Source organism: Pseudomonas syringae group sp. 26L6, assembly GCF_032587815.1.
Classification (GTDB): domain Bacteria; phylum Pseudomonadota; class Gammaproteobacteria; order Pseudomonadales; family Pseudomonadaceae; genus Aquipseudomonas; species Aquipseudomonas amygdali.
The window spans coordinates 1-48,290 of sequence record NZ_JAWHPJ010000047.1; the positions used below are offsets into that span (position 1 = coordinate 1).

A 48,290-nucleotide genomic window follows, 5' to 3' on the forward strand; every position below is an offset into this window, starting at 1 on the left:
AGCGTGAGGAACGATCACTTCAACTATCGTGCGGCGCTCCGCGTCGCATGCCGTTTCTGGACGCTCCGCGTCCTCTTGACGACGCAGAGCGTCGAGAACTGCATTCCCACGCTGGAGCGTGAGGAACGATCACTTCAACTATCGTGCGGCGCTCCGCGTCGCATGCCGTTCTGGACGCTCCGCGTCCTCTTGACGACGCAAAGCGTCGAGAACTGCACTCCCACGCTGGAGCGTGTGGAACGAGAATCCCGACGATCGTGCCAACGCTCCGTGCAGTAGAGCCCGTCACTAAAAGTTGACAGTGGCCGACAATCTCGCCGTTCTGGGTGCGCCCATGAATAGGTAGTCGTCACCCAGATACTCCCCGGCATCACGCCAGTAGCGTTTGTCGAAAAGGTTGTCGACGGTCAGGCGCAGGACAGTGTCGTAGCCGCTGATTCGGGTGCTGTAACGGCTGCCGATATTGAACAGTGTGTAGCCATTGACCTGCACGGAGCCTTCACGGTCAGCGTACTTGCTGGCGCTATACTGCATCCCGCCGAGTAAGGCGAGCCCGGTCACCGGCAGTCTATAGTCAGCTTGCAGGGTGCCACGGTATTTGGGCACATTGAGGGCCTGGTGATCGTCGTAGGCGTCGGTGCCGCTGCCCTCGACTCGCGCCCGGATGGCCGCCGCACTGGCGGATATCTGCAGGCGGTCGGTCACCCAGCCACTCGCGCCCAGTTCAAGCCCGGTGTTTTTCTGCTCGCCTTGCTGCACATAGGTAAACGTGCCGTCATCGTGGGGCCTGGAATACTGGTAAGCCTGACGGGCTTGAAACACTGCGGCCGTCAGGCTCATACGCTGCCAGTCATACTTGATACCCGCTTCCAGTTGTCGAGACACGGTGGGCGCAAGAATTTCACTGGCGTTGGTAGTAAACCAGGCAGCTGTCCCGCCCAGCGAGAGGCCTTTGCTGTAGCTGGTGTAGAGCGAAACGTTGTCCACCGGTTTGTAGATCAATGCCGCCTGCGGCAGGAACACGTAACGCTCGGTGTGTCTTGCGTCGCTGCCGTCTTCGGTAAACGCCTGCTCGTGGAGCCGCACTTGTCGCCCGCCCAGCACGGTCTGCCAGTGCTCGTTGAAACTGATCCGGTCGGTGATAAACAGCCCGTACTGGCGGCTGTCCAGACGGCGCTCGGTATGTGGCAGTGTCAAAGGCGACGGTGCCACCGATTCAGGCGACTCGTTGATCGTGCCTGAGCCGACGAATTCATTGAAGGTCCCGCGCGTGTCCACGGTGCGGCGGTAGGCGCTGGTGCCGATGGTCAGCTCGTGCCCCAGTGATCCGGTATTGAACGTACCGGACATTGCCGCTTCGACCTCGTCGTTACGGCGCGTGTCGTCCGGGCTGCGGAAGTCGTAGATGTCGTAGCCACCCTCGGCGCTGAAGTGGTTGGGTACCGCTTCGGCTGCGCAGCTGGCCGAGCCGTAACAGCCCCACGCAAAGGCGCTGTAGTCATCAATGACCACGCGACTGCGCGACGCACTCAGGCTGCCCTTCCAGCTGTCGTTGAACCGGTATTCGAAACGCCCGTTCATGTTCAGCGAATCGATGCCCACCGGGTTGGACCAGTTTTGATAGCCCAGCAGCTTGCGTGGCGAGGCGTCGTGAGGCAGCACCGTGCCGCCGAGCAATTGATAACCGGGCACCGAGCGCTGCTCTTTGCTCTGATACTCGATGTCGAGTTGCAGCAAGGCGCGCTCGCTGATATTCCAGTCGAAGGCCAGCGAGGCGAAATCACGCTGGCCATCGGCGTGCTCGACGTACGAGTGAATGTCTTCATGGGCCAGGTTGGCGCGCAGCCCGAACTGCTGTTCGCTGCCGAACCAGCCGCCGACATCGGTCGCGAGGTAGCGCTCGCCGTGTTCGTTGGTAGATACCGTTACCGACCGGACATCCTGCGCGCGCTTGGTCTGGTAGTTGATGACACCACCGGGCTCTGAAACGCCGCTCTGCAAGCCGGACAGACCCTTGAGCAACTCGACCTGCTGCTTGTTCTCCAGCGCCACGTTCTGCTCGCCGGCAATGCTGCGGCCGTTGATGCGATAACTATTGGCCGCGTTCAACGAGAAGCCGCGCACCACAAAGTTTTCGTAATAGCCTACCGGCGCATAGCCGTCGCCGACCGAGGCATCGTTGCGCAGCACGTCACTCAGCAGTTTTGCCTGACGGTCCTTGATCAGCGCTTCGCTGAACACTGAAACCGAGGCAGGCGTGTCCAGCAGCGAAGCCTGATCAAACCCGTAAATCGACGCCCGACCAGCTTTATAGTCGCTGGCACCTTCCTGTTCGCTGAACCCGGTCACGTTGACCGCGTCCAGAGTGAGCGGATCCGCAGCCATTAGCGGCGAGGCAACAGCCATGCCCAACGGTAACAATCGCCAGGCATGACGCATGGCAGGTCGGTAGGGCGTACTCATCGATCAGACTCCGCAAGGACAGGTGCCTGGACAGACGCGATGCACCTTCCGGCAGGGGGCCAACCTTTTACGTTCACCGCCGGTTTTTTTCAACCTTTACGTGACGGTCTGCCGGTAAACGAATGACGCGGAAAAACTCTACTTACGTATCAGGGGAAAGAAGCCACCGCAAAAAACGTAGCGCACCGGAATAATTAAGCGTGAATTAAGTAAGTGTGGCTAATCTGAATTCAACAAAACCGCTGAACCAATCAGCGTGTCACGAATCCATTGAAACAGATCAATCAGAAAGGAATACCCTATGAAACTTATGCCTGCCGTCTTCGCCGCTGTTGCCCTCACTGCTGTTGCAGGTGCCGCCCAGGCCGACGTTGGTCCCGATGAAGTGATCCGCCTTTACAAGTCTCAGGCATTGGGTGACTTTGAACAGTTCAACAAGCAGGCCGTTGCCAAGCACACAGGCTTCACGGTCCACGATACCGAGCTTGAAAAAGAACGCGACGGCCGCTTGGTCTATAAGATCGAACTGAAAGACGCCAAGGGTGTGGAATGGAACTACGACGTCGATGCCAAGACGGGCGAAGTGGTACGTGACGCAAAGGATAACTGATCCGACTGCCACAACAGTTATCGCACCGAGAAACCATAAGAAAACTCCCACTACATTGTGGGAGTTTTCTTTTTCAAAGCTTTAACAAGCTATTACTGAGCCAACCCGACTTTCAGTAACTTCCCCTTGTCTTCATCCGTCAACAAATACAAGTAACCGTCCGGCCCCTGACGCACATCGCGTATCCGCTGTTTCATGCCTTTCAACAGCCGTTCTTCATGAACGATCTTGTCGCCATCAAATTGCAGCCTGATCAATTCCTCAGTGGCCAGCGCGCCGATGAACAGATTGTGATCCCACGCCTTGAACAGGCTGTGGTCATAGAACGCCATACCGCTGATGCCCGGTGACACTTCCCAGACCTGAAACGGTACTTTTGTGCCTTCGACAAACTTGCCTTTGGCTTCCGGAATCGGCTCGCCCGAATAATTGATACCGTGGGTCGCAATCGGCCAGCCATAATTCTGGCCACGCTCGATGATGTTCAATTCATCGCCGCCCTTGGGCCCATGCTCGTTGGTCCACAACGTACCGGTCCACGGGTTGAGCGCTGCGCCCTGCTGGTTGCGATGGCCGTAGGACCAGATCTCGGGCCGGACGTTTTTCTGCCCGACAAAAGGGTTGTCTTTCGGCACACTACCATCCGGGTAGATACGTACGATCTTGCCTTGCAGCTTGTCCAGGTCTTGCGCAGTAGGACGATCATTGTTTTCGCCCAGCGCGATAAACAGATAACCGTCGCGATCGAATACCATCCGCGCGCCGAAGTGGTTGCCCACCGATAGTTTTGGTTGCTGACGGAAGATGACTTCAAAATCTTCCAGCCTGGTCAGGTCTTTGGATAGACGGCCTCGCCCTGCCGCAGTACCCGCAGTATCTCCCTCGGCGGCGGTTTTGCCACTGCCTTCGGAGTAGGTCAGATAGACCATGCGGTCCTTGGCGAAGTCCGGGGAAAGCACAACGTCGAGCAGACCACCCTGCTTTCTTGCCCAGACTTGCGGCACACCGGAAAGCGGCTCGGATAATTTGCCGTCCGCCGACACGATACGCAGGTTGCCGGAGCGCTCCGTCACCAGAATGCCCTGCTTGTCAGGCAGAAATGCCAGTGCCCATGGGTGATCCAGACCTTCGGCAACCGGGGTGACCGTGACGGTGCCTTGTTCGCTTTTGTAGGTTTCCGGGGCGGCGCTTGCCGTCAGCGGCAGGCTCAGAATGGCAGCAGCACACCAAGTGGCGATCAGGGTTTTTCTAAGCATGAGCGTTTCCTTATGCATTGAGTCGACGTCCCGCGGTGAAACGGGCTCGCTTGGTTGAAGATTCAGTTGGCGCGGCTGGGGTCGGTTGTCGGCGTAGAGGGACGCGGAGCATTCTGGCGCGTGGGGTAGCCGTTGCCGATACCGCCGTTCTCCAGCGTAGGCCTGCGCACAGGCGGCGCAATATTGGAGCCGGGCGCGCGGGGCGTGATTGACTCGGTGCCCTGACGGCTGTTGGGGTTGGAGCGCTTGATCGGGCTGTTATAGGGGTTGCTGCTGGCGCCGTTGTTGAGTGTGCTGTTTGGCAGTGTCTGCGCCTGAACAGCACCGATGCCACATGACGCAACCAGCACGCCCCCTACAAGATTGCGCAAAAAACTGTTCATCACTACCTCTTGGCAAAGGTGAAACTGCGGGGTAACCGTGAAGACTCAGGCCTTTGACGGCAGCCCAGGCCTCAGGTTCGACCCGACAGTGTCGATGAGCAAGCATAGCGGTGTGAGAGTTTGTAACAAGGATGGTCAAAGCGCATACCTTCAGCCATGCGCGACGCCACGCAGGCTTGGCCCTGGCGCAGGGCAAGGAAGCGCCACGCACAGGTCACACATCGTGGTTTGCGGGCGTATCTACGCCGACTTCAAAGGCATCCTGAACGTGAAGACAGTGCCCTGCTCTTGTGTCGAGCACACTTCAAGCGTACCGCCATGCGCCACGGCTATCTCGCTGGCGATATAGAGCCCCAGGCCTAGCCCGGCTTGCGGCTCGTCGGTGATTGGCCGTGAGTAAGGGAGGAACAACTGCGAACGAACGGACTCGGGTATCGGCTCGCCCTGATTGGTAACGCTGAGTAGAAACAGATCACCGCGCACGCCCGCTGTCACCTCGACCGGGCTTTGGGGATCGCCGTGACTGATCGCGTTGGACACCAGATTGGACAGCAATTGTGCGATCCGCTCGTGGTCGCAGCGAATACGCTCCAGCATCTTTATATCCGACTTGATCAGCCGGGACGGGTGAACGCGGCGTATCTCTGACACAACATGCTCAAGCGTTTCATCCAGCCCGTGTGCATCGTGCATGCTCAGCGGAATACCATGTCCCATGCGGCCACGGGCAAAGTCGAGCACGTCGTCGACCAGTTGCGAGGCGCGTTTGCCAGACGTCAGGATGTGTTGCACGACTTGCAGGGCCTTTTCATCCAGTGGCCGACGCAGCAGCAATTCGGCACTGGCATTGATGGCAAACAAAGGGTTGCGCAGGTCATGCCCCAGAACGGCGATGAACTGCTCGCGCAGCTCTGCCACCTCACGCTCGGCCAGAAGGTCTTCACGCACTTGCTGCAGGTTTTCTTCGGCCTCGATCTGCAGTGCCAGAAGACGCGCAAAAGACGCCATCATCGACTCGATGGGGGTACCCGTCAGCTTGGCGGGTTTGGGGTCCAGCGCACAGATAGTGCCGAAAAAGGTGCCATTGGAGAGGAAGATCGGCACCGATATGTAACTCTGGAAGTTGTATAACCGCGGCGTATGGTGCTCACAAAACAGCGGATCCTCAGCGACATGATCAATCACCACAGCCTTGTGGGAGCTGCGAATCTCGTGGCAGATTGTGCTGCTGAGTTCCAGCTCGCCGCCGGGTTTCAAACCAAAATCCAGCTTGTCCAGAACCGCGCAGGCCATCCAGGTACTTTCGGTGACACGCGCCACGGCGGCAAAGCCCAGGCCGGTTGATTCGGTGATGACTTGCAGGATGGCCGGAACCGCGCTGATCCGGCTTATTTTGGCTACATCATTTGAAATGGATTGCCGCATGGAGAACCTGTACCAGCCTTGAGGTAATAGCGCAGCGTTTAGTTTAGGTCTGTAACGATCATTGTGCACCCGTGAATACGCCACGTTGACCGAAAAAAACCTGGCCGCACGTTCACTCATGCAGGAGGGCGCGGGAAGGCCACCGTGAACGTTGTACCCTCCTCAACCGACGAGCGAACCGTCACCTCACCCAGATGGGCTCGAACAATCTCACGAACAATGAACAGGCCAAGCCCGACTGTGCGGGTTTCGTCACTGTCGCTGACCACCCGTACGACCGGTTCGTACAGGTCGTCCACCTTCTCCATCGGTATCGGTTCGCCGACGTTGTGCACCGACAGCTTGATCAGCCAGGTATCGAAGGACGACGTGATCAAAACCTCGCTGCCGTCCGTGCCATAGTTGATGGCGTTGCTCACCAGATTGCCGAGCATTTGCAGGAGACGATCCGGATCCGCCGAGCACGCACCCTGTCCTTCGCTGCGATGCGTCAGCACCCTGTGCGGGAAAACCTGGCGCAGCTCTTCGACGCCTCGAGCAACAACCGCGTGCAGATCGATAGCCTGAGGGACCACGGCAATACCGCTGCCGACGCGGGCATGAGTAAAATCCAGCAGATCCACAATCATGCGGTCGGCCCGATCAGTGGAGTGGTGGATGTGCCCGAGGATTCGTTCTTGTCGCGACTCGAGTTGCGTGCGCTCCAGCAGCCCGGCCGCCATCTTGATTGCCGCCAGCGGGTTACGCAGGTCGTGGCTGACGATGCCAATCATCTGCTCGGCAAAAATGGCCCGTATTTCAGCCTCGGCATGAGCCAGACGCAGGCGATTGCGTGCCGAGGTAAGTTCTGTCTGAACAGTCATCTGTTGCTGCAACAGCTCTTCGGCGATCTTGCGCGCAGCAAGCAGTTCACGTTCGTACTTGTTGCGCTCCTCGGCCATGAACACCGCCACTTCATGCAAAACCCCGGTCGGATGCTCGCGGCGTACGGCATTGAGCATCATGGGAATGGCGCGGCCATCGGCATGGATCAATTCAACCTTGACCTCGGCAATCGACCCCTGGGTCTGTAACAGCGGCGCCCAGTGGGTTTGCAGGAAGACTTTGCCTGCCAGACTCAGCAGGTCTTGAAAGCGGCGACCCAGAACAGTTTCACGCTCAAGGCCCAGCCAGCGGCAGAACGTCAGATTGGCACGCTCAATGGTGCCATTGGGCAAGGTAACCAACAGACCGCAGGCCGCATGTTCGTACAGGTCTTCTGTGACTGGCAGACTCACCTGTTCAACCGTCATGTGCAGCGCTCTCGTAAGACGCCAGAAACTGATTCATGGCGGTTATGCATTCCTGCGGCGCGCTCATGTGCGGGTAATGCCCAACATTGTCGATCATGTGCAGGGTGCTGTCGGCAATGACACGGTGCAGGTACTCGCCAACCTGCACCGGCACCACCAGATCGTCACTGCTTTGTATGATCAGCGTCTTGCTTTTGAGTTTCGCGACATCGGCACGATGGTCGGAAAGAAAGGTTACGCGGGCAAACTGCCTGGCAATCTCGGCATTGGTACGACAGAAGCTGCTGGCAAGCTCTTCACCCAGTTCAGGCCGGTCAGAGGCGCCCATGAGTGTCGGCGCCATGGTGCTGGACCAGCCCAGGTAATTGCTTTCCAGCGTCTCAAGCAACGAGTCGATATCAGCGCGAGTGAAGCCGCCGACGTAATCACCGTCGTTGAGGTAATGGGGCGATGGACCCACCATGATATGGCCGTCGAACCGGCCGGGCGACTGCAGTTCAGCAAGCACCGCAATCATGCAACTGACCGAGTGACCGACATGCACAATCGGCCCGTCTCCGGCGAACTCGTCGACCAGTTCCAGTAAGTCGCTTGCATAGCCCTTGAGTGACGCATATTTGTGCGGGTACCAGGCCGACACGTCGGAATCTCCGCTGCCTACAAGGTCGAACAGAATAACCTTGAAGCGTTCGGCGAAGTGCGGAGCCATGAAGCGCCACATGTGCTGATCACAGCCGAATCCATGAGCAAAAATCAGAGTGGCCGGTCCGTCGCCCACGATATTGACGTTATTGCGCTGTTGGACCGACATATCGGGCTCCGAAAATAACCAGGCAACCGGCCTGTTGTGCATACCGTAATGATGATGAGAGGAGATTATCACCGTTAAAGGCACACTAGTGGCACAAACAGCACTTTAAGTCCGGAGCGGAAGAAGATTATTGATCGATGATCAGGGTCGGGCCATTGAGGCCTGAGCGTCGGTTATGCACGCTGCCTCGCCAGGCTGAGGATGTGTGACGCAGAACCTCACCAAAGGCATGCCAACGCAGAGCATTGGCACGGCAGGCAAATATCGCGATGACTATTGTGTCAATTGCGCTGGTCCAAGCCCGTTCTCGGACTCATGACCTGGAGGTTTCACCCCCCCTTACTCGCCGATATCTTCGTTCCACAACTCAGGCTTGCTGGCGATGAAGCCCTGCATCATGTGCTTGCACTCCTGGTTATCAAGCACCTCGATCTGCACGCCACGCGAGCGTAGCAATTCTTCCTCGCCCATGAACGACTGGTTCTCGCCGACGATCACCTTGCGAATGCCGTAGAGCAGGATCGCCCCGCTGCACATCGCACAAGGAGACAGCGTGGTATAGAGCACCGCGTCACGGTACACGCGGGCCGGTTGGCGACCGGCGTTTTCGAGAGCATCCATTTCGCCGTGCCTGGTTGCACTGCCCTCTTGCACACGGCGGTTATGCCCCCGACCAATGATCTTGCCCTCGTGAACAATGACCGAACCGATGGGGATTCCACCTTCCCTCAGCCCTAGTTGTGCCTCATCGATTGCAGCCTGCATGAATGCGTCCATGGTTTTGCCTCATATCATCGAATGGATGTCAGCGTTGCAGTGCTGCCTGAGCGTTGCCCAGCGCACGACTTACGAATTGTCCCAGCAGCTCCGAGGACCGGGCTTTCATGTCGGCACTGACCTGGGTGTTTCTGGCTCTGAATCTGCTCACCAGGGAAGGCGAGTCCTCGCCCTGATTGAGCGAACGCAATTCCTCGGCCGTAAATGAATGGGCATAGGCCGCTGCCAGATTGCGGTCCCATCGCGATTGATACTCAGGTTGCAGGCGCTGCAACTCTTTTTGCACCAGTTCCTGAGCTTCGGTCTTGCCAATTGCTTGCACGATACCGGCAAACGTCGCTGTGCGCGAGGCGACCTGATAACCCAGCCACGCCAGACCTTCGCCCAGATTTCGCTGTTCCACCAACGCCAGCGCCATGTCATCCGCTTCTTCAGCATTGACCGGGTGCATCGCGTCCAGGCACAGGCAGGCCATGAGTGCCATACAGGTCTGCCACGCACCTCGCGAGCCCTGGATGTAATCAGCCATGGCTCCTCCTGAGCATGAATTGACTGAGTCTTGAACTTAACAGCTCGGCAGGGCTTTACCACCCGACACGTCGTATACCGGCCATTGATGACGTTATCAGCTATGCCCCTTCCATGATCCTTGCAGCGCAACAGTCACAGACTGTGACTGACTTTGGCGGCAACATCGGCTGGTAACCAGGCTTTCCAGACCTCAGGGTGCTGCTTGAGGAACCTGGCGGCGGCGACGCCGGGGTCCTCATGTTTGTCACTCATTTCACCCAATGTCCGGTTGAGCAGATCAATTGGAAAATCGACGTTTTTGAAGACACTCACCAACTCTGGGTATTGCTTGCTGAATTCTGCCGACACACCAATAGACAACGTCGCCGCCAGCGAAGAGGTGCCACGCGGGTTGGGATTACTCGCGTCGGTCAGGGTTTTCCAGGCTTCGGCATCGAAAGCGGGCTCTTCCAGTTTGATCAGCTTGTACTTGCCCAGCAGGGGTGTGGGTGACCAGTAATAGAACAGCACTGGTTTGCCACGGCGGATGGCCGATGCGACTTCGGCGTCCAGCGCCGCGCCCGAGCCGGTGCGAAAGTTGACGAAGCTGTCTGTCAAGCCATAAGCCTTGAGCTTCTGGGTGTTGACGATCTCCGAAGTCCAACCGCTCGGGCTGTTCAGAAAACGACCCTTGTCGGGCGATTCAGGGTCTTTGAAAACGTCCTTGTAGCGCGCCAGGTCAGCGACAGACTTCAGATCGGGCGCTACAGGTTTGATACCTTTGGCGGCATCGCCCTTGATCACGTACTCAGGCACCCACCAGCCTTCGGTCGCGCCTTTGACGATGTTGCCCAGGCCGAGCACCTTGCCGTCAGCTTCAGCCTTGACCCACACCGGGCTGCGTCCGGTCCACTCTTCAGCGATCACCTGAATGTCGTTTTTCGCCAGCGCGGTTTCCAGGCTGACGGTGCTGCCGGGCAAGGTATCAGTACGGTAGCCATAGCCTTTCTCGACAAGGGTACGCAGCACCTCGGTGATCAGGCTGCCACTTTCCCAGGTAAGCGCACCGAACTGGATAGGCGCGTTTTTTTCAGCCGCCCCTGCTGTCTGCCCAAGCAGCCCCAGCGCCAGAAGTGAACAGCCCAACAGTCGTGTTATCGATTTCATGCTCACCTCAAATGGCGGGGGAAAAAAACGGGTCTGAAACTATCGACAGCAGCCCGTAGCGATTAGTTGTGACGGCTTTAGCCTCTGTATGATGCGAAGCCCACGTTCCGAGCCTGTCCGCGATGTCTGAAATCCGCTTTTACCCGTTACCCGATGCGTGCCGCCCGCTGTTGGGCAAGTTTTACCGCGAGCACCAGTCATCGATGCGTGCGGCCAGCAAGGGGCAGGCGTGGGTGGCGAAGCAGGCAGAAATCATCGGTGCCTTGTGCCTGACGCCCGTCGCTGAGGGACATTGGCTGACCGGGCTGTTCGTAGCGCCCCCCATGCGCGGGAAGACAGTGGCGCGAAGCTTGATCGACGCCGCGCTGCAACCGCTGGCCGGGCCGGTATGGCTGTTCTGCCACCCTGATTTGCTGGGGTTTTACCAGCTCGCCGGGTTTGAGACAGCACAACGTCTGCCACACACCCTCGGCGAGAAATTCATGCGCTACAGCCGCAGCAAACCGCTGATTGCGCTCTGTCGGGAAGCCTGACGGTTTTGCAGAGCCGTCGGGTGATCACTCATCGGCATTGGGGTCCATGTCCGGGAACATTACGTCCGTGAAGCCGAACTTGCTGAAATCGGTAATGCGCGACGGGTAGAGACGACCAATCAGGTGGTCGCATTCATGCTGCACGACCCGAGCATGAAACCCATGGGCAACACGCTCGACAGGCTGGCCTTCAGGGTCAAAACCTTCATAGCGAATGCTCTGGTAACGATTCACCATACCCCGCAACCCGGGCACCGACAGGCACCCTTCCCAACCCTCTTCCAGGCTCGGGCTCAATGGGGTAATCAGTGGGTTAAGCAGGATCGTCTGCGGGACCGCCTCGGCCTGGGGATAGCGCTCGCTGCGCTCGAAACCGAAAATGACCAGTTGCAGATCAATGCCGATCTGCGGTGCGGCAAGGCCCACACCGCCCACGCTGTGCATGGTCTCGAACATATCGGCAATCAGCGTGTTGAGTTCGCTGCTGCCGAACATGTCTGCGGGCACCGGAGGGGCGATGCGCAACAGGCGCTCATCGCCCATTTTCAGGATGCTACGGATCATGGCTGCGTGTTCCTTGCCTAAAAAGCAATCTTGCCACAGAACGCGATCAGGTTTCGTCAGCCTTCTGCAGTGGCACCGAGTGATCGCGGCCCAGCCCGGAAACGTGCTGTTTGCCTGTTTCGCTGCTTTCCTCGCCCAGCCCGTCACCGGCTTCCTTCTCGCCTGCGTCCTTGCCTTCGGCGGACATATGCTCGATCACCGCATTCATTTCAGCCCCCAACAACAGCACGGCAGCCGAAATGTAGAAGTACAGCAGCAGGACAATGATCGCGCCGATACTGCCGTACATGGCGTTGTAATCGGCAAAGGTCTTGACGTAAAAACCAAACGCCAGTGAAGCAACGATCCATACCACCACCGCCAGCACCGAGCCTGGGGTAATAAAGCGAAACTCCTGTTTGACGTCAGGCATCACGTAATAGATCAGCGCCACCGCAACCATCAGCAGAATGATGATCGCCGGCCAGCGCAGGATGGTCCACAGCGTCACGATGAAGTCTTCCATGCCGATCTGGGCTGCAATCCAGTTCATCACTTGCGGCCCCAGCACCATGAAAGCTGCGGCCGCGAGCAACATGCCGGCAATGCCTACGGTATACAGGATCGACAGCGGGAGGCGCTTCCAGATAGGCCGCCCTTCGACCACGTCGTAGGCAGCGTTCATGGCACTCATCATCAGGCGCACACCTGCTGAAGCAGTCCACAGCGCGATCACGATACCGATGGACAGCAGGCCACCCTTGGACTGTTGCAACTGGTCGATGACCGGGTTGACCTGCTCGAGCGCCTGGGGCGGCAAGAGGAATTCCGATTGCAGCCGCAACCAGGAAAAAAAGTCCGGCAGGTGCAGAAAGCCGATCAATGCGATCAGAAACAGCAGAAACGGAAACAGAGAGAACAGCATCTGATAAGCCAGTGCCGAGGCGTAGGTGGACATCTCGTCGTCGAGGAACTCGTTGACGGTTCTCACCAGCACCTTGCTGACTTTCAATTTACGCAAATGGGGGAAAATCATGGCGCTTCCTCTCGCTCCCTTACTGGAAAACCTCACATCCTGAAAACCGGTACTTCATGCATGCAGTGTCCCGTATGTGGCGCAGAGATGCGAATACCGATGGCACATTGACTGGACAGGTCGTGAAAGGTTTCAGTCCCGCAGAGCAGAAAGCATAACGGCCATCCGCGGATGGCCGTTATCGGTCTTGCCTGATCCCGGAATGAAAGCCCCGGGACCCATCGACTCAAGCCTTGTCCACACCCTTCTTGATCGCGTCCTTGGCTTTGCCTTTGGCTTGCTGGCCTTCGCCTTTCAGCTCTTGCGCCTTGCCTTCAGCCCGCAGTTTGGTGTTGTCGGTAGCCTTGCCAACAGCCTGCTTGACGTTACCAACGGCTTCGTTGGCCATACCTTTGGCTTTATCGCTGGTGCTGCTCATCGTGAATCTCCTGGGTCTGAAGACCGCGCTGGAATCGGATGTCGTACTCGACAAAATGGTTGACCTGCGGCTGTCGCGAAGAGTTTCAACTATTTTCTGGCCGGCTGATGCCACTCGTCTGCCATGTGCAATGGCGCGTTTTTAGCGCCGCCGACGGCGAGTTTGCATCGAAGTTTGTGCGAGAATGCGCGCCACTGTTGTCCGGCAGGGCCGACACGCTGAACAAACCGATGCACAGGAACGTTATGAAACTCGATAAAAAGCTGGCCATTGCACGCAGAAACCAGGACTTGGGCGGCGCGGTGCTCGGCGTCAATAACACGCACTTCGCCGTGCTGGACCCAAAAAGAAACATCTGGTGGTTCGACCTGCCTGTGCCGCGCCTGCAAGTGGGTCAGTACGAATGGCTGCACTTGCTGCTGCACACACCTGAAACCGACCAGTTGCTGCACCTGAAAGTGACCACGGTGTTCATGCGCGATCACATGGAAGGCCTTGAAGTGCGCAATGCGGACAAACGCAAGCCGACCGTCAGCCTGGAGCTGAGCGCCGACAAGGATTCATTCCTCAAGGACATGCGCCCCAAGGGCAGCAACCTGGGTTTTGCCGCCTTCTTGCAAAAATAGCTGCACCAGCAGTCGTCACGTTCCCGCACGGCTCGGGATGAAAGTTGCCAATCGGCAGCCTCATCCCGGCCTGCCGCTTCACGTAAACCGACGCACCGCCAGATACCCCGCCGTCCCGGCCAATGCCGACACCACCGTACCCCACGCAAGGTCTATCAGCGCCAGTTGCGCAGGCCAGCCCTGCAAGGTGGCCCAGTTGGTCAGGTCATAAGTACCGTAGGCAACCAGCCCCAGCAGCCCGCTGAACAAGGTCGCACGGCTCAGTCGCTCCTCTCTGACCGCGGGCATTACGCCGAAAACCACGACGCCTGCCCCGTAGAGCAGATAGAACGCTATTGCAGGCCCAGCCACGGGCGTGGCAAGCATCAGCGGTCCGAGCCATTCACGGTAGGTCGGCCCCATGAGGACGCCCAGCCACAACCCGTCGAGGATCAGAAACGCCAGTAACGTGCCGAAGTAAGCCGTGAGTATTCTTTTCATGGGACGTCCTTGATGAAATTCCGGGCCCGGGCGATATATCAGACCAGGTCGATACGGTCAGCGTGAATCACGATCTGCCCCTGTTTGTACAACGCACCGATAGCTTTCTTGAAGTTACCTTTGCTGACCCCAAACAGGCCGCTGATGACCTGCGGATCGCTTTTGTCGCTGACTGGCAATGTACCGTTGTTCTCACGCAGCTTTGAGAGAATTTTCGAATTCAGGCTGCTCGCTGCTTCTGCGCCCACCGGCTGCAGGCTCAGGCTGATATTGCCGTCGGCACGGATTTCCTTGATGTAGCCCTTTTCCTGCTTGCCGGCGCGCATGAACTTGAACACTTCGTTCTTGTGAATCAAGCCCCAATGCTTGTTGTTGATAATCGCCTTGAAACCCATATCGGTCGCTTCGGCGACCAGCAGGTCAACCTCCTGGCCGACGCTGTAACTGGCCGGGGTTTTGTCCAGATAGCGATCCAGGCGCGCGGTGGCGGTGATGCGCCGCGTGTGTTTATCGAGGTAAACATGAACCACACAGTATTCACCGGCCTGCAAGGTACGCTTCTCTTCGGAGTACGGCAGCAACAGGTCCTTGGGCAGGCCCCAGTCGAGGAACACGCCGATGCTGTTGACTTCAACCACCTTGAGGCTGGCAAACTCACCGACCTGCACTTTGGGTTTTTCAGTGGTGGCGATCAGCTTGTCTTCGCTGTCCAGGTAGATGAACACATTGAGCCAGTCTTCATCTTCAGTAGGAATATCCTTGGGGATGTACCGATTGGGCAGAAGGATTTCACCATCCTGCGCACCGTCCAGATACAGACCGAAGTTCGTGTGCTTGACGATTTGCAAGCTGTTGTAGCGCCCGATTAAAGCCATTTCCAGATACCCTCATTGCGTGGGCGGCATTCTACCCGACTTTACCGCCGGGTTCGCGCCGCGTGGCAGAAGGTGCCGACATAGCCTCCACTCGTCAGTTTCCCCGATCGAAACGGCTTGACTCGCTCGGGCAGCACAAAGGCTACCAGTCATAAACTTGTCTTTTAAAACAGTGTGTTAGATTTAAATCGCGCAGAGCCCAGGCAGCTCCGCCAAACGGCCGACCTCGGGCGAATGCCATATTTGCCAAGCAATAATCAAGCGTTTCCTGTACTCTGGCTGGCCGTATTACGTTTATGAAGGTAAATGGCAGCCATGCGTATCAAAGCATCCCACTCGAAAGCCAAACCCGCCCCAGCCGTTGAAACGAGCGATTCGATCAACGCGCAGATTGCAGCTTTCCTGAAGTCCGGCGGTGAAATCCAGCAAATTGCCAAAGGCGTGAGTGGCCAGACCTTCGCACCTTCCAAGCAGATCAATCTCGGTAAAAAGTAAAACCGCGCCCTGCCTGTCGATCTCTATGCGCCTTGACGCTCAAGGCGCTAGATTGACGATCCTTCGCTGGATATTCTTCCGGTCACGCTGCTACTCTCTCCTCTGATATCACTATGACCACGAGCTGGATCACGCTCTGGACGTTATCTCCTTTGTGGAATGCTCGAATGAAGAACTGGATGCTTTTCGGCGCACTTGTCTACCTTGGCGGCTGCGCATCGCACCACTGCGAAAACGGTCCCAATGACAGTCAGCTCACCGACAGCCCATGCCGGGCGGGGCATCTGCTTTATCAGAACGACATGCTCCAGGCCAAGTTGCTGATCAGCGAAGACGACCGCGAAAACTACGAGCTGGCCGAAGCCATGCTGCGCCGTGCTGCACTCGACGACGCATCGGGCGAAGCCGAGTTCTACCAGGCCGTACTGTTGATCCGCCAGCAGGCCGATCAAAAACAGATTATCGAACTGCTGCAAACTGCGGCAAAGCACAAGCATCCACTGGCCATCGCCCTGCTCTCGCAACAGCTGAGCGTCAGCGACCCGAAGCTTGCTGAACGTTACCAGGCCGAGTACTCCCAACTGGACGTTGCCAAGAGCGGCTACCCGTCATTTCAACAGGCGCTGGTAGTGATTCGCGGCCTGGTCATCCCCTCGGCGCGTACCACTGCGGCTAACTGACACACAACGGATCGACGAACGGTGCGCCCGCGGTCCATTTCAACGGTATCCTTGCGAGGCTCTAGCTCGCGGCTTGTGTCGGCTCCTGAGCCATTTTTGATACGCCATCCCTGACCACACTCCTCGCAGATCAAGGAGTGAGCCATGCTCAGCCATCGCTTACATGTGCTGTCTTTCAGCGCCATGCTTGTCTGTCAGTCCGTCTCTGCCCAGGTTCTGGAGCGGGATTTGGGCGACTTCGACCTGAAACTGGCAACTACGCCCACGCGCAGCATGGCGCAAGGCCTTGTGACGCCCAGCGGCGGCTCGGGCTCTTTTCATGGCGGACTGGACCTGACCCACGAGAGCGGCTTCTACTTCGGCCAATGGGCACCGAACATGGGTTTTGCTTCCGATTCAGGGATGGAACTTGACTCCTATATGGGCTTCAAGAAACCCTTCGATAATACCTTGGGCTATGAACTGGGGATGATTCGTTACAGCTACCCCGATACCAGCCAGATCGACAGTCACGAGTTCTACGCCGGACTGCGCATGCGAAACAGCCGCATCGGCGCAGCGTTCAGTAACGATGTTGGCACACGCGACAGCACGGTATTTGTCGACCTGGGGGCTATCGAGCAACTGGGTGTGGGCGTGCGCATGCAATACGCCAATCATCAGTTCGACACCCCGCAGTCTTCCGCCGACGGCGGGTTGATCAACGGTTTCAACGACTGGTCGCTTAACCTGTCACGCCCCTGGCTGGGCATTGACATGAACCTCATCTACAGCGGCTCAAGCCTGAGCGGCGGCGATTGCAGTGTCTACAGCGGCCACAACGCGCGCTGTGAAGGGACGTTTACGCTCAAAGCGGTGCGCTCGTTCTTTTAAAGGCTCAAACCGGTTGAACTGCCAGACGCTACACTCCTCTACTGCACGTCAGTACGCCAAGGAGTTGTCATGCAGTCTTTATTCAAAGCCCTCATCACCCTGTTGATGACCACTGCGCTGCTTGCAGGATGCAATCAGGTTGGACTGGCGTATCGCAATCTCGACGTCATCATCCCGTGGACGCTCAGCGACTACCTGGACATGAATTCGGAACAGAAAAGCTGGCTGGATGTGCGCCTCAAGCAACACTTGAGCTGGCATTGCAGTACCCAGTTGCCGGAGTATCTGACCTGGCTGGACAAGCTTGAAGACATGGTCAAGACCGACCAGGTGACTTACGAAGGGCTGCAAGCCCGTACCAGCGAAGCCAAAGAGGCGATAGCCAAGATCTCGAAGGAAATCACCCCATCTGCCGTGGAGTTGCTGTCGCGCTTTGACGACAAGCAAGTGCAGGAGATGCAGGAGTCGTTTGCCAAGGATCAGCGTAAACGTGAAAACAAATACCTTGAGCAACCACTGGAACGCCAGGTTGCAGAGCGTGCCGACCGGATGGAGAAACGCGTGACACCGTGGGTCGGCAAGCTTAATCAGGCGCAGAAGGATCGCATTCAGGTATGGTCTGCATCACTGGGCGAGCAGAACAAGGCGTGGATTGAAAACCGTACGCGCTGGCAGAACCTGTTCCTGGCCACGGTCCAGCAGCGTCAGGCCAGTGACTTCCCGCAACGCATCGCCGCGCTGCTGCAGGACCGCGAGACGTTCTGGACCCCTGAATACCGCAAGGCCTACGACCAGACCGAGAAGGCCGCGATATCGCTGATCGTCGACATCACCGCCCTGAGCACCCCGGAACAGCGCGCCAAACTGCTGAGCCGCATCGCCGACATGCGCAAGGACTTCACCGACCTGGATTGCCTGAAGTCGCAGAAGTAGTCCGCTAGCCCTATCACCATGACTATCGTGCCCATGCTCTGAAGTGGGCATGCCGTTCCGGACGCTCTGCGTTCTGCCTTGAGTGCGCGGCGCAGGATCGTGACGCAGAGCGTCACCCAATGCATTCCCACGCTGGAGCGTGAGGAACGATGGTCATTTCAGCACAACTATGACTATCGTACCCATGCTCCGCGTGGGTATGCCGTTCTGGACGCTCTGCGTCCTCAGAATCGGCATGTGCAGTGTCAGCGGTTTCAGGCGATCTGCGGCTTTTTGGCGATGGTGTCGAAGAGTGCGGGGTCAAGCGGGTCGCCTGCCTGCTCATTCAGCACCTGACGAGGGTGATCATTTCCCGGAATGCTGCTGTCGATCAAAGAAAGCAGGCTTGCGCCGCGCTTTGTCAGCATGTAGCTCGAGCCATCACCGCCCTCCTCGCCAGGACGAGGTTCGATGTAACCGCGATTAAGCAGCGTCTCAAACTCAGTGGCTGTCGATTTGGCGCCGTCGTTCTGCACTTCGTGCAACAAACGCTCGATAAGGTCCCAGTTGTAAGTCATTTTTCTAAACCTCCGTCCAGCATGGATTGATCGCCCATGACATCCAGCCACAGGCATACGACTCAGAAAATGTGACCTGCGGGGTTTGTCGCGGTTCAGAGAAGCTGCTGGAAGATATAACGGGGGGTTGTTCTGCACAGGTGGCAGACAGAGGAGAAGCTGACCGCTCCCGCCTGCGCGGGAGCGATCATGGCAATCACTCGGCAGCCGGGGCCGGGGTGCTGCGTTTTTTCAGCGGCGCCATGCCGTCCTGGCTGACCAGATCGGACTTGGGACGGTTGACCGTCTTGCGCTTGGTCGGCCCCTTGGCCGCTGTCTTTTTCTTGTCGCCCTTGGCGTCAGTCTTTTTCTTCTTCACGCCTACAGCCTTGCCCGATGCCTTGACCTTCTTCGGCCCGCCGTAAGTGCCTTTGACTTCCTTGATGACACGACGCTCAAAGCTCTGCTTGAGGTAGCGCTCGACGCTCGACATCAGGTTCCAGTCGCCATGACAGATCAGCGAGATCGCCAGACCGTCGCTACCCGCACGGCCGGTACGACCGACGCGGTGGACGTAATCGTCACCGCTGCGCGGCATGTCGAAGTTGATCACCATGTCCAGACCTTCAACATCAAGACCGCGAGCCGCCACATCGGTGGCGACCATGATCTTGGCACCGCCCTGCTTCAGACGGTCGATAGCCGCCTTGCGGTCCTTCTGGTCCTTGTCGCCGTGCAGCACGAACGCCTTGTATTCCAGTGCAACCAGACGGCCGTACAAACGGTCGGCCATCGCCTTGGTGTTGGTGAAAATAATGGCTTTCTGGTAGGTCTCGTTGGCCAGCAGCCAGTTCAGCACCTGCTCTTTGTGCACATTGTGGTCGGCAGTGATGATCTGGTGGCGTGTGCCGGAAGCCAGTTCGCTGACGCTGTTCACTTGCAGGTGCTGTGGATCCTTGAGCACCTTGCCGATCATTTCCCGCAGGCCAGCGCCGCCGGTGGTCGCGGAGAACAGCATGGTCTGCTCACGACCGGCACATTCGCCGGCCAGACGCTCGACGTCTTCGGAGAAGCCCATGTCCAGCATGCGGTCGGCTTCGTCCAGCACCAGCACTTCAACGTGCTTGAGGTCCAGATTGCCTGCGTTCAACTGCTCCAGCAGACGACCCGGCGTGCCGATCAGAATGTCCGGCACCTTGCGCAGCATCGCGGCCTGAACCTTGAAGTCCTCACCACCAGTGATCAAACCGGCCTTGACGAAAGTGAACTGCGAGAAGCGCTCGACTTCCTTGAGCGTCTGCTGAGCCAGCTCGCGGGTAGGAAGCAGGATTACCGCACGGATATCGACACGAACCTTGGCCGGGCCGATCAGACGGTTGAGGATCGGCAGCACAAATGCCGCGGTCTTGCCGCTACCGGTTTGCGCTGTCACCCGCAGGTCACGCCCTTGCAGTGCGAGCGGAATGGCGGCCGCCTGCACAGGCGTAGGCTCGACAAATTTAAGCTCGGCCACAGCTTTAAGCAGGCGTTCGTGCAGGGCGAATTCGGAAAACACGGGTGCTACCTCGACGAAAAACAAAAATACAGCCGCATAGCGTAACGGTTTCGAGCGCCGGGGCCGAGTTTCTTTACCAACAAAGGCCGATTTTGTTTATAAATTGCCCGGTGAAGCACCGCCGCAAGCAGCACAATCGAACCGCTGAAGGTGATCAACCAGCACGCCTCAGCACACCGGCAGCACAATATCCACCACCAACCCACCGCCCGGCCGATTGCGCGCAGCAATCTGTCCACCGTGCATTTCAACGGCACGCAGCGCGATGGCCAGGCCCAGACCGAAGCCTTGCGCGGTATTGTCGGGGCCACGCTCAAAGGGCTGAAAAATACGTTGCAGGCAATCGTCATCCACGCCCGGCCCCTGATCAATGACATTGACCGTCAAGCACGGCGGCTGCGCCTGAACATTGGCAACCACCACCACATCAGTGCGCACCGCCGTGTGGCGAACCGCGTTGCGGATCACGTTTTCGAATGCCCGGTAAAGCAATTCGCTGTCGACCTGTGCCACAAAAGGTTCGGGGGCCTGCAGCCTGACCCGACACTGTTTCAGGCCAGCCTCGAACGCGGCATCCTCGACGATGGCGGCCAGCAGGCTGATGACATCGACCGTCTCTCGCTCCAGGCTTTCGGCATCGCTCTGCATGCGCGCCAGGGTCAGCAGCTCCTCGATGAGTGCGTCCATCCGTTCCGACTCGCGCTCGATCCGCTCGAGCATGTCCAGTTGCGTCGGCGCCTGGCGCAACAGGCCAACGGCAGCGCTCATGCGGGTCAGCGGTGAACGCAGCTCATGGGAAATGTCATGCAATAGTTGCTGCTGAGAGTCGGCCATGACCTTGAGCTGATTGGCCATACGGTCGCAATCCTCGGCAAGGTCGACGATTTCATCGCGCCGGCGGCCCATGTCGGGTTTCACCCTGGTGTCGAAACGACCTCTGGCGACCTTGCCCATCGCCTCACGCAACTTAATCAGCGGTGCCACCAGATAGGCGCTGAGGAACCAGCTGAACAGCGCACTCATGAAGGTGCCGGTGATCAGTGGGTTAAGGTGGGAAGGCCGATCTTCGTGGTTGGGCCGTTGGGTGGCCCTGATGTTTACGACTGTGCCTTCCCTTGTGTGCACGGCCATTTCGAAACGCGGATTATCTACCGGCTTGCCCGCCAGCAACCGGCCCCTGTCATCGTACAGCCCGACCCGGTCCTGCCCGTCAGGCTGCCAGGCATCGAGCAACGCCTGCCCTGCGGGAATGCCCGACTGTTGAAGCATGCGCACTTCGTTGTCGAACACGGTGCTGAACGAGGGGTCGCCCGGTCCTGACCGGGACAGCATGAACAAGCCCGCACCGACCATGAAGGTCAGGCTGGTCGCCAGCCAGAACGCCAGAAACAGCTTCCAGAATAACCGGCTCGGCCTCATGGCGTAATCAACAGGTAGCCCAGATTGCGTACGCTCTGTATCCAGCTCTGGTTATCGTTGCGCGGCCCGAGTTTGTGGCGAATGCTGCTGATGTGCACATCGATGCTGCGGTCATAGCGGGCCAGCGGCCGCCCCAGTGCGTTCATCGACAGATTCTGCTTGCTGACCAGTTGCCCGGCATGACGCGCCAGCTCCTCCAGCAGGCAGAATTCGTTGCCGGTCAGCTCCAGCGTGACGCCCTGCCAGCGTGCTTCACGTTTGCCCGGCCAGAGCGTCAGGTCACCGGCCTGAATCACCTCCCTGACCGTCTCGACCACCGGCACCGCCCTCACCCGGCGCATGATCGCCCGCAGACGCGCCACCAGCTCACCCGGCGAGCTGGGCTTGGGCACGTAATCGTCGGCGCCCAGTTCCAGACCGGAAATACGGTCGATATTGTCGCCGCGTGCGGTCAGCAGAATCACCGGCACCTGGCTTTGCGCACGGATCCGCCGCAGCACCTCAATGCCGGAGATGCGCGGCATCATGATGTCGAGCACAACAATGTCGTGACGACCGGACAGCGCCTCGATTTCCCCTTCTTCCGCACTGTTGGTGCAGGTCACAGTGAAGCTTTCACGGGTCAGGTACTGGCTGAGCATTTCGGTCAGTTCCCGATCATCGTCGACAAGCAATACGCGAGTCATGGCAGGCCCTTGATTGGTGGTTGCCGATTATCCCGGCGCCGCTGCAGCGTGTCAGCCAGGCCTGATGATCTTTACCTAACCTTACACCGCGTTAACCGTCCCCAACATGCCCTCCCCCTATGCTGCGCAGCCAACAGCGCCTGCCGGACCGGCCCTTTCTGGCGTGTCATCGGCAGCGCTCAAATGCCTTTGTCGCCGCTTTCTGGAAAGGGTTTGATGATTTCTTCGCGTCTGCTTCTCTCGTTCTGCCTGTTATTCAGCGTCCCGCTGGTACATGCCGACACTTTTTCCATCTCGGACATCCGCGTCAACGGCCTGCAACGGGTGTCTGCCGGCAGCGTATTCGCTGCACTGCCGCTCAATGTCGGCGATCAGGCCGATGAACAGCGTCTGGCCGACGCGTCGCGCTCACTGTTCAAGACCGGTTTCTTTCAAGACATCAACGTTGCCCGCGACGGCAACGTGCTGGTGATCAATGTCGTCGAACGCCCGTCCATCGCCAGCATCGAGATTATCGGCAACAAGGCAATCAGCACCGACGACCTGATGAAAGGGCTGAAGCAGTCGGGCCTCAGTGAAGGTGAAATCTTCCAGCGCGCTACCCTGGAAGGCGTGCGCAATGAACTGCAACGCCAGTATGTCTCCCAGGGCCGCTACAGTGCCTCGGTCGATACTCAGGCGCTGCCTGCACCACGCAACCGCATTGCCCTGAAAATCACCATCGACGAAGGGATGGTGGCGTCGATCCAGCACATCAACGTGGTCGGCAACACGGTGTTTTCAGATGAGGAACTGACCGACCAGTTTCAGCTCAAGACCAGTAACTGGCTGTCGTTTTTCAAGAACGATGACAAGTACGCCCGCGAAAAACTCTCCGGAGACCTGGAACGACTGCGTTCGTGGTATCTGGACCGCGGCTACATCAACATGGATATCAACTCGACGCAGGTATCGCTGACACCTGACAAGAAAGGCGTGTTCATTACCGTCAATATCACCGAAGGCCAACGGTACACCGTGGGCAGCGTCAAACTGGGCGGCGACCTGAAAGTGCCGCAGGAGCAGCTCGAACAACTGATTCTGGTCAAACCGGGCCAGGTGTTTTCACGCAAGGTCATGACCGATACCACCAATCTGATCACCCGCCGCCTGGGCAACGATGGCTATACCTTCGCCAACGTCAACGGTGTGCCGAAAGCCAACGATGCCGACCATACCGTAGACATCAGCTTTATGGTCGACCCCGGCAAGCGCGCCTACGCCAACCGCATCAACTTTCGCGGCAACACCAAGACTGCCGATGAAGTGCTGCGCCGCGAGATGCGCCAGATGGAAGGCGGCTGGGCGTCGACCTACCTGATCGACCAGTCGAAGGTGCGTCTGGAGCGTCTGGGTTTCTTCAAGGAAGTCAACGTCGAAACGCCTGCTGTGCCGGGCACCGACGACCAGGTGGACATCAACTACGCCGTCGAAGAACAGGCCTCGGGCAACATCACCGCCAGCGTAGGCTTTGCCCAAAGCGCCGGGCTGATACTCGGGGGCTCGATCTCGCAGAACAACATCCTCGGCACCGGTAACTTCGCCAGCCTCGGCATGACGCGCTCCGAGTACCAGACCAAGTACAACTTTGCATTCACCAACCCATACTTCACGCCTGACGGTGTAAGCCTGGGCTACAACGTTTTCTACAACGCCACTGATTACAGCAAGTATTACGACGATGATGACGAGGTGTCCTACTACTCGCTCAACAGCGTCGGTGCGGGGGTCAACCTCGGCTACCCGATCAGCGAAACCTCGCGCCTGACCTACGGTTTGTCGATCCAGCACGACACCCTCGACCCCGGCAGCTACAGCGCCGACGAGATTTACGACTTCATCGAGCGTGAGGGCTCGTCATTCACCAACCTCAAGGCCAGTGTCGGCTGGTCGGAATCGACCCTCAACAAAGGCGTGCTGGCCACTCGCGGTCATTCACAAAGCCTGACCCTGACCAGCACCGTGCCGGGCAGTGACCTGCAGTTCTACAAACTCGACTACAACGGCCAGACCTTCCTGCCGCTCAGCGACGCCACCTCGCTGCGCCTGCATACCAAACTGGGCTACGGCAACGGTTACGGCGAAACCGACGGCCTGCCGTTCTACGAAAACTATACGGCGGGCGGCCAGGCCACCGTGCGCGGCTTCAAGGACGGCACGCTGGGACCACGCAATACCCCGTCGACCGGCACCTACGCCAGTCAGGGGCAGATCTACTATTCCGACCGCGACACCGAAGCCCTGGGCGGCAACATCCTGATCACCGGCGGCATGGAATACCTGTTCCCGATGCCTTTCGTCAAAGACCAGAAATCCCTGCGCACCTCGCTGTTCTGGGACTTCGGCACAGTCTACGCCGACAAGTGCTACCTGAGCACCACGCAGAACTGCGGCAACATCAATATCGACCAGATGGCCAGTTCGGTCGGCGTCGGCGTGACCTGGTACTCGCCGCTCGGCCCCCTGAGCTTCGACCTCGCCGTGCCGATCAAAAAGCCCGAAGACGCCGAGACCCAAGTGTTCCAGTTCTCGCTGGGCCAGACCTTCTGAAACGCTGGCCTTTTAAGCATGAATCAGGCGGTCTTTACCCAGCATTACCTGGCCCGGACCGCGCTTTACATCCCGTCGTTGAATACTGCCTGCACTACTCATCAGGTCAGGAGTCGTTACATGAGCCGCGAAATCAGACAGATCACCCCCGATGTGCAGGAAATCATCCAGCACGCCCTGCGCTCACTGCTGGGCAAAGGCTTCGTCATCGCGCTGTTCGGCAGCGAGGATGCAACCGGGGCCATGCACTACCACCTGCGTATCGACCACGACGCCACGGGGCTTGGCATCGAGCATCACGACAACGTCGAAGACGGTTTCATTGACGACATCTTTCTGCTGGCCACGCGCATGAAAGCCATGCTCAAGCAACGTGAAACCCTGAATCGCATGCACGGCGGTAGCCAGGCTACGGGTCAGGTGCGGGTGCTGACCTGGATCACCGAGGACAGCAGCCAGACAGTGCTGCAAACGGCCGAGGACGCCGGGCGTGAATGTTTGAGCGCATTGCGGGGGCGGCGAATAGCGAGTTGATACGGGCTGCCCTGGCTAATCATGGTGACAAAAACTGTCCCTGTCGCTGTGTACTGTCACTTCCACACTCACCGGGGGGAGATGACTGATGCAGCGGATTCAATACAGCAAATACGGGGGGCCGGAGTTGATGCGGCTCGATAATTTCGAGTTGTCCGCGCCCGGAAAAGGCGAGGTGGCTGTACAGGTCAGGTTTGCGGCTATTAATCCAATCGACTGGAAACTGCGCAACGGCATGATGAAGATCGTCACGGGCAACGCGTTTCCCCGGGCGATGGGCATGGACTTCTCGGGTACCGTCATCACGGTTGGCGCGGATGTCACCCGGCTCAAGGTCGGCGATGCGGTGCTGGGGCTTGCACGTTTCAAGGAAAGCGGCGCATTTGGTCAGGCTGTCGTGACCAGGGAAGCGTTTCTGGCTAAAAAACCCGAGTCGCTCTCTTTCGAAGATGCAGCCTGCATCGGCACGCCGGGCATCACCGCCTGGAATGGGCTGATCGACAAAGCGAAGCTGCAGGCAGGCCAGCATGTATTCATCAATGGCTGCTCGGGAGCGGTCGGCGAAGCAGCGGTGCAGATCGCGCGTTACTTCGGCGCTACGGTTTCAGGCAGTTGCAGTGCTGTGGATTTCGACCGGGCGAAGGCGCTGGGCGTACAGAATGTCTACGACTATAAAACCACCCACGTATCGGCTATTCCCGCACGTTTCGACGTGGTGTACGACACCGCCGCCACGCTGACGGTATCGGAAGGCGTTGAGATGCTACGACCGGGCGGGGTGTTTCTGGACCTGAATCCTGGCCCCGGCAAGTTCATACGCGCCCTCTTCGATCGCAGGCTCAAGCCAATCATAGGTTCGCCACGCGTCGAGATTCTGGATAAGCTGGCCGAAGCTGCCAGCAGGGGCACCTTCAAGATCCCGGTGGGTGAAGTGGTTACCTTGAGCAGCGCAATCACACTGATCAACGAACTTGAGAAAGGTCGCAAGCTCGGTGGCAAAGGTGTTATCGCGATGGAGTAGGCATGGCCAGAAGTCATCGTTTGTTTGAATTGATGCAAGCGCTTCGTCGGCATCGCAGAACGGTATCAGGCGCGTCTCTTGCGCAGGAACTGGGCGTTTCACTGCGTACCATCCGCCGCGATGTTGCGACCCTGCAAGGCATGGGTGCTGATATCGACGGCGAGCCGGGCCTGGGGTACATCCTCAAGCCCGGCTTTCTATTGCCTCCATTGTCGTTCACGGAAGAAGAAGTGCAGGCGCTGATGATCGGCGCGCAATGGGTCAGTCGCCAGACGGACGACAAGTTCGCCTTCGCCGTAAAAAATGCCCTGGCCAAAATCAGCGCCGTTTTGCCTGTAGAGATGCGCCCGACACTGGAAGACGAAACGTTCTACATCAGCAAACCGCTCAGCGTCGCAACGACCATCGACCTGAGTGAGATCCGTCGTGCGCTGCGCGACCAGTGCAAGCTGAGCATCACACTTTCGATAGAGCACGCACCCAAGGACCCGCAGGTCATCTGGCCGATCATGCTCGGCTTCATCGAGTCCAGGCGTCATTTGGCGGCCTGGTGTGAGGGCGACAGTCGCTACCGGTTAATCGACATGGGTGACATCGCGCAGGCGCAAGTGCTGACTGAACGCTACACGCGCAACCGCCGCCAACTTATCAAGGAGTGGCGAGCACTGGAGGTTCTGCCTTGCAACGTCCGGGGCGAGACCTGCTGATACACCCGCTGCACTCGCAACACTCTGCCCTGCCCCGCATGAGCAGAAACAGTGGCACTGTTTCATCGGTCAGCTTTTCGATCTGCCCGGATCCGCGCGCTCAGTATCCCGCTGCCTTGGCCAATTGCCGCAACCCGAACTCCGGCGCGATGCGACTCAGCAAATACAGCATCTGGCTCAAGCCTGGGCGAATCTCGGTCTTTCCTGCTGCGATACCTGCCATTGCCTGATCTGCCAGCTTGGCGAGTGGCATAGGTGCCGGGCCTTTGGCAGCGTGGTCGCTTACCAGGTTGTTGAACAGCGCTGTGTCGGTACTCGGCGGAGCAATTTCGATCACTTTGAGCGAGGTGTTTTTTAATTGCACGCGCAATGCGCGAGTGTAGGCATGTAGCCCGGCTTTCGCGGCGCTGTAGACCGGAGACGCAGGAAAAGGAACGAACGCTAGTCCTGAACTGATGTTGACGATCATTGCCTGGGGCCGGCTGAGAAGGTGCGGGAGAAACTGCTGCACCATTCGAATGGGGCCATTCAGGTCAACGTCGACTTCAAGCGCTACATCATCCAGCGAGCGGGGTTCGGAAAGTTCGATGTTGCGCATGATGCCTGCATTGTTCACCAGAATATCCAGCGTCGGAAATTCCTGCATCAGTTGTTCATGTAACCTCACGATGTCTTCTGGTCGGCCGACGTCACTGCGTATTGCCTTCACACCTGGTAACTCGCGCTGGGCTGCCTGTAATCCTGCCTCGTCACGCCCTGTCACGATGACTACGTTTCCCATGGCCAGAAAGCGGCGGGCGAGTTCAAGGCCTATACCGCGGGTACCGCCGGTGATCAGTACCGTCTTTGCGCTCACGTTCATTACTGCAACTCCCCTACTGGCTTGCTCTCATAAAAAAGGTCAGGACTACTTTGAATACTGCGACTGTGAGCAACGCAGCCTGGAGCGCACGTTTGAAGCTTCGAACCTGTCACGGCCTGCAGACGCAGGCCGCGACCCGGTGTTTTGATCAAGCCAGCGTAATGACGAGCTTGCCGGTCACGCGCCCGGCGGCGCTGATCGCTTGAGCATTGGCAACTTCCCCTAGCGAAAAGGTTTGCTCGATACGCAGATCAAGCGCTCCCATCTCATACAAGCGCGCCGCTTCTTTAAACGCCCGCTCGGGATGGTCGAGCGATTTCGCGGAGAAAACTACGCCATGCTGCGGGGCCGACACATCAGAAATGGACACGACCCGACTGGCATCGCCGACAATGGCAACCAGTTCAGGCACGCTGCCAGCTCCGGCCAGGTCCAGCGCGGCATTGACGCCGTTGGGTGCCAAGGCCTGGACTCTGGCGGCCAGGCCGGGTTCGTAGGTGGTCGGCACAGCGCCCAGGCTGCGAAGGTACTCATGCTTGGGAGCACTCGCCGTACCTATCACGATGGCACCGCGATGCAGTGCCATCTGGATTGCGGCAGACCCGACACCACCTGCCGCGCCCGTTATCAGGAGTGTTTCGCCAGCCTTGAGATTGACGTGATCGAGGATGCGGGTCGCAGTTTCAACAATGACAGGCAAACCACCTGCCACCTCGATTGGCATGCTGCGCGGCACAGACGCCCAACTTCTCAGGACGGCCTGTTCCGCCAAAGTATTTCGTCCGTGGCCAAAAACGACGTCACCGACCGCAAATCCTGAAACACCCTCACCGACCTCATCAATGATGCCTGCCGCCTCTGAGCCGACCCCGGCGGGAAAGGTAACGGGCATGAAGTCATGAACATACCCCGCGCGTATTTTCCAATCGATGGGATTGACACCGACCGCCTGCACTTTAATGCGCACCTCACCCGGCCCAGCGTGCGGAGGATCTATGTCGACGATCTTCAATACATCGGTGCCACCATATTCGTTGAACTGAACGGCTTTCATAAGTAGTCCTCTTACTGCGTCAATAACTGTCGGGAGTGGAATTCCCGTCGTTAGGCTGTGCATAAATTCGCTACAGCGACTTTTTGAAACAGATGCGGGCGAAACACCGCCGATGGCGGATGGGCCTTTGTGATCTCGCGGAAATCGGGGTGTTTGAAAGCAGTGCGCCAGGACTGCGCAGACTCGAACACTGCGTAGTTGAGATACGTTGGGCTGTCTCCCAAGGCGCGATGTAGCTGCGTCGAGATGAAGCCAGGCTGTTTTTTCATGAACGCAGCGTCAGTTGCCCACGCGATGAGAAAGGCTGCTTCGTCCTCAGCTGACATCGTGCAGACGTTGATTAACACGATGGGGGCAGCATCGATTCCCATCTGTTGGCTTAATGGAAAGGACGGATCAAGCGGCTTAACACTGGACATGGTGATCTCCTCAATCAGCTACTGATTCAATTGCCAAGGCAACAACAGTCTCCGCTGCGTCAAGCGCTCATCAAGGGCTTTGCCTTGTCCGTGCCATGGTAAGTGGGGAGAGGGACAGTTTCTGTCACCAGGGTGCAGTAGCGGTCAGATTTGAAGTCGCAAAAGGCTGACGACAAAAAAGGCCCTGCTGTTGCAGGGCCTTTTGAAGTATTCAGGACGGGCTGATTACTTCAGGTTTTTCTTGAAGAACTCACCCAGCTTATCGAACGGGATGAGATCGACCCGATCATAAAGGTCCACATGCCCCGCGCCCGGTACGATAATCAGTTGCTTGGGCTGACCGGCCAGTTTGTAGGCCTCCTCGCTGAACTCCAGAGAGTGCGCAACCGAACCGGCAATGAACAACATCGGGCGTGGCGATATCGTCTCGATGTCGTTGAACGGATAGAAGTTCATGAACTTGACGTTGCTGGTCAGCGTCGGGTGAGTGGTCAGTTCTGGGGACTGGCCTTCAGGCGTGAACTCGCCCCGTGGCGTGCGATAGAAATCATAGAACTCGCGTTCGATCGGGCCGGATTTGTCAGTCAGTTTGTGTACAGTGCCGCTGGTGTAGGCCGTATCGCCACCGCTATATTCCACGTCGCGTTGCAGTGCCGCCTGCTCGATGATCTTCTTGCGCTGAGCCAGGGTTTGCGAATGTTTCAGGCCGTTGCGGTTGGCGGCGCCCATGTCATACATGCTCACCGTGGCGATGGCTTTCATGCGCGGATCGATCTTCGCGGCACTGATGACAAAGCTGCCACTGCCGCAGATGCCCAGCACCCCGATGCGATTCTTGTCCACAAAGGTCTGGGTGCCGAGAAAGTCCACTGCGGCGCTGAAGTCTTCGGCGTAGATATCCGGTGAAACGGCATTACGCGGCAGGCCTTCGCTCTCGCCCCAGAACGACAGGTCCAGCGACAGCGTGACGAAGCCCTGCTCGGCCATTTTTTGCGCATAGAGGTTGGCGCTTTGCTCCTTCACGGCACCCATGGGATGGCCGACGATGATTGCAGGGGCCTTGATGTTCGGGTTCGAGCCTTTGGGAATGAACAGACTGCCACCGACTTTCATCTTGTACTGATTAGTGAGCAGCACTTTTTGCGCAGTGACTTTATCGCTTGTGTAGAAATTATCAGCACCGTGAGACATGTCTGCTCCTGTCGCAGCGTATGAGCTTATTAAAAGCCCCAACATCAAAAGAAACCTTTTCATGGCGTGTTCCCTTGTTAAGTGATTAACCCGCGTTCTTTTCAGCACTTGTTTGTGACGTTATCTATCAGTGCGAGCATTGCCTCGCGCCGCCGCAGCAAGTGCGGCCGAACCCGCAAGCAACACGCCACCGAATGCGAACGGGCTCCACCAGCCGAGGTTGTCGAACAGTGCGCCGCCGATGCCTGCTCCGGCGGTGATCGCGAGTTGAATGGTTGCCACCATCAACCCGCCACCTGCCTCAGCATCGTCGGGCAGCGTTCTACTCAGCCAAAGGCCCCAGGCAACAGGCGCAGGCGTGGCGATCAGCCCCCAGGCGGCAAGCACGATGGCGACGGCCTGAGGCGAATGGCCCAGACCGGTGAGCAACCCGGCCAGCACCGCCATCAGCAGCGGAATGCCGATCAGGCAGGCATACAGGCCTTTGTGCAGCAGCCTGCCGATCAGGTAGGTGCCGGCCAGCCCACTGGCCCCCAGCGCCAAAAGCATCAGGGACAGCGAGTTGACGCTGACCCCGGTGATCTCTTCCAGAAACGGGCGCAAATAGGTGAAGACGGCGAACTGGCCCATGAACAGCAACAGGATCGCGCTCATGCCGACGGCCACTTGCGGGTTGCGCAGCAGGCGAAACGGATTGCGTGCCCGGTTGTTCGGCTGACTGCGCATGGCCGGCACGCTCAGCCACTGCCAGGCAAACGCCAGCGCCGCGAGCGGGATAACCAGGAAAAACGCCCCGCGCCAACCGATGTACTGGCCCATGAAGCTGCCCAATGGCGCGGCGACCGTCGCCGCCAGCGCATTGCCGCCGTTGATCAGTGCCAGGCCCTTGGCGACCGATTGCTTCGGCACCAGCTTCATCACGGTGGCGGTCGACATCGACCAGAAACCGCCAATGGCAATCCCGAGCAATGCACGTCCCGTCATGAATAACCAGCCGTTGGAGGCCAGCGTGACGATCACGCCAGACACCAGCAGCAACAGGCTGAAGCCCAGCAGGACCGGTTTGCGGTCAAGATGCCCGGTCAGCGGTGTGTTCAGCAGGCTGGTCAATACTGCAAAGAAACCCGAGATCGATATTGCCTGCCCTGCCTGGCCCTGGCTGATGCCGAGATCCTGCGCGATCGGCGTCAGCAGGCTGACTGGCATGAACTCCGAAGCAATCAGCACCACCACACACAGCGCCATCGAAAATACAGCGCCCCATGCAGGGGGATGCGCGGTCCTGGAGGGCTGCTTCAGGGTTGAATCAAATGCTTGCATGCTTCCTGACCTGGCGACGTTGAAAATAGTCGGCACAGGTTAGGGCAAAGGGATTAGGATTATTAGACGCCGTAATTTCCACGCGCTTGTGAGAGATACTCAGCAATGAGCACACCGAAACTCAATGACCTGCAAGCCTTCCTGCTGGTGGCCCGTGATCAGAGCTTTACCAAGGCTGCGACCAAACTGGGCGTTACGCCCTCGGCCCTGAGCCACAGCATGAGAGGGCTTGAAGAGCGCATGGGCCTGCGCCTGCTGGCGAGAACCACCCGCAACGTGGCCCCGACCGAGGCTGGCGAACGGCTGATGCGCTCGATCGGGCCGCTGCTGGATCAGATTGCCGCAGAAGTCGAAGTGCTGGGCGAACTGCGCGACAAACCCGCCGGCACCATTCGCATTACCTGCTCTGATGACGCCGCAGAAGGCATCATCCGCCCGATGCTTGCGGGGTTTCTGGCGCAGTACCCGGATATTCAGATCGAGATCTGCATCGACTACGGCTTCACCAATATTGTCAGCGAACGTTTCGATGCCGGCATCCGTCTGGGGGAGTCCATCAGCAAGGACATGATTGCCGTGCGCCTGGGGCCTGACTGGCGCTTGTCAGTGGTCGGCTCGCCGGCCTACTTCGAGCGACATCCCGTCCCGCTGCAGCCTCAGGACCTGACTCAACACACCTGCATCAACATCCGCCACTCGCCAAACGGCAGCTGCTACGCCTGGGAGTTCGAGAAGGACAGCCGCAAGCTCAACCTTCGAGTCAACGGGCAATTTACGTCGAACAGCATGATCCATGTGCTCAACGCCGCACTGGACGGCGTGGGCCTGGCCTACGTGCCTGACTCCATGGCCGAACCGCACATCGCCAGCGGCCGCCTGACAGAAGTGCTGGTCGACTGGAGCCCTTACTTCGAAGGCTTTCACTTGTACTACCCGAACCGGCGACAGGCGTCGCCGGCGTTCAATGCGTTTGTCGAGGCGGTGAGGTATCGGGGCTAGCCGCCAACCGCCTGATTATTGCGCGGCTTTCAACGCATCCGCGACCTTGTTCAGCGAACCTTGAGCAGGCTCGGCAAGCAGTTTCAGGTCGGTGGTCTTGCCACGCACCACCACTTGCATGGCGGTGGGCGCACCCTTTGCGTCACCCACGATCCGGTAAGCGGTGTCGCCGCGCACGAAGCTCAATACGTGACTGGCAGCGTCGTACTTCAGTTGCTCACCTTCAGCCTGGGGAAACAGCAGCCCGACCTGATTCTTGCTGTCCACGGCTGCGTAGAAGACCGGGCTTGCGTCCCCTGAACGGAACAACACAATGCGCTTGCCGGAAGGCGCGAGCCTGAACGACAGAAGAATCTCACGCTGCTGGTCTTCCTCCCAGACGATGCTGGTGGTGTGCGTCATCTTGCCATTCTGGTTGCGACTGACTGTTTCAGTCGGCAGCCCCGACCCGCCGGTGTGTTCAATGACTGTTTGCGTCTCCAGAACCGGCTCACCGTTATGGATGCCGTAAGTGGACATCTGGTGCCAGCAGCAACCACTTTTGGTCATGGTCTCGATCTTATGGGCTTTCTCATCCACGCTGAACAGGCCGCAGTTGTTTTGCGCCAGTTCGGTAAACGAATCGCTGTGCCGGAAACCATCGGCCGTGCCGAGAAAGACCTGATAAGAGGGGCCGTGATAGCAACTGTTCTGCCCATCCATCAAGGCCAGATCCTTGATGCCATCGAAGTTGAAATCCTGATAGATCAGTACGCTTTGTTCGCCATAGGGCAACTCGTGCACGTTGGTTTTGACCTTGCCGGTTTTCGGGTCAGTGCCGAGCACCAGTTCGTCGGACTGCACGCGGATCAAGGCCGCACCGCTGGCCTTGTCGTACACGTTGATGACGCCGGGACGAAACACATCGTCCTTGGCGGAAATATCCAGCGTCGCACGGTATTTATCGGAAAAGTCCTGCAGGGCGTAGTTCTCCCGGGGGGCGTCCGCAAAGCCTGCTGCATCCATTTCACCGTAGGTCGGTAGCACGCCGACGGCACTCACCAGTGTCGACGAGGCCAGACCGACCAGTACCCACAAGGCCTGCAAACCAAGACGTGACGCACAGCGTTGAACGATGGATAGGTGCAAGACGCAACTCCTTTGATAATGAGCGACGAGGCTACTTCAGCAATCGATACAATTTGAAATCATTGCCCGACGTGCACTTCGTGCTCACGGGCCGCCCCGTCCGACCCGGTAAATGTTCTAATCACGCCCCCTCTTCGCTTAACGGGCCCGATGCTTTTATGGATATTCACTCGCTTTGGCTCAAGACCCAGGAAATCTGGGACATGCTCGATCAGCACCCGTGGGTACGTTCCGGGCTGGCACTGGTCCTGTTGCTGACCGCCGCGCTGGTACTTGGTCGTGTCGCGCGCTTTCTGGTGCTGTACGCCGTCCGGATGCTAGGCCGTCAGCCGTCCTTGCACTGGGTCAACGACTTCCGCCACAACAAGGTCTTTCACCGACTGGCGCAGATGGTGCCGTCACTGGTCATTCAGTTCGGCCTCACGCTGGTCCCGGGCCTGAGCACTGCGGGCCGCAACGTGATCGGCAACATCGCCATGGCGTTCACCATCCTATTCATGACATTAGCCATCGGCACCCTGCTCAACGCCCTGCTGGACATCTACGCGCGCACCGAACACGCCCGCACGCGCTCCATCAAGGGTTACGTGCAACTGTCGAAGATGATCCTCTACGTCTTCGCCGGGATCATCATCGTCGCCACCCTGATCGACCGTTCGCCCCTGCTACTGCTGTCCGGCCTCGGCGCCATGTCGGCGGTCATCCTGTTGGTCTACAAGGACACCCTGCTCTCCTTCGTCGCCAGTGTGCAGCTGACCAGCAACGACATGCTGCGCGTCGGCGACTGGATCGAAATGCCACAAGTGGGCGCAGACGGCGACGTGGTAGACATCACCCTGCACACCGTCAAGGTGCAGAACTTCGATAAAACCATCGTCTCCATCCCAACCTGGCGCTTAATGTCCGAGTCGTTCCGCAACTGGCGCGGCATGCAGCAATCAGGCGGACGGCGCATCAAGCGCAGCCTGTTCATCGACGCCAGCGGCGTACGCTTCGTGCGCGACGATGAAGAACAGCAACTGATGCAAATCCACCTGCTCACCGACTACATCGGCCGCAAACAGGCCGAACTGCTGGCCTGGAACCAGGCACAAGGCAACGTCGCACAAATGTCCGCCAACCGCCGACGCATGACCAACATCGGCACCTTCCGCGCCTACGCCCTGGCGTACCTTAAAAGCCACGTCGATATCAATCCAGGCATGACCTGCATGGTTCGCCAGCTGGAGCCTACGTCGCAGGGCATTCCGCTGGAAATCTACTGCTTCACCCGCACGACGGTGTGGGTGGATTACGAGCGGATACAGGGGGATATTTTCGATTATCTGATTACGGTGATGCCGGAGTTCGGGTTGAGTTTGTATCAGCAGCCTAGTGGGGCGGATATGCGGGTGGGATTGCGGGGGGAGCCGGCGCGGGCGGGGGCTACACCGCTGGTAGAGCCGTTTCCTACAGAACATTCGGGCTGAACGGCGCAGATAATGCGTAGCTGAATGCTCAAGATGGATTCACACCCCGTAGGGACTGGATCATGAGTGCTCGAATTTCTGCAGTCGTGTCGGAGTTTGATCAATCCGAAACACGTGCAAAATTGGCACTGCTGATTAACCCTTTCGAGGTCAGGACTCGAAGCTGCTCAATCAGTTTGCCTCGCTCGGCCTTGGACGTGACCGGATCGACAATTTGGTATTGCTCCTCGCACCACAAGTCGACTCGCTTAGCCCAAAGAGCTTGTGCAGCGGGCTCTGCAGTTAACCGTGCGAGTAAGTAAGCTACTTGCTGCCATTGCGGACGCAGTCGCGTAAGGGCATGGCGGCGCTTTTCGGATAGCTCATGCCAATCCTTGTCTAATTTGGCATCTAGCCCGGTCTTTAATGAAGCCCAAGAATGCTTGTTCAGTTGGGCAACTGCAGCAAGAAATACGGCGCTCGATGGATCGTCGAGCGCGCTGAGCAGCTCAACCGAATGCCCCTCGCCCAGATGGCCCATAGTGGCTTGCCGTACGGAGGGATAATTAGATCCTGCTGCTGCCGTCAACCAGCTGTGTTCGAGTTCGACATCAAGTTCTGCTGCCAGCCCCAGGATACCCAGCCAATCGCGCTTTGCTGTGGGCAAGCCCTGCGTCAGTCGTTCGGCCAGAATGGCCCGCGCATCAATATCGTGTTTCGGCGCTAGCCAGAGGGCCAAGGTTCGGATGGACCGCGAGTTATCCAGTAAGGCCGTACGCAACAACGGTTGTGGATTTTCCAGCAATGGCAGCAGCGCACGCATTACGCAGACTCGCACCTTGGCCCCTGGACGAAACAGGGCTTCGCGTAGCAATGGCAGTGCTTGCGCCGCTGGCAACCCTTGACAAGCGGCCACGGCTGCAAGGCGCACAGTTAATTCTCGGTGGGCCAGTGAATCTCGTAGAAGCGTCTGTGTATCGACATCTTTTTCCAGCAACAACGTGAACAAGTAGCGTGCCGGACTGCTTTGTCGCGCTAGGAAGTTTGCGTACACATCATCGTGAATCTCGGCCGTCTGAAGGACCTTGCGCACGGCCATCAGCGTAGGACCATGATCTGCTCTTTGACGCGAAGCCAGCGCCATGAGCGGTTCAAGCACGAACAATAAGGCCTGAACATAGGACGGCGATAGATAATGATTTAGGCTTTCTGCCGCCAGCTCACGAATTTGTGGAACCCAATCGTTCAACCGATCGATCAATGCTGCTAATGCTTCAGGAGAAGGTTGGTCACGTAGTGCCCTTACCGCTACTTCGCGAATGAAACCGTTGTAGTGGGTGGTCAGCGCTATCCAGTCGCCACTCTCTTCTGCCTTGCCGAGCAAACGCGCAGCTTCCTCACGGCGCTGAGCCTCCCATTGCGTGACGGGCGCCTCGTGATTTTTCAGTCGAGTTAACCATCCCCTTATGGATACCATGCTTCAATCCTTTCGTAACATTTCCATCTGATCCGAAAATATACAGCAGTATTGGTCGCGGATGGCAGGGCGTCGGGCGTAAGGGTTCTGACAGTCACCTTTGGCATGTAGCTAGCTGAGACGACGGCCCGCAATCGGCCAGAAGCGGTCACTCCGCATCACATCCCTGGCCTGAAAGCCTGGATAGCCGAGTTGGCCGTTAACGATGCAGTGCAGCAGCATGTGATCAATCATTAAGTGCCTCCAGGAAACCTATGCATAGCCCTGTAGATCTTCATGAGTTGTTGGCGCACGTCAGAGATGAACCGTCGTTCATACGATTTATCGAAGCCCTCGGTGTAGATTTCGCCAGCGGGCGTTTAATTGAAAAGACATCGCCTTCATCGGCCTATGGGCCAAGTGCTCTAGGCTGGGAAAATGTGTCCGTTGACGCGTTTTTCGATGCGGCAGCTTCGTGGGCAGACGCCAGTTCCCGACTTGCCCAAGAGGATAGGTCGATACCCAATGTTTGGCATCGCTGTGCGGCCATTTTGCTGGCTGGGAAGTATTATGAGTGACACGGGTACGACATCCGCAACGTGGAAGGGAACTGTGGACGGGAGGTTGCCAAAGAATCAACGCAATAAGCTTTTGGTTGAAGCCGAAGCCTACGGTTTAACGTTGAATGATCTTGCTGCCACCTGCGAGGAATTCGGCGTGCCCCCCCGCAATCTGCTGAACGAGCTATCCATAGCGGTTGCTGAAGGCTACTTGGCAGGGGCTTTGACTTACGAGTTCTGCGATGGCGTCATGAACGGGCTCATCGCTGCCATCGTTGATGTGGGCATGACCAATGACATGCCGCAGCCTGCTTTCTCGCTTTATCAGGCCTTTGATCAGGGGGAGTGGGGGCGCCATGATGATCCGCCGGAGATTGATACCATTGAGAAATATGTGAAGCCGCTGGTTGTGCAGATAGTGCGTGAGTTTCAGGGTGGTAGCGGATATTGGCCAGGAGCAAATCTTTAAGCTGGAAAAATAAATCCTTCGAATTTTTTCCCGCTTTAAGAGTTTTTCTACTTACTTTTACACTTTCTGGGCTGGTAAGCAGAGTTGGGAAATCAACTCGTCCCCTCTTCAAAAGTAGGTGCAAATGATGGCTCCCTTCACTCTTCAGGACTTTGACGTTGGATGGGTCGCTACCGACGCCCTCGGACAGGTTGCGCTCTTCACTACAGGTGGCCCCGGACCAGTTCCTAATTCCGCGATACCCTCCGTCGAAAACTCCGAAGAATTTGTCCTTTCCTTGCCGAAAGTGTCCGATGTAGATCGGGCCAGTGCCCGGGCTGGTGCAAACGCTTTCGTTGAATTTGCTAAACGTGGGTTCTTTGCTTACGACTGGTCGGACGTTCATCGCGATTCACGCCAGGCGTTGAGGGGGTATGAGCTGCAATACCGTCCCCAGAATCCACTGAAACTATTCGATTTGCCTGCCCCATTACGTTCATTGGCTGAGGTTACCCGGCTATATCACGTAATCTTCGGAGCATCCATCATAGTGATAGGTGATCAGGTTTCTTAGCCTTTATTCGGCGATTAGGGACCGCTTTTTTGGGGTGGAAGCGTTCAGTTGCGTACGGTAGCTATCGGCCGATTCTGTTGAAAAAATCGGCTGTCATTTCTGAGACGGAAAAGTATGCGTCGGAGGTTGAAATCTTGAGTCTGCGCATAGCCGTTCGAACTGAGATTTCACGCAGAAGCGTGCTGAAGAGGCGCTTTTACCAACCCATGATTTGACATTCAGAAAAACCGACTTTTTCAACAGAGTCGGCCAGAAGCGGTCATCTGAGCTGACCGCTATTCAAAATGTTTTTGGTCTCAACGTTAAACCTGTCCAACAATGAGGCACCGTCAGTGACGCCCAGAATCTGATCGATTGCATAAATTTTCAAGCTTGCATCGGCGATCTCAAAATCTGCGTTGCTGTACACAGCCTCCGCCTCATTGTGGAGCGCATAGGCCATATGCGCCGCGACACGGACGCTCATAGGAGCATCCACATCTCTGCCTAGGTAATCGGCAAGCAACGTCTTGATTTCAAGCAGTGTAAGCGCGAGTAGCTTTATCTGGTCAGTACGCATAAGTGATCCCAAATCCTGAGAGCAAGATTGCTGAGAGATTCATAAGGTTATATAAACTCTTATCCGGGCAAAAACGAAAGACCTCAATGGGTCGATAGCGGCATGTCGTGACCGGCTGCAATCGACCCAAAGCGGTCATTAAAAGCAGGCCTGACCAAAAGAGAGTTCGAAGGTCAGACCTTCCTAGCCTAGTCGCCGGTACCCATCAGAATCGATATTTTCCCATGACCCTGAATATCGAAAGAGAAATCCTAGAATACTGGGTACACAGGATGGCCTCTGGTTAGCCAAGATGAAGTTATGGCGCTGGCTTGGTCGAGGCGCACATACGTGAATGGAGTTTCAAGAAGGATCAGGATTTCTGAGCGCTTCGACGTTAGATCTAGTGGGCAATAACTGCCATCCTGTTAGCCAAAGAATTCGGTTCCCCTATGCGGATACCGCAAAGGCATTATTGGTGCGTACGCCTGTGGGGAGTAGCTTTCACGAACCAAGCCTTGGTGAAGCCCCCGGCTTGGCGTTTCGAGTCGTCATCCCGCGCGCAGCCCTTGCCATGCCTATGTGGACAGGGCTTCAGGAGTAATCGGCCAGCCCACTATCCCCACACAAACCAACGCCATTTCCTACAAACAATTAAGGCCTGAAGGTGCAGACAATAAACACTCTAGCGCCTAAGATAAACTCATCCACACTGGATACGATCAAATATTTACTAAAATACGCACGCCTTTAACAACGAAACAATAAGCAACAAAACCACTGCCTCACACCAAACAGAAACATGCAACCAACTGGCGTACCTGACAACAAGCACGCGCTGTGCAACTGCGTCAAATATCCGCACTAACGCTCATATAAACACATCAAGAATTAAATTCTCAATTGAAGGAATATCATGAAAAAAGTATTAATCAGCGCCGCAATTGCTACCTGCCTGCTGGGCATGTCCCTGACCTCTCAAGCGGCGGAAAACTGCCCTGCCGTGGAGAAGATCGAACAGGTCTCACCCGGTGTTTACCGGGCGAGCGGCAATGAAGGCGAGTGGACCGGCGTACTACAAGGCGTTGTAACAAAGAAAATGTCTGTGCAGTCCTTTGACCTGGCCATCACTATTCAAGAGGGCGCAGACGCACCTGAGATGTTGCAACACTGCACCTACAACATTGGTGGGCGCGAGGCGCTGGACATGCGCTTCATCGCTAAAAACAATAAGGATTTTACTGTAAAAACTGCAGGCAGCGCCTGGAAAAAAGAAGATGGGCCTTTTGGTCTCATCTACAACGTATGTGAAAAAACATCCCCTGAAAACTGCAAGTTCACCGTTATTCAGTAAAACCGAGATAAGCATATCGCTCTTCAGCGGGCCTGCAATGACCGGCTGAAGAGTCACTCACGTCAGATCATGCAAATCCTTGCCCAGTGCAGGCATGACCTCGAAATGAGAGAACACCACCTCCAGCCCTCCCCGTTCCGGACTGCAACACATCGGCCCTACGGCATAAGACTCACTCACGGGAAATGGTGCCAGGCGCAGCAGCGGCCAGCGCAGCCCGTCGCTGGAGTGCTGAATACGCATAACGCCCTTGGCGACCGTGACTCGCAGCCAGAGGCCGGATGACGACTCATCAAACGCACCAGTCGCCCAATCCGATTGCCCGCAGGTCAGAACGCTGCCCAGCATCAGGGCTCCGTCGCTGACCTCAACGCCGGTTTTGACCCAGTTGCGCTCGTCAATGCGGACCATCAAACCCGCCTGATCGTAAAGCGTCTTGAAATCGCCTTGCACATGCACTTGCGCAGTGAAATCACCGGTCACCGAAACACCCAGAAAATGACCTGTGTCGCGGCAGAAGCCGTAGTGAGTCTGTTGCCAGAAATCGGTTTGCGGATCGGTGGTGACTGTCAGACGCTCTTCCGCCACGTTCCAGTGCCGGGGCTCGTTCTGCCAGATGCCTTTGTCGAACATGTTGCCTCCTGTGTGAACTGCATGCCGAGGACAGATTACTAACCAGATCGTCAGCAGCTATTTTCGTACCATACAGAAATTCTACAGGGCAACATTACTCAGTGGCTGATCATCAAGGCCTGCCCTGAGCTCTCCCGTTAGGGCATGCGGGTTTGCCTTGGTCGGTTTTATGGCCATTGGCAAGGCCATATAGCCCGCCCCCTGATAACGCATGCTGTCCTTATACTCCGCTACGGTTCTAGGCGAATAGCCTTGTCGTATTCGTAGGTGATGGTTTGCCCTTTGGCATCCTGTCTCCATTTGGGCAGGCCACGGCCATTGCGCAGCAACTGGGTGGTCTGGCCTTTGCCGTCGGTGTGGGTAAGGACCTGGCCCAGTTCGTTGTAGGTAAAGGTCTCGTGGGTGCCGTCCGGGTGGTTGATGCGCAGCACTTCGCCGTCGGGTTTGCGTTCCAGCGTGGTGGTGTTGTTCAGGGCATCGGTGACGGCGATCAGATGACCGCGATCGTCATAGCGGTAATAAGTATCTTTGCCTGAACAGTCCTGAAAGTGCTCAACCTGAGCGAGGCTGTTCCACCACAGGTATTTGAATTTATAGGTCGCATCAATGATGGTGTGTGGCAGGCCATCTTCACTGTTGAGGTATTCGGTCTTGTGGCCCAGCGCGTTGATCTCACCCAGAAAATTGCCTCTGGAATTATAGAGAGACTTCCATTGGGGTAATAGACCTGAGTGATAACATGGTGGTAGTGGTTTTCAAATCCACTATTCAATAATATAAGAGGGCTAGTGACTGAGGCAAAGTTGACAGCCACTAGCATCGCCTGCTTTGTTATTAAAGAGCATTAATCCCAAGTAGCAGAAAAAATAATAAAAAGCACGACCCATTGAACTCAGGCTTCGAGAATATGCTCTTTGAATTGCAGACCTCGCACTTTATTAATCTCGCATAAGTCTTTAACACGAGCTGTGGCTAGTATAGTTGTAAAGTCCTCCTCCGCTCTAAAAATATCGACACCTATATCCACATCATCTTTAAGAACGATTTCAGTATATATTTTAGGCCCGTCGGGCAGGTAGCTCACAAGCGGCTCATTTTTTGATTTTTCTTTATCAAAAGCGCTAAGTCTTGAGGTGGGGTTAAAAAATTTATAGCCTTCATATTTTTTTCCAGATATATACACGTTTGCGTCAAAAAATTTAACTCCAGAAACATTGGCTTCCAGTAATAATTTATGGAATCTAGGGCTGATAAAGTTAGGGCCATCACTGAAGAAAAAATCGTATTTAAGGATCCCATTGGTGCTAGCTCTTGACGTCGAGGTAAACTCAACCAGTACATCCTCACTTATCTCCATTCCTTTTTTCAAAAGAATAGGGTCTTGGCCTGTTAAGACATTACTTTTAAACCAATAGCTATCTGGATAAGAGCTAGATATATTTATAATGAAAATCTTAGCCACAAGCAATACCTCTCACAGATGCAGAATTTAACTTAGTAGTGCCAGATCGCAATCCTTTACGCTCATCTGCTATAATGCCGTTTACCACTTTTTCGCAATCTCCCTTACTCCAACCATTGACCTTTCCGTAATCACTAGCCACATCAAGCTTTTTCTCAATTCTGGCAGTGTACTCAGCATGAGAACCTCGATGAACTGTTCTGGTAGGATGACTTTCGGCATATTTAGACAGGTAAATAATATTTGAAACCTTATGAATATTCATGCCAGCTGCTTTGATAGCCTCATGATTTGCTAATTGCTGAGGGATTATATGGTGCTTTTGAAAGCCCGAAAGAACTTGCATGGTGTTATAGGTAATCCAGCCAAGTGGATCCAGCCAGCCTACTGGGTTCGGAGCATATTGATAAAGATTAAACCCACCCAACAACCCAATCGGATCCTGCGTTATAAACCGCCCAATCTCCGGGTCGTAATACCGAAACGTGTTGTAGTGCAGCCCCGTTTCGACATCAAAATACTGCCCCTGAAACCGCAGGTTCTGCTCAACCTCGTTCACCACCAGGTTCTCAACCGCACCCCACGCCCGGTACTTGGCCTGCCAGACGATCTGCCCTTCGGCGTCGGTCATTTCCAGCGGTGTGCCGATCTGGTCGGTGTGGAAGTAATAAACCTTATTCTCTACCTCGCTCTCTTTCTCATCCACGCGGGCCAGCGGCGCATAGCTGCCGGGCTCGTAGATATACAGGCTGCTCTGTCCTGGACTTTCCTCACGCAGCATCCGCAGACCTTGCCAGAGGAAGCGTTTGTGGTCGGTGTGGCCTTTGATCTCGGACTGTTTGGCGACTCTTCGGCCCAGGCTGTCGTATTGGTAGCTGCTGGTGCTTTCCACCTGCGTGTCGGCCATGGTTTCGGTTTTGACCAGGCGGTTTTCGCAGTCGTAGGTGAAGGTCTGCCAGCGCACGATGCCGACGACTTTTTCGATCAGGTTGCCCCACGCGTCATATTTGTACTCGTGGTTTGCCCAATGTTTTAGGCGGTTGTCTTTGACGTGGTCGAAGCGGCTGGTGTTGAAGTTCAGGCGGTTGGCCGCTGCGTCGTAGCGGAACTCTTCGCCGTCGACCACTCGGCCGGTGTTGCGCGCCAGCAACTGGCCGTTGGCTTCGTATTCGTACTGGGTTTCGCCGCGCAGTTTGTCGAGGGTACGGCTCAGTTCGCCGGCCGGGTCGTATTCGTAGCGGCAGTGGACCGGGTTGTAGGCGTGTTCGACGTAGCGTTCTGGTTTTATAAGCGGGTTCTGAATCTGCGACAGCTTTTCGGCGAGCAGGGTGGTTGCATACTGCCAGGCCTTGCGGCCCATGCTGTCGTAGCCGAAGCAGCTCGTGAGTTTGCCTTGGGGGCGATAGCCCCAATACTCATGTCTCTGATCAGTTGGTGTTTAGGATTAAACTGTCTTATTAAAACCACTGCCAAGCTACGACTAAAAATAAAACGATATCTTTAAGAAGGAATAAATCTAAGTTTTTAAAGATCGCTAGCATTACCTATTCAAAATAAGGTGAGCTAGTCGTTATTTATGTAATTTTACTTTTATGGATTAAGTGTGAAAAATCAATAAAAATTTATTTTGAGTCCACATGTTAGTGCTAGCTTTTGAAATCAGGGTTTTGATGAGAATCTAACAAATTGCCTGTGTAAGTCTAATGCGGATTTATACTTAATAAGTTTCACATTTTCCGAGATGATCTCTTCTTTTTTTTCTAGTTTTTTAATTAGCAGTGCTATTGAATAGTCTAAATTAAAATCTTTTTTAATTTTCAGTACGTCAGATGCTGACGGCTTGATCTCTGCGACTGAAACTATGTTGCCACTATCACTATCACTATCACTATCACTATCACTATCTGCATCAGCCATCACGTAGGCAGTTAGCTTTTCAATGGAGTCAAATACTTCAGCGTCATTAATAAAGGGATCTCCAGACCCTATAAAGTAGAATTTTTCCAAGCCTTTTTTGGGGATTAATATTAATCCGCCTCCAGAGTCATCTCCAATCAAAATGTACTCGGGGAAATTTATATCTATTTCATATGTTTTGTTGCGCTCGACAATTTGATCAGTAGGATAAATTACGATTTGATCTTCTAATACCGCCCCATTGCATTCAGACCAGAATGTTCTCAACCAGTTTTTTTCTGAGATTCCTAACTCTTTGCAGACGGATTCTATTTCATTTACGTTGGCAGGGCTGTTCTTTTCAGTGAAGGATATCATTAGTCAAATGCTCCCAAGGAGTCGAAGTATTTATATGATCTGCTCGCAGCTTTCTTTGCTACGCTAGGACTAACTCCAGAGTCTATTAGCTCTTTGTATGCGGTTCCAAACTCTTCCTTAATGGTGCCGTTAAATCCGCCCAATCTGCGTCTGGTTCGTTGAAGTGATGAAACAATAGCGTGTGATTCTCCAGAGGAGCTTTTTAATAAAACTGCTGGTGCTGCGTTACGCTTATATCCTGCTACATTCCTCTTTGCCCACTCATCCTGAATAAAGTGGTGTGACTGAACTGATTTATCACTTGGGATGTTTTTATTACCAGGCGCTCTGTTTACGCCCGGTGATAAATTGCCATGGGTATCGACATCACCTGATTTATAGCCCCCCGGACGATTGCAAGCCCAGCCCCATGGATCAACCCATGCTGTGGGATTTGGAACATATTTGTAAAGGTTATCCCCCCCATCCAACCCAATCGAATCTTGCGTTATAAACCGCCCAATCTCCGGGTCATAATACCGAAACGTGTTGTAATGCAGCCCCGTTTCGACATCAAAATACTGCCCCTGAAACCGCAGGTTCTGCTCAACCTCGTTCACCACCAGCTTTTCCACCGCACCCCATGCCCGGTACCTCGCCTGCCAGACGATCTGCCCTTCGGCATCGGTCATTTCCAGCGGCGTACCGATCTGGTCGGTGTGGAAGTACTAAACCTTGTTCTCGACTTCGCCTTCTTTCTCGTCCACACGGGCCAGAGGCGCTTAGCTGCCGGGCTCGTAAAGGTACAGGCTGCTCTGGCCCGGACTTTCCTCTCGCAGCATGCGCAGGCCTTGCCAGAGGAAGCGTTTGTGGTCGGTGTGGCCTTTGATCTCGGACTGTTTGGCGACGCGTCGGCCAAGGCTGTCGTACTGGTAGCTGCTGGTGCTTTCCACCTGCGTGTCGGCCATGGTCTCGGTTTTGACCAGGCGGTTTTCGCAGTCGTAGGTGAAGGTCTGCCAGCGCACGATGCCGACGACTTTTTCGATCAGGTTGCCCCAGGCGTCGTATTTGTATTCGTGGTTCGCCCATTGTCTGAGGCGGTTGTCTTTGACGTGGTCGAAGCGGCTGGTGTTGAAGTTGAGGCGGTTGGCGGCGGCGTCGTAGCGGAACTCTTCGCCGTCGACCACTCGGCCGGTATTGCGCGCCAGCAACTGGCCGTTGGCTTCGTATTCGTACTGGGTTTCGCCGCGAAGCTTGTCGAGGGTGCGGCTCAGTTCGCCGGCCGGGTCGTATTCGTAGCGGCGGTGAATGGGGTTGTAGGCGTGTTCGACGTAACTGCCTGAGCAGTCCTGAAAGCGCACAACCTGAGCGAGGCTGTTCCGCCACAGGTATTTGGACTTGAGCGTCGGGTCGACTATGGTTCCCCAGTAGCATGTTGCTGTGGCGGGTCACCACGTCTTCGGTGTAGGTGAGACGAAGCGCACTGAATCGCCATTACCATTGAACACCTCGCCGAGCTTGCTGTTGCTGTCGGTAGTACAGTTGATGTGGTGTGAGCGATAGCAGAACCACTAATTAAAAAGAAAGCGGCAGCTGATTGAGACAAGGTTGGCAATCATACTGCGGCGCATTTTATTAAAGAACAATAGACCTTTAAAAGCGTATAGGGTAAGTGGCAAATATATCGTTATAAAGCAATAGGTATTTTCAAGCCTATTTATGTAAAATCAGTCGGCATGTTATGAAAAGCAAGTATCTAGAAGGTCGAGATCAAAATCTTTATTTTTAATTATGTTTTTATTGTTCCTTAGCTCTGCTAGCGATTTGTTTTTTAGTGTCGATGAGTTGCATTTCACAGCGCAATGGATAAATGCAGCAGGATATGAATAGTCTCTTGGTGAGTAGAGAACATCATCAATAGTCCGCTCGCTAGACAATACGCAACCCACAATTAAAGGGATGTAGTACTCTTCAAGTGCGTGTCTGATATGATTACAAGTTTCGCTTGCATGTTCAGGGCGGGGGATAGCTATAGTGCCGTAGATGCTAGGGCTAAATTTCTTATCTTGTCTTCCTGATGTGGTAAACGAAAAACAAGCGTCGCTCCCTAAGTTGCTCTTGTAAGGCATGTCTATCTTAGACATGCAATCAAAGATAGGCCCTCCAAAAACTCGCCCGTTGAGCGTAAAGGCGTGTGACTTTACCAGATATTGAAAGTCTAGCTCTGCGACTATTTTTTTTTCGAAGCGGAATTTCAAACCTTTTTTAACCGCTTTTACTGCCAGCTCTTTGCATTCTATATTTTGTAGCTCTTCTTGTAGTTTTTCTTCAAAATAAATTCGATCTTCTTTGCTCACGATATCACCGATATTTTAAAATGTTGAAAGTTGCATCATGCAAAGCCCCTTTTCCTCCTAGGGCTTTTCCGGGAACACCTTTAGTATCTACTTGGAAGGTTCCTGCCGTACCTTTAGAAGGTTTAATAGTTTCCCCACCTAGGTGTTGCGTGGTGTTAATAGGGTTAGACATATCATAAACACCAGTAGCTTTTTGATTTTTAGTAAGGCCACCTGAGCCGTGTTTTACCTCAAAAACGTGGTAGTTACCATGTACATCCTGCGCGACAATATCGGCACGAACCCTGCTGCCGTTTACTTTCATTGTCACTTCCTCTGAAACTATTTTATATCCATTCCTCTCTAGGTCGTGCGTGGCCTTATTGACGCCTTTAGCACCACTTGAAGAGCTTTTGCATAGGCCGTATGGATCAACCCATCCGGTTGGACTAGGCGCATAGGCGTAAAGATTAAACCCACCCAACAACCCAATCGGATCCTGCGTTATAAACCGCCCAATCTCCGGGTCATAATACCGAAACGTGTTGTAATGCAGCCCGTCTCGACATCAAAATACTGCCCCTGAAACCGCAGGTTCTGCTCAACTTCGTTTACCACCAGCTTCTCAACCGCACCCCACGCCCGGTACTTCGCCTGCCAGACGATCTGCCCTTCGGCGTCGGTCATTTCCAGCGGTGTGCCGATCTGGTCGGTGTGGAAGTAATAAACCTTATTCTCTACCTCGCCTCCTTTTTCATCCACGCGGGCCAGCGGCGCATAGCTGCCGGGCTCGTAAAGATACAGGCTGCTCTGGCCGGGGCTTTCTTCGCGCAGCATCCGCAGGCCTTGCCAGAGGAAGCGTTTGTGGTCGGTGTGGCCTTTGATCTCGGACTGTTTGGCGACTCTTCGGCCCAGGCTGTCGTATTGGTAGCTGCTGGTGCTTTCCACCTGCGTGTCGGCCATGGTTTCGGTTTTGACCAGGCGGTTTTCGCAGTCGTAGGTGAAGGTCTGCCAGCGATTGG

Annotated in this window: 47 protein-coding genes and 4 pseudogenes; 15 read left to right on the plus strand and 36 right to left on the minus strand. The window is 56.1% G+C overall.

Annotated elements, in window-relative coordinates:
- Positions 1 to 288 precede the first annotated feature (288 nt).
- Positions 289 to 2,463 carry a TonB-dependent siderophore receptor gene (locus RYA97_RS19435; RefSeq protein WP_117139427.1) on the minus strand — a complete coding sequence of 725 codons (2,175 nt, stop codon included), beginning with the start codon at positions 2,461 to 2,463 and terminating at the stop codon, positions 289 to 291.
- 301 nt (positions 2,464 to 2,764) lie between these two features.
- Between RYA97_RS19435 and RYA97_RS19440 the strand changes: the two genes are divergently transcribed.
- The gene (locus RYA97_RS19440) at positions 2,765 to 3,073 is read left to right on the plus strand and encodes a PepSY domain-containing protein (protein WP_004657615.1); all 309 of its coding nucleotides are present in this window, start codon (positions 2,765 to 2,767) and stop codon (positions 3,071 to 3,073) included.
- 92 nt (positions 3,074 to 3,165) lie between these two features.
- Here RYA97_RS19440 and RYA97_RS19445 read toward each other — a convergent pair whose 3' ends face one another.
- From RYA97_RS19445 to RYA97_RS19480, 8 genes are all read right to left on the minus strand, one after another.
- The gene (locus RYA97_RS19445) at positions 3,166 to 4,329 is read right to left on the minus strand and encodes a PQQ-dependent sugar dehydrogenase (RefSeq protein WP_117139428.1); all 1,164 of its coding nucleotides are present in this window, start codon (positions 4,327 to 4,329) and stop codon (positions 3,166 to 3,168) included.
- A gap of 62 nt (positions 4,330 to 4,391) precedes the next feature.
- Positions 4,392 to 4,712, minus strand: coding sequence for a hypothetical protein (locus tag RYA97_RS19450; RefSeq protein ID WP_002552537.1), 321 nt, complete (start codon positions 4,710 to 4,712; stop codon positions 4,392 to 4,394).
- A 240-nt stretch (positions 4,713 to 4,952) separates the two neighbouring features.
- Positions 4,953 to 6,137, minus strand: a complete 1,185-nt coding sequence (locus RYA97_RS19455) for a GAF domain-containing sensor histidine kinase (protein ID WP_058408492.1) — start codon at positions 6,135 to 6,137, stop codon at positions 4,953 to 4,955.
- A 116-nt stretch (positions 6,138 to 6,253) separates the two neighbouring features.
- Positions 6,254 to 7,429 carry a PAS domain-containing sensor histidine kinase gene (locus tag RYA97_RS19460; protein ID WP_004664208.1) on the minus strand — a complete coding sequence of 392 codons (1,176 nt, stop codon included), beginning with the start codon at positions 7,427 to 7,429 and terminating at the stop codon, positions 6,254 to 6,256.
- Positions 7,419 to 8,240 carry an alpha/beta fold hydrolase gene (locus RYA97_RS19465; protein WP_057424201.1) on the minus strand — a complete coding sequence of 274 codons (822 nt, stop codon included), beginning with the start codon at positions 8,238 to 8,240 and terminating at the stop codon, positions 7,419 to 7,421. Before RYA97_RS19465 ends, RYA97_RS19460 begins: the two co-directional genes overlap by 11 nt.
- Positions 8,241 to 8,579: 339 nt before the next feature.
- The gene (locus RYA97_RS19470) at positions 8,580 to 9,017 is read right to left on the minus strand and encodes a nucleoside deaminase (RefSeq protein WP_057424197.1); all 438 of its coding nucleotides are present in this window, start codon (positions 9,015 to 9,017) and stop codon (positions 8,580 to 8,582) included.
- 28 nt (positions 9,018 to 9,045) lie between these two features.
- Positions 9,046 to 9,546, minus strand: a complete 501-nt coding sequence (locus RYA97_RS19475) for a hypothetical protein (RefSeq protein ID WP_117139429.1) — start codon at positions 9,544 to 9,546, stop codon at positions 9,046 to 9,048.
- Between the two features lie 134 nt (positions 9,547 to 9,680).
- Positions 9,681 to 10,694, minus strand: coding sequence for an ABC transporter substrate-binding protein (locus RYA97_RS19480; RefSeq protein ID WP_002554395.1), 1,014 nt, complete (start codon positions 10,692 to 10,694; stop codon positions 9,681 to 9,683).
- Positions 10,695 to 10,816: 122 nt separating this feature from the next.
- On the opposite strand from RYA97_RS19480, the gene RYA97_RS19485 reads away from it, so the two are divergent.
- Positions 10,817 to 11,227 carry a GNAT family N-acetyltransferase gene (locus RYA97_RS19485; RefSeq protein WP_002554396.1) on the plus strand — a complete coding sequence of 137 codons (411 nt, stop codon included), beginning with the start codon at positions 10,817 to 10,819 and terminating at the stop codon, positions 11,225 to 11,227.
- Positions 11,228 to 11,251: 24 nt separating this feature from the next.
- On the opposite strand, the gene def is transcribed toward RYA97_RS19485, so the two are convergent.
- The 3 genes from def to RYA97_RS19500 form a co-directional block, all read right to left on the minus strand.
- Positions 11,252 to 11,791: a peptide deformylase gene (gene def, locus RYA97_RS19490; protein ID WP_316892930.1), complete on the minus strand. Its 540-nt coding sequence runs from the start codon at positions 11,789 to 11,791 to the stop codon at positions 11,252 to 11,254.
- Between the two features lie 46 nt (positions 11,792 to 11,837).
- Positions 11,838 to 12,806: a YihY/virulence factor BrkB family protein gene (locus tag RYA97_RS19495; RefSeq protein ID WP_002554398.1), complete on the minus strand. Its 969-nt coding sequence runs from the start codon at positions 12,804 to 12,806 to the stop codon at positions 11,838 to 11,840.
- 226 nt (positions 12,807 to 13,032) lie between these two features.
- Complete coding sequence (locus RYA97_RS19500) at positions 13,033 to 13,224, minus strand: CsbD family protein (protein WP_002554399.1); 192 nt, start codon at positions 13,222 to 13,224, stop codon at positions 13,033 to 13,035.
- Positions 13,225 to 13,469: 245 nt separating this feature from the next.
- Here RYA97_RS19500 and RYA97_RS19505 point away from each other — a divergent pair, with 245 nt between their 5' ends.
- Positions 13,470 to 13,850 carry a hypothetical protein gene (locus tag RYA97_RS19505; RefSeq protein WP_002554400.1) on the plus strand — a complete coding sequence of 127 codons (381 nt, stop codon included), beginning with the start codon at positions 13,470 to 13,472 and terminating at the stop codon, positions 13,848 to 13,850.
- 78 nt (positions 13,851 to 13,928) lie between these two features.
- Here the strand turns inward: RYA97_RS19505 and RYA97_RS19510 are convergent, their stop codons facing one another.
- Both RYA97_RS19510 and RYA97_RS19515 read right to left on the minus strand, forming a co-directional pair.
- Positions 13,929 to 14,330, minus strand: a complete 402-nt coding sequence (locus tag RYA97_RS19510; RefSeq protein WP_316892932.1) for a DUF2177 family protein — start codon at positions 14,328 to 14,330, stop codon at positions 13,929 to 13,931.
- A 38-nt stretch (positions 14,331 to 14,368) separates the two neighbouring features.
- On the minus strand, positions 14,369 to 15,205 hold the full coding sequence (locus RYA97_RS19515) for a S1 RNA-binding domain-containing protein (RefSeq protein WP_002554402.1): 837 nt from the start codon (positions 15,203 to 15,205) through the stop codon (positions 14,369 to 14,371).
- Positions 15,206 to 15,511: 306 nt separating this feature from the next.
- On the opposite strand from RYA97_RS19515, the gene RYA97_RS19520 reads away from it, so the two are divergent.
- The 4 genes from RYA97_RS19520 (at position 15,512) to RYA97_RS19535 (ending at position 18,186) form a co-directional block, all read left to right on the plus strand.
- Entirely contained in the window at positions 15,512 to 15,700 is a 189-nt protein-coding gene (locus tag RYA97_RS19520; protein ID WP_002554403.1) for a hypothetical protein, read from the plus strand.
- 167 nt (positions 15,701 to 15,867) lie between these two features.
- A complete protein-coding gene (locus RYA97_RS19525; protein ID WP_004657591.1) occupies positions 15,868 to 16,380 on the plus strand; it encodes a hypothetical protein in 513 nt (170 codons plus the stop codon).
- Between the two features lie 144 nt (positions 16,381 to 16,524).
- Positions 16,525 to 17,253 (plus strand): TorF family putative porin, encoded by a 729-nt coding sequence (locus RYA97_RS19530; RefSeq protein ID WP_005734007.1) that lies wholly within the window; start codon positions 16,525 to 16,527, stop codon positions 17,251 to 17,253.
- A gap of 69 nt (positions 17,254 to 17,322) precedes the next feature.
- The gene (locus RYA97_RS19535; RefSeq protein WP_316892934.1) at positions 17,323 to 18,186 is read left to right on the plus strand and encodes a DUF6279 family lipoprotein; all 864 of its coding nucleotides are present in this window, start codon (positions 17,323 to 17,325) and stop codon (positions 18,184 to 18,186) included.
- 254 nt (positions 18,187 to 18,440) lie between these two features.
- Here the strand turns inward: RYA97_RS19535 and RYA97_RS19540 are convergent, their stop codons facing one another.
- From RYA97_RS19540 to RYA97_RS19555, 4 genes are all read right to left on the minus strand, one after another.
- Positions 18,441 to 18,743 (minus strand): hypothetical protein, encoded by a 303-nt coding sequence (locus RYA97_RS19540; RefSeq protein WP_005734009.1) that lies wholly within the window; start codon positions 18,741 to 18,743, stop codon positions 18,441 to 18,443.
- Between the two features lie 196 nt (positions 18,744 to 18,939).
- Positions 18,940 to 20,277 carry a DEAD/DEAH box helicase gene (locus RYA97_RS19545; RefSeq protein WP_002554408.1) on the minus strand — a complete coding sequence of 446 codons (1,338 nt, stop codon included), beginning with the start codon at positions 20,275 to 20,277 and terminating at the stop codon, positions 18,940 to 18,942.
- Between the two features lie 168 nt (positions 20,278 to 20,445).
- A complete protein-coding gene (locus tag RYA97_RS19550; protein ID WP_316892936.1) occupies positions 20,446 to 21,696 on the minus strand; it encodes an ATP-binding protein in 1,251 nt (416 codons plus the stop codon).
- The gene (locus RYA97_RS19555; RefSeq protein ID WP_316892938.1) at positions 21,693 to 22,382 is read right to left on the minus strand and encodes a response regulator transcription factor; all 690 of its coding nucleotides are present in this window, start codon (positions 22,380 to 22,382) and stop codon (positions 21,693 to 21,695) included. The genes RYA97_RS19550 and RYA97_RS19555 overlap by 4 nt, the downstream gene beginning before the upstream one ends.
- Positions 22,383 to 22,598: 216 nt before the next feature.
- On the opposite strand from RYA97_RS19555, the gene bamA reads away from it, so the two are divergent.
- The 4 genes from bamA to RYA97_RS19575 all read left to right on the plus strand — a co-directional run bounded on the left by bamA (position 22,599) and on the right by RYA97_RS19575 (position 27,233).
- Entirely contained in the window at positions 22,599 to 24,971 is a 2,373-nt protein-coding gene (bamA, locus tag RYA97_RS19560) for an outer membrane protein assembly factor BamA (protein WP_316892940.1), read from the plus strand.
- A 120-nt stretch (positions 24,972 to 25,091) separates the two neighbouring features.
- On the plus strand, positions 25,092 to 25,505 hold the full coding sequence (locus tag RYA97_RS19565; RefSeq protein WP_316883419.1) for a hypothetical protein: 414 nt from the start codon (positions 25,092 to 25,094) through the stop codon (positions 25,503 to 25,505).
- Positions 25,506 to 25,593: 88 nt separating this feature from the next.
- The gene (locus RYA97_RS19570; RefSeq protein WP_316883416.1) at positions 25,594 to 26,526 is read left to right on the plus strand and encodes an NAD(P)-dependent alcohol dehydrogenase; all 933 of its coding nucleotides are present in this window, start codon (positions 25,594 to 25,596) and stop codon (positions 26,524 to 26,526) included.
- A gap of 2 nt (positions 26,527 to 26,528) precedes the next feature.
- On the plus strand, positions 26,529 to 27,233 hold the full coding sequence (locus RYA97_RS19575) for a YafY family protein (RefSeq protein WP_316892942.1): 705 nt from the start codon (positions 26,529 to 26,531) through the stop codon (positions 27,231 to 27,233).
- Positions 27,234 to 27,333: 100 nt separating this feature from the next.
- Here RYA97_RS19575 and RYA97_RS19580 read toward each other — a convergent pair whose 3' ends face one another.
- The 5 genes from RYA97_RS19580 to RYA97_RS19600 form a co-directional block, all read right to left on the minus strand.
- Positions 27,334 to 28,095: an SDR family NAD(P)-dependent oxidoreductase gene (locus tag RYA97_RS19580; RefSeq protein WP_316892944.1), complete on the minus strand. Its 762-nt coding sequence runs from the start codon at positions 28,093 to 28,095 to the stop codon at positions 27,334 to 27,336.
- A 148-nt stretch (positions 28,096 to 28,243) separates the two neighbouring features.
- The gene (locus RYA97_RS19585) at positions 28,244 to 29,149 is read right to left on the minus strand and encodes an NADP-dependent oxidoreductase (RefSeq protein ID WP_316892945.1); all 906 of its coding nucleotides are present in this window, start codon (positions 29,147 to 29,149) and stop codon (positions 28,244 to 28,246) included.
- Positions 29,150 to 29,199: 50 nt separating this feature from the next.
- Complete coding sequence (locus tag RYA97_RS19590; protein ID WP_316892947.1) at positions 29,200 to 29,568, minus strand: antibiotic biosynthesis monooxygenase family protein; 369 nt, start codon at positions 29,566 to 29,568, stop codon at positions 29,200 to 29,202.
- A 225-nt stretch (positions 29,569 to 29,793) separates the two neighbouring features.
- On the minus strand, positions 29,794 to 30,822 hold the full coding sequence (locus RYA97_RS19595) for an alpha/beta hydrolase (protein ID WP_316892948.1): 1,029 nt from the start codon (positions 30,820 to 30,822) through the stop codon (positions 29,794 to 29,796).
- Between the two features lie 57 nt (positions 30,823 to 30,879).
- Positions 30,880 to 32,079: an MFS transporter gene (locus RYA97_RS19600; protein WP_316892950.1), complete on the minus strand. Its 1,200-nt coding sequence runs from the start codon at positions 32,077 to 32,079 to the stop codon at positions 30,880 to 30,882.
- A 105-nt stretch (positions 32,080 to 32,184) separates the two neighbouring features.
- On the opposite strand from RYA97_RS19600, the gene RYA97_RS19605 reads away from it, so the two are divergent.
- On the plus strand, positions 32,185 to 33,078 hold the full coding sequence (locus tag RYA97_RS19605) for a LysR family transcriptional regulator (RefSeq protein WP_316892952.1): 894 nt from the start codon (positions 32,185 to 32,187) through the stop codon (positions 33,076 to 33,078).
- Positions 33,079 to 33,093: 15 nt separating this feature from the next.
- On the opposite strand, the gene RYA97_RS19610 is transcribed toward RYA97_RS19605, so the two are convergent.
- Positions 33,094 to 34,206: an XAC2610-related protein gene (locus RYA97_RS19610; protein ID WP_316892953.1), complete on the minus strand. Its 1,113-nt coding sequence runs from the start codon at positions 34,204 to 34,206 to the stop codon at positions 33,094 to 33,096.
- 158 nt (positions 34,207 to 34,364) lie between these two features.
- Here RYA97_RS19610 and RYA97_RS19615 point away from each other — a divergent pair, with 158 nt between their 5' ends.
- On the plus strand, positions 34,365 to 35,675 hold the full coding sequence (locus RYA97_RS19615) for a mechanosensitive ion channel family protein (RefSeq protein ID WP_316892955.1): 1,311 nt from the start codon (positions 34,365 to 34,367) through the stop codon (positions 35,673 to 35,675).
- Positions 35,676 to 35,775: 100 nt separating this feature from the next.
- Here the strand turns inward: RYA97_RS19615 and RYA97_RS19620 are convergent, their stop codons facing one another.
- Complete coding sequence (locus RYA97_RS19620) at positions 35,776 to 37,131, minus strand: PBS lyase (protein ID WP_117139475.1); 1,356 nt, start codon at positions 37,129 to 37,131, stop codon at positions 35,776 to 35,778.
- A gap of 111 nt (positions 37,132 to 37,242) precedes the next feature.
- The gene (locus RYA97_RS19625) at positions 37,243 to 37,365 is read right to left on the minus strand and encodes a hypothetical protein (RefSeq protein WP_264674886.1); all 123 of its coding nucleotides are present in this window, start codon (positions 37,363 to 37,365) and stop codon (positions 37,243 to 37,245) included.
- A gap of 315 nt (positions 37,366 to 37,680) precedes the next feature.
- On the opposite strand from RYA97_RS19625, the gene RYA97_RS19630 reads away from it, so the two are divergent.
- Entirely contained in the window at positions 37,681 to 38,139 is a 459-nt protein-coding gene (locus RYA97_RS19630; RefSeq protein ID WP_117139477.1) for a hypothetical protein, read from the plus strand.
- Positions 38,140 to 38,951: 812 nt separating this feature from the next.
- Here the strand turns inward: RYA97_RS19630 and RYA97_RS19635 are convergent.
- Entirely contained in the window at positions 38,952 to 39,251 is a 300-nt protein-coding gene (locus RYA97_RS19635; RefSeq protein WP_117139479.1) for a hypothetical protein, read from the minus strand.
- A gap of 895 nt (positions 39,252 to 40,146) precedes the next feature.
- Here RYA97_RS19635 and RYA97_RS19640 point away from each other — a divergent pair.
- Positions 40,147 to 40,584 (plus strand): DUF3757 domain-containing protein, encoded by a 438-nt coding sequence (locus RYA97_RS19640; RefSeq protein WP_162883023.1) that lies wholly within the window; start codon positions 40,147 to 40,149, stop codon positions 40,582 to 40,584.
- A gap of 57 nt (positions 40,585 to 40,641) precedes the next feature.
- Here the strand turns inward: RYA97_RS19640 and RYA97_RS19645 are convergent, their stop codons facing one another.
- The 9 genes and pseudogenes from RYA97_RS19645 to RYA97_RS19685 all read right to left on the minus strand — a co-directional run.
- Positions 40,642 to 41,217: a DUF1349 domain-containing protein gene (locus RYA97_RS19645; RefSeq protein ID WP_117139480.1), complete on the minus strand. Its 576-nt coding sequence runs from the start codon at positions 41,215 to 41,217 to the stop codon at positions 40,642 to 40,644.
- 239 nt (positions 41,218 to 41,456) lie between these two features.
- Positions 41,457 to 41,930: pseudogene (locus RYA97_RS19650) on the minus strand (type IV secretion protein Rhs); the annotation flags it as partial.
- Positions 41,931 to 42,109: 179 nt separating this feature from the next.
- Positions 42,110 to 42,679 carry an imm11 family protein gene (locus RYA97_RS19655; RefSeq protein WP_232829549.1) on the minus strand — a complete coding sequence of 190 codons (570 nt, stop codon included), beginning with the start codon at positions 42,677 to 42,679 and terminating at the stop codon, positions 42,110 to 42,112.
- Positions 42,680 to 42,812: 133 nt separating this feature from the next.
- Positions 42,813 to 44,084: pseudogene (locus tag RYA97_RS19660) on the minus strand (RHS repeat-associated core domain-containing protein); the annotation flags it as partial.
- Positions 44,085 to 44,338: 254 nt separating this feature from the next.
- A complete protein-coding gene (locus tag RYA97_RS19665) occupies positions 44,339 to 44,953 on the minus strand; it encodes an SMI1/KNR4 family protein (protein ID WP_117182500.1) in 615 nt (204 codons plus the stop codon).
- Positions 44,953 to 46,266 (minus strand): annotated as a pseudogene (locus tag RYA97_RS19670) (RHS repeat-associated core domain-containing protein); the annotation flags it as partial. The gene RYA97_RS19665 and the pseudogene RYA97_RS19670, both read right to left, overlap by 1 nt.
- 405 nt (positions 46,267 to 46,671) lie before the next feature.
- A complete protein-coding gene (locus RYA97_RS19675; RefSeq protein ID WP_117140789.1) occupies positions 46,672 to 47,289 on the minus strand; it encodes a hypothetical protein in 618 nt (205 codons plus the stop codon).
- A 4-nt stretch (positions 47,290 to 47,293) separates the two neighbouring features.
- A complete protein-coding gene (locus RYA97_RS19680; RefSeq protein WP_316892960.1) occupies positions 47,294 to 47,593 on the minus strand; it encodes a hypothetical protein in 300 nt (99 codons plus the stop codon).
- Between the two features lie 78 nt (positions 47,594 to 47,671).
- Positions 47,672 to 48,290, minus strand: a pseudogene (locus tag RYA97_RS19685) (RHS repeat domain-containing protein); the annotation flags it as partial.

Excerpts from the sequence above, each read along its gene's own strand:
- RYA97_RS19450 (WP_002552537.1), bottom strand. The coding sequence starts at position 4,712 with ATGAACAGTTTTTTGCGCAATCTTGTAGGGGGCGTGCTGGTTGCGTCA.
- RYA97_RS19605 (WP_316892952.1), top strand. The coding sequence starts at position 32,185 with ATGAGCACACCGAAACTCAATGACCTGCAAGCCTTCCTGCTGGTGGCC.
- RYA97_RS19505 (WP_002554400.1), top strand. The coding sequence starts at position 13,470 with ATGAAACTCGATAAAAAGCTGGCCATTGCACGCAGAAACCAGGACTTG.
- RYA97_RS19590 (WP_316892947.1), bottom strand. The coding sequence starts at position 29,568 with ATGTCCAGTGTTAAGCCGCTTGATCCGTCCTTTCCATTAAGCCAACAG.
- RYA97_RS19550 (WP_316892936.1), bottom strand. The coding sequence starts at position 21,696 with ATGAGGCCGAGCCGGTTATTCTGGAAGCTGTTTCTGGCGTTCTGGCTG.
- RYA97_RS19445 (WP_117139428.1), bottom strand. The coding sequence starts at position 4,329 with ATGCTTAGAAAAACCCTGATCGCCACTTGGTGTGCTGCTGCCATTCTG.
- RYA97_RS19495 (WP_002554398.1), bottom strand. The coding sequence starts at position 12,806 with ATGATTTTCCCCCATTTGCGTAAATTGAAAGTCAGCAAGGTGCTGGTG.
- RYA97_RS19440 (WP_004657615.1), top strand. The coding sequence starts at position 2,765 with ATGAAACTTATGCCTGCCGTCTTCGCCGCTGTTGCCCTCACTGCTGTT.
- RYA97_RS19625 (WP_264674886.1), bottom strand. The coding sequence starts at position 37,365 with ATGATTGATCACATGCTGCTGCACTGCATCGTTAACGGCCAACTCGGC.
- RYA97_RS19535 (WP_316892934.1), top strand. The coding sequence starts at position 17,323 with ATGCAGTCTTTATTCAAAGCCCTCATCACCCTGTTGATGACCACTGCG.
- RYA97_RS19615 (WP_316892955.1), top strand. The coding sequence starts at position 34,365 with ATGGATATTCACTCGCTTTGGCTCAAGACCCAGGAAATCTGGGACATG.
- RYA97_RS19565 (WP_316883419.1), top strand. The coding sequence starts at position 25,092 with ATGAGCCGCGAAATCAGACAGATCACCCCCGATGTGCAGGAAATCATC.
- RYA97_RS19575 (WP_316892942.1), top strand. The coding sequence starts at position 26,529 with ATGGCCAGAAGTCATCGTTTGTTTGAATTGATGCAAGCGCTTCGTCGG.
- RYA97_RS19600 (WP_316892950.1), bottom strand. The coding sequence starts at position 32,079 with ATGCAAGCATTTGATTCAACCCTGAAGCAGCCCTCCAGGACCGCGCAT.
- bamA (WP_316892940.1), top strand. The coding sequence starts at position 22,599 with ATGATTTCTTCGCGTCTGCTTCTCTCGTTCTGCCTGTTATTCAGCGTC.
- RYA97_RS19665 (WP_117182500.1), bottom strand. The coding sequence starts at position 44,953 with ATGATATCCTTCACTGAAAAGAACAGCCCTGCCAACGTAAATGAAATA.
- RYA97_RS19540 (WP_005734009.1), bottom strand. The coding sequence starts at position 18,743 with ATGACTTACAACTGGGACCTTATCGAGCGTTTGTTGCACGAAGTGCAG.
- RYA97_RS19485 (WP_002554396.1), top strand. The coding sequence starts at position 10,817 with ATGTCTGAAATCCGCTTTTACCCGTTACCCGATGCGTGCCGCCCGCTG.
- RYA97_RS19435 (WP_117139427.1), bottom strand. The coding sequence starts at position 2,463 with ATGAGTACGCCCTACCGACCTGCCATGCGTCATGCCTGGCGATTGTTA.
- def (WP_316892930.1), bottom strand. The coding sequence starts at position 11,791 with ATGATCCGTAGCATCCTGAAAATGGGCGATGAGCGCCTGTTGCGCATC.
- RYA97_RS19630 (WP_117139477.1), top strand. The coding sequence starts at position 37,681 with ATGAGTGACACGGGTACGACATCCGCAACGTGGAAGGGAACTGTGGAC.
- RYA97_RS19555 (WP_316892938.1), bottom strand. The coding sequence starts at position 22,382 with ATGACTCGCGTATTGCTTGTCGACGATGATCGGGAACTGACCGAAATG.
- RYA97_RS19500 (WP_002554399.1), bottom strand. The coding sequence starts at position 13,224 with ATGAGCAGCACCAGCGATAAAGCCAAAGGTATGGCCAACGAAGCCGTT.
- RYA97_RS19585 (WP_316892945.1), bottom strand. The coding sequence starts at position 29,149 with ATGAAAGCCGTTCAGTTCAACGAATATGGTGGCACCGATGTATTGAAG.
- RYA97_RS19515 (WP_002554402.1), bottom strand. The coding sequence starts at position 15,205 with ATGGCTTTAATCGGGCGCTACAACAGCTTGCAAATCGTCAAGCACACG.
- RYA97_RS19470 (WP_057424197.1), bottom strand. The coding sequence starts at position 9,017 with ATGGACGCATTCATGCAGGCTGCAATCGATGAGGCACAACTAGGGCTG.
- RYA97_RS19595 (WP_316892948.1), bottom strand. The coding sequence starts at position 30,822 with ATGAAAAGGTTTCTTTTGATGTTGGGGCTTTTAATAAGCTCATACGCT.
- RYA97_RS19465 (WP_057424201.1), bottom strand. The coding sequence starts at position 8,240 with ATGTCGGTCCAACAGCGCAATAACGTCAATATCGTGGGCGACGGACCG.
- RYA97_RS19460 (WP_004664208.1), bottom strand. The coding sequence starts at position 7,429 with ATGACGGTTGAACAGGTGAGTCTGCCAGTCACAGAAGACCTGTACGAA.
- RYA97_RS19640 (WP_162883023.1), top strand. The coding sequence starts at position 40,147 with ATGAAAAAAGTATTAATCAGCGCCGCAATTGCTACCTGCCTGCTGGGC.
- RYA97_RS19525 (WP_004657591.1), top strand. The coding sequence starts at position 15,868 with ATGAAGAACTGGATGCTTTTCGGCGCACTTGTCTACCTTGGCGGCTGC.
- RYA97_RS19475 (WP_117139429.1), bottom strand. The coding sequence starts at position 9,546 with ATGGCTGATTACATCCAGGGCTCGCGAGGTGCGTGGCAGACCTGTATG.
- RYA97_RS19520 (WP_002554403.1), top strand. The coding sequence starts at position 15,512 with ATGGCAGCCATGCGTATCAAAGCATCCCACTCGAAAGCCAAACCCGCC.
- RYA97_RS19645 (WP_117139480.1), bottom strand. The coding sequence starts at position 41,217 with ATGTTCGACAAAGGCATCTGGCAGAACGAGCCCCGGCACTGGAACGTG.
- RYA97_RS19580 (WP_316892944.1), bottom strand. The coding sequence starts at position 28,095 with ATGAACGTGAGCGCAAAGACGGTACTGATCACCGGCGGTACCCGCGGT.
- RYA97_RS19530 (WP_005734007.1), top strand. The coding sequence starts at position 16,525 with ATGCTCAGCCATCGCTTACATGTGCTGTCTTTCAGCGCCATGCTTGTC.
- RYA97_RS19570 (WP_316883416.1), top strand. The coding sequence starts at position 25,594 with ATGCAGCGGATTCAATACAGCAAATACGGGGGGCCGGAGTTGATGCGG.
- RYA97_RS19455 (WP_058408492.1), bottom strand. The coding sequence starts at position 6,137 with ATGCGGCAATCCATTTCAAATGATGTAGCCAAAATAAGCCGGATCAGC.
- RYA97_RS19635 (WP_117139479.1), bottom strand. The coding sequence starts at position 39,251 with ATGCGTACTGACCAGATAAAGCTACTCGCGCTTACACTGCTTGAAATC.
- RYA97_RS19480 (WP_002554395.1), bottom strand. The coding sequence starts at position 10,694 with ATGAAATCGATAACACGACTGTTGGGCTGTTCACTTCTGGCGCTGGGG.
- RYA97_RS19680 (WP_316892960.1), bottom strand. The coding sequence starts at position 47,593 with ATGAAAGTAAACGGCAGCAGGGTTCGTGCCGATATTGTCGCGCAGGAT.
- RYA97_RS19510 (WP_316892932.1), bottom strand. The coding sequence starts at position 14,330 with ATGAAAAGAATACTCACGGCTTACTTCGGCACGTTACTGGCGTTTCTG.
- RYA97_RS19620 (WP_117139475.1), bottom strand. The coding sequence starts at position 37,131 with ATGGTATCCATAAGGGGATGGTTAACTCGACTGAAAAATCACGAGGCG.